General features: G+C 59.0%; 52 protein-coding genes and 1 tRNA gene. 27 read left to right on the plus strand and 26 right to left on the minus strand.

All coding sequences use genetic code 11. The features are described from left to right. Window positions 1-240: 240 nt before the first annotated feature. Both JS46_RS03110 and JS46_RS03115 read left to right on the plus strand, forming a co-directional pair. On the plus strand, window positions 241-489 hold the full coding sequence (locus JS46_RS03110) for a YqjD family protein (protein WP_033747813.1): 249 nt from the start codon (window positions 241-243) through the stop codon (window positions 487-489). Between the two features lie 221 nt (window positions 490-710). Then, window positions 711-1,061, plus strand: a complete 351-nt coding sequence (locus JS46_RS03115) for a DUF3147 family protein (protein WP_033747814.1) — start codon at window positions 711-713, stop codon at window positions 1,059-1,061. 3 nt (window positions 1,062-1,064) lie between these two features. On the opposite strand, the gene JS46_RS03120 is transcribed toward JS46_RS03115, so the two are convergent. Further along, a complete protein-coding gene (locus JS46_RS03120) occupies window positions 1,065-2,345 on the minus strand; it encodes an MFS transporter (RefSeq protein WP_033747816.1) in 1,281 nt (426 codons plus the stop codon). 63 nt (window positions 2,346-2,408) lie between these two features. After that, window positions 2,409-3,611 carry an FAD-dependent oxidoreductase gene (locus JS46_RS03125; protein ID WP_033747818.1) on the minus strand — a complete coding sequence of 401 codons (1,203 nt, stop codon included), beginning with the start codon at window positions 3,609-3,611 and terminating at the stop codon, window positions 2,409-2,411. Between the two features lie 151 nt (window positions 3,612-3,762). Here JS46_RS03125 and JS46_RS03130 point away from each other — a divergent pair, with 151 nt between their 5' ends. Together JS46_RS03130 and JS46_RS03135 are read left to right on the plus strand one after the other, a co-directional pair. Continuing rightward, window positions 3,763-4,527 carry an SDR family NAD(P)-dependent oxidoreductase gene (locus tag JS46_RS03130; RefSeq protein WP_033747821.1) on the plus strand — a complete coding sequence of 255 codons (765 nt, stop codon included), beginning with the start codon at window positions 3,763-3,765 and terminating at the stop codon, window positions 4,525-4,527. Between the two features lie 53 nt (window positions 4,528-4,580). Then, a complete protein-coding gene (locus tag JS46_RS03135; protein WP_033747824.1) occupies window positions 4,581-4,868 on the plus strand; it encodes a hypothetical protein in 288 nt (95 codons plus the stop codon). Window positions 4,869-4,895: 27 nt separating this feature from the next. Here JS46_RS03135 and JS46_RS03140 read toward each other — a convergent pair whose 3' ends face one another. Both JS46_RS03140 and JS46_RS03145 read right to left on the minus strand, forming a co-directional pair. Then, window positions 4,896-5,153 carry a hypothetical protein gene (locus tag JS46_RS03140; RefSeq protein ID WP_033748045.1) on the minus strand — a complete coding sequence of 86 codons (258 nt, stop codon included), beginning with the start codon at window positions 5,151-5,153 and terminating at the stop codon, window positions 4,896-4,898. Window positions 5,154-5,250: 97 nt separating this feature from the next. Further along, window positions 5,251-6,705 carry a sugar porter family MFS transporter gene (locus JS46_RS03145; protein ID WP_033747826.1) on the minus strand — a complete coding sequence of 485 codons (1,455 nt, stop codon included), beginning with the start codon at window positions 6,703-6,705 and terminating at the stop codon, window positions 5,251-5,253. 367 nt (window positions 6,706-7,072) lie between these two features. Here JS46_RS03145 and treZ point away from each other — a divergent pair, with 367 nt between their 5' ends. The 4 genes from treZ (at window position 7,073) to JS46_RS03165 (ending at window position 14,020) form a co-directional block, all read left to right on the plus strand. Continuing rightward, entirely contained in the window at window positions 7,073-8,860 is a 1,788-nt protein-coding gene (gene treZ, locus JS46_RS03150) for a malto-oligosyltrehalose trehalohydrolase (protein WP_033747828.1), read from the plus strand. After that, window positions 8,857-11,355 carry a malto-oligosyltrehalose synthase gene (gene treY, locus JS46_RS03155; RefSeq protein ID WP_033747829.1) on the plus strand — a complete coding sequence of 833 codons (2,499 nt, stop codon included), beginning with the start codon at window positions 8,857-8,859 and terminating at the stop codon, window positions 11,353-11,355. The genes treZ and treY overlap by 4 nt, the downstream gene beginning before the upstream one ends. Window positions 11,356-11,424: 69 nt before the next feature. Beyond that, window positions 11,425-13,500 (plus strand): glycogen debranching protein GlgX, encoded by a 2,076-nt coding sequence (gene glgX / locus JS46_RS03160; RefSeq protein ID WP_033747830.1) that lies wholly within the window; start codon window positions 11,425-11,427, stop codon window positions 13,498-13,500. Window positions 13,501-13,834: 334 nt separating this feature from the next. Continuing rightward, the gene (locus JS46_RS03165) at window positions 13,835-14,020 is read left to right on the plus strand and encodes a general stress protein (protein WP_033747833.1); all 186 of its coding nucleotides are present in this window, start codon (window positions 13,835-13,837) and stop codon (window positions 14,018-14,020) included. 148 nt (window positions 14,021-14,168) lie between these two features. On the opposite strand, the gene JS46_RS03170 is transcribed toward JS46_RS03165, so the two are convergent. Beyond that, window positions 14,169-15,464, minus strand: a complete 1,296-nt coding sequence (locus JS46_RS03170) for a hypothetical protein (RefSeq protein ID WP_152560656.1) — start codon at window positions 15,462-15,464, stop codon at window positions 14,169-14,171. Between the two features lie 242 nt (window positions 15,465-15,706). After that, on the minus strand, window positions 15,707-16,129 hold the full coding sequence (gene uraH, locus JS46_RS03175) for a hydroxyisourate hydrolase (RefSeq protein WP_033747835.1): 423 nt from the start codon (window positions 16,127-16,129) through the stop codon (window positions 15,707-15,709). A gap of 277 nt (window positions 16,130-16,406) precedes the next feature. Here uraH and JS46_RS03180 point away from each other — a divergent pair, with 277 nt between their 5' ends. The 4 genes from JS46_RS03180 to JS46_RS03195 all read left to right on the plus strand — a co-directional run bounded on the left by JS46_RS03180 (window position 16,407) and on the right by JS46_RS03195 (window position 18,263). After that, a complete protein-coding gene (locus JS46_RS03180; RefSeq protein WP_033747838.1) occupies window positions 16,407-17,024 on the plus strand; it encodes a TetR/AcrR family transcriptional regulator in 618 nt (205 codons plus the stop codon). Window positions 17,025-17,181: 157 nt separating this feature from the next. After that, window positions 17,182-17,385, plus strand: coding sequence for a hypothetical protein (locus JS46_RS03185; RefSeq protein ID WP_033747840.1), 204 nt, complete (start codon window positions 17,182-17,184; stop codon window positions 17,383-17,385). A gap of 193 nt (window positions 17,386-17,578) precedes the next feature. Next, window positions 17,579-17,818, plus strand: coding sequence for a regulatory protein YcgZ (gene ycgZ / locus JS46_RS03190; protein ID WP_033747843.1), 240 nt, complete (start codon window positions 17,579-17,581; stop codon window positions 17,816-17,818). A gap of 178 nt (window positions 17,819-17,996) precedes the next feature. After that, a complete protein-coding gene (locus JS46_RS03195; protein WP_033747847.1) occupies window positions 17,997-18,263 on the plus strand; it encodes a hypothetical protein in 267 nt (88 codons plus the stop codon). Between the two features lie 16 nt (window positions 18,264-18,279). On the opposite strand, the gene umuC is transcribed toward JS46_RS03195, so the two are convergent. From umuC to icd, 10 genes are all read right to left on the minus strand, one after another. Further along, window positions 18,280-19,542 (minus strand): translesion error-prone DNA polymerase V subunit UmuC, encoded by a 1,263-nt coding sequence (umuC, locus tag JS46_RS03200; RefSeq protein ID WP_033747850.1) that lies wholly within the window; start codon window positions 19,540-19,542, stop codon window positions 18,280-18,282. A gap of 1 nt (window position 19,543) precedes the next feature. Then, window positions 19,544-19,963 (minus strand): translesion error-prone DNA polymerase V autoproteolytic subunit, encoded by a 420-nt coding sequence (gene umuD / locus JS46_RS03205; RefSeq protein WP_033747851.1) that lies wholly within the window; start codon window positions 19,961-19,963, stop codon window positions 19,544-19,546. Window positions 19,964-21,154: 1,191 nt separating this feature from the next. Next, complete coding sequence (locus tag JS46_RS24515; protein ID WP_235212958.1) at window positions 21,155-21,307, minus strand: hypothetical protein; 153 nt, start codon at window positions 21,305-21,307, stop codon at window positions 21,155-21,157. A gap of 1 nt (window position 21,308) precedes the next feature. Further along, window positions 21,309-21,521 carry a cold-shock protein gene (locus JS46_RS03210; protein WP_033747854.1) on the minus strand — a complete coding sequence of 71 codons (213 nt, stop codon included), beginning with the start codon at window positions 21,519-21,521 and terminating at the stop codon, window positions 21,309-21,311. Window positions 21,522-21,870: 349 nt separating this feature from the next. Continuing rightward, a complete protein-coding gene (locus JS46_RS03215; protein ID WP_048782952.1) occupies window positions 21,871-22,149 on the minus strand; it encodes a hypothetical protein in 279 nt (92 codons plus the stop codon). 250 nt (window positions 22,150-22,399) lie between these two features. Continuing rightward, complete coding sequence (locus JS46_RS24035) at window positions 22,400-22,597, minus strand: hypothetical protein (protein WP_152560657.1); 198 nt, start codon at window positions 22,595-22,597, stop codon at window positions 22,400-22,402. 336 nt (window positions 22,598-22,933) lie between these two features. After that, window positions 22,934-23,629 carry an aquaporin Z gene (gene aqpZ / locus JS46_RS03220; protein ID WP_033747856.1) on the minus strand — a complete coding sequence of 232 codons (696 nt, stop codon included), beginning with the start codon at window positions 23,627-23,629 and terminating at the stop codon, window positions 22,934-22,936. Window positions 23,630-24,043: 414 nt separating this feature from the next. Continuing rightward, the gene (locus JS46_RS03225) at window positions 24,044-24,781 is read right to left on the minus strand and encodes a carbonic anhydrase (RefSeq protein WP_033747859.1); all 738 of its coding nucleotides are present in this window, start codon (window positions 24,779-24,781) and stop codon (window positions 24,044-24,046) included. Window positions 24,782-24,974: 193 nt separating this feature from the next. After that, window positions 24,975-25,394, minus strand: coding sequence for a DUF1090 family protein (locus tag JS46_RS03230; protein ID WP_033747862.1), 420 nt, complete (start codon window positions 25,392-25,394; stop codon window positions 24,975-24,977). Between the two features lie 298 nt (window positions 25,395-25,692). Further along, window positions 25,693-26,943 carry an NADP-dependent isocitrate dehydrogenase gene (icd, locus tag JS46_RS03235; RefSeq protein ID WP_033747864.1) on the minus strand — a complete coding sequence of 417 codons (1,251 nt, stop codon included), beginning with the start codon at window positions 26,941-26,943 and terminating at the stop codon, window positions 25,693-25,695. A gap of 96 nt (window positions 26,944-27,039) precedes the next feature. On the opposite strand from icd, the gene rluE reads away from it, so the two are divergent. The 8 genes from rluE (at window position 27,040) to JS46_RS03275 (ending at window position 34,892) form a co-directional block, all read left to right on the plus strand. Next, on the plus strand, window positions 27,040-27,708 hold the full coding sequence (gene rluE, locus JS46_RS03240) for a 23S rRNA pseudouridine(2457) synthase RluE (RefSeq protein WP_072010382.1): 669 nt from the start codon (window positions 27,040-27,042) through the stop codon (window positions 27,706-27,708). Between the two features lie 49 nt (window positions 27,709-27,757). Then, window positions 27,758-28,231 carry an NUDIX domain-containing protein gene (locus JS46_RS03245; protein WP_033747870.1) on the plus strand — a complete coding sequence of 158 codons (474 nt, stop codon included), beginning with the start codon at window positions 27,758-27,760 and terminating at the stop codon, window positions 28,229-28,231. A gap of 43 nt (window positions 28,232-28,274) precedes the next feature. Beyond that, on the plus strand, window positions 28,275-29,387 hold the full coding sequence (gene mnmA, locus JS46_RS03250) for a tRNA 2-thiouridine(34) synthase MnmA (RefSeq protein WP_033747873.1): 1,113 nt from the start codon (window positions 28,275-28,277) through the stop codon (window positions 29,385-29,387). Between the two features lie 33 nt (window positions 29,388-29,420). Continuing rightward, the gene (gene hflD / locus JS46_RS03255; protein ID WP_033747876.1) at window positions 29,421-30,062 is read left to right on the plus strand and encodes a high frequency lysogenization protein HflD; all 642 of its coding nucleotides are present in this window, start codon (window positions 29,421-29,423) and stop codon (window positions 30,060-30,062) included. Window positions 30,063-30,104: 42 nt separating this feature from the next. Next, entirely contained in the window at window positions 30,105-31,475 is a 1,371-nt protein-coding gene (gene purB, locus JS46_RS03260) for an adenylosuccinate lyase (RefSeq protein ID WP_033747878.1), read from the plus strand. Window positions 31,476-31,578: 103 nt separating this feature from the next. After that, on the plus strand, window positions 31,579-32,247 hold the full coding sequence (gene phoP, locus JS46_RS03265; RefSeq protein ID WP_033747880.1) for a two-component system response regulator PhoP: 669 nt from the start codon (window positions 31,579-31,581) through the stop codon (window positions 32,245-32,247). Next, the gene (phoQ, locus tag JS46_RS03270) at window positions 32,247-33,707 is read left to right on the plus strand and encodes a two-component system sensor histidine kinase PhoQ (RefSeq protein ID WP_033747883.1); all 1,461 of its coding nucleotides are present in this window, start codon (window positions 32,247-32,249) and stop codon (window positions 33,705-33,707) included. The genes phoP and phoQ overlap by 1 nt, the downstream gene beginning before the upstream one ends. A 57-nt stretch (window positions 33,708-33,764) precedes the next feature. Then, on the plus strand, window positions 33,765-34,892 hold the full coding sequence (locus tag JS46_RS03275) for a cupin domain-containing protein (RefSeq protein ID WP_033747886.1): 1,128 nt from the start codon (window positions 33,765-33,767) through the stop codon (window positions 34,890-34,892). Window positions 34,893-34,991: 99 nt separating this feature from the next. On the opposite strand, the gene pepT is transcribed toward JS46_RS03275, so the two are convergent. Then, on the minus strand, window positions 34,992-36,221 hold the full coding sequence (pepT, locus tag JS46_RS03280; RefSeq protein WP_033747889.1) for a peptidase T: 1,230 nt from the start codon (window positions 36,219-36,221) through the stop codon (window positions 34,992-34,994). A 293-nt stretch (window positions 36,222-36,514) separates the two neighbouring features. Here pepT and potA point away from each other — a divergent pair, with 293 nt between their 5' ends. Genes potA through potD form a run of 4 tightly spaced genes read left to right on the plus strand, consistent with a single transcriptional unit; the run spans window position 36,515 to window position 40,298 of the window. Beyond that, window positions 36,515-37,630, plus strand: a complete 1,116-nt coding sequence (gene potA / locus JS46_RS03285) for a spermidine/putrescine ABC transporter ATP-binding protein PotA (protein ID WP_033747891.1) — start codon at window positions 36,515-36,517, stop codon at window positions 37,628-37,630. Next, window positions 37,614-38,474: a spermidine/putrescine ABC transporter permease PotB gene (gene potB, locus JS46_RS03290; RefSeq protein WP_033747893.1), complete on the plus strand. Its 861-nt coding sequence runs from the start codon at window positions 37,614-37,616 to the stop codon at window positions 38,472-38,474. The genes potA and potB overlap by 17 nt, the downstream gene beginning before the upstream one ends. After that, window positions 38,471-39,244 carry a spermidine/putrescine ABC transporter permease PotC gene (potC, locus tag JS46_RS03295; RefSeq protein WP_033747895.1) on the plus strand — a complete coding sequence of 258 codons (774 nt, stop codon included), beginning with the start codon at window positions 38,471-38,473 and terminating at the stop codon, window positions 39,242-39,244. Before potB ends, potC begins: the two co-directional genes overlap by 4 nt. A gap of 10 nt (window positions 39,245-39,254) precedes the next feature. Then, window positions 39,255-40,298, plus strand: a complete 1,044-nt coding sequence (gene potD / locus JS46_RS03300) for a spermidine/putrescine ABC transporter substrate-binding protein PotD (protein ID WP_033747899.1) — start codon at window positions 39,255-39,257, stop codon at window positions 40,296-40,298. A 196-nt stretch (window positions 40,299-40,494) separates the two neighbouring features. Here the strand turns inward: potD and cobB are convergent, their stop codons facing one another. The 4 genes from cobB to lolC form a co-directional block, all read right to left on the minus strand. Continuing rightward, the gene (gene cobB / locus JS46_RS03305) at window positions 40,495-41,328 is read right to left on the minus strand and encodes a Sir2 family NAD+-dependent deacetylase (RefSeq protein WP_033747901.1); all 834 of its coding nucleotides are present in this window, start codon (window positions 41,326-41,328) and stop codon (window positions 40,495-40,497) included. 91 nt (window positions 41,329-41,419) lie between these two features. Then, on the minus strand, window positions 41,420-42,664 hold the full coding sequence (gene lolE / locus JS46_RS03310; RefSeq protein ID WP_033747904.1) for a lipoprotein-releasing ABC transporter permease subunit LolE: 1,245 nt from the start codon (window positions 42,662-42,664) through the stop codon (window positions 41,420-41,422). Then, window positions 42,664-43,368, minus strand: coding sequence for a lipoprotein-releasing ABC transporter ATP-binding protein LolD (lolD, locus tag JS46_RS03315; RefSeq protein WP_033747905.1), 705 nt, complete (start codon window positions 43,366-43,368; stop codon window positions 42,664-42,666). Before lolD ends, lolE begins: the two co-directional genes overlap by 1 nt. Then, complete coding sequence (gene lolC / locus JS46_RS03320) at window positions 43,361-44,560, minus strand: lipoprotein-releasing ABC transporter permease subunit LolC (RefSeq protein WP_033747908.1); 1,200 nt, start codon at window positions 44,558-44,560, stop codon at window positions 43,361-43,363. The genes lolD and lolC overlap by 8 nt, the downstream gene beginning before the upstream one ends. A 222-nt stretch (window positions 44,561-44,782) precedes the next feature. Between lolC and JS46_RS03325 the strand changes: the two genes are divergently transcribed. Both JS46_RS03325 and mfd read left to right on the plus strand, forming a co-directional pair. After that, entirely contained in the window at window positions 44,783-44,992 is a 210-nt protein-coding gene (locus JS46_RS03325; RefSeq protein ID WP_033747909.1) for a hypothetical protein, read from the plus strand. Between the two features lie 102 nt (window positions 44,993-45,094). Continuing rightward, window positions 45,095-48,538: a transcription-repair coupling factor gene (gene mfd / locus JS46_RS03330; RefSeq protein WP_033747911.1), complete on the plus strand. Its 3,444-nt coding sequence runs from the start codon at window positions 45,095-45,097 to the stop codon at window positions 48,536-48,538. A 42-nt stretch (window positions 48,539-48,580) separates the two neighbouring features. Here the strand turns inward: mfd and phoA are convergent, their stop codons facing one another. Further along, window positions 48,581-50,005 carry an alkaline phosphatase gene (phoA, locus tag JS46_RS03335; protein WP_033747913.1) on the minus strand — a complete coding sequence of 475 codons (1,425 nt, stop codon included), beginning with the start codon at window positions 50,003-50,005 and terminating at the stop codon, window positions 48,581-48,583. Between the two features lie 244 nt (window positions 50,006-50,249). Here phoA and JS46_RS03340 point away from each other — a divergent pair. Beyond that, window positions 50,250-50,337 (plus strand) — tRNA-Ser (locus tag JS46_RS03340). 292 nt (window positions 50,338-50,629) lie between these two features. On the opposite strand, the gene JS46_RS03345 is transcribed toward JS46_RS03340, so the two are convergent. The 4 genes from JS46_RS03345 to JS46_RS03360 all read right to left on the minus strand — a co-directional run. Beyond that, on the minus strand, window positions 50,630-51,082 hold the full coding sequence (locus JS46_RS03345) for a tail fiber assembly protein (protein ID WP_033747915.1): 453 nt from the start codon (window positions 51,080-51,082) through the stop codon (window positions 50,630-50,632). Window position 51,083: 1 nt separating this feature from the next. After that, entirely contained in the window at window positions 51,084-51,710 is a 627-nt protein-coding gene (locus JS46_RS23050; protein ID WP_051905551.1) for a hypothetical protein, read from the minus strand. 2 nt (window positions 51,711-51,712) lie between these two features. Continuing rightward, on the minus strand, window positions 51,713-52,294 hold the full coding sequence (locus JS46_RS03355) for a YmfQ family protein (protein ID WP_033747917.1): 582 nt from the start codon (window positions 52,292-52,294) through the stop codon (window positions 51,713-51,715). Further along, a partial coding sequence (locus JS46_RS03360) for a baseplate J/gp47 family protein (protein ID WP_033746468.1) occupies window positions 52,285-52,686 on the minus strand: 402 nt, incomplete at its 5' end. The genes JS46_RS03355 and JS46_RS03360, both read right to left, overlap by 10 nt.

The following is a 52,686-nucleotide window of genomic DNA, read 5'->3' on the forward strand; positions in this document are numbered from 1 at the left end:
CAGCTGGTAATGATTTTTTTACTCGGGCTCGGCGCGTGCGCCGTTACGGCCTGCGCGCCGCGTCCGCACGACGCGCCAGCGCCGCCACATGCGCCCAGCGGGCAACAACCCCTTGGCGCGCCGGGCGGCAGTGGCCCCGTCGGTCAGCCTCAGTCATAGGATGAAAAAAGCGTCAGCATCCAGCATAACTGCCGGGCTTTGCTACGCTTTTAGTGAATACTCACTCAAAGGAGACGAACAATGTCAGGAAAAATCGAAGATACCGTTAAAGAAGTTGCTGGTGCCGCTGAGCAGCAATGGGGCGAAGCGACCGATTCACCGCGTCATCGCGTTCGCGGTGCAGCGCGCCGTTATTCCAATCAGGCGACCTACGCTGCGCGTGACGCGGCAGACACCATTAAAGACCAGGTTCAGTCCAACCCGCTAGCCGGTCTGGCGGTCGCTGCTGGCGTTGGCGTCTTTATCGGCTTCCTGCTGGGTCGTAAATAATCCAGCGCGCCTTCCCGCATAATGCGGGAAGAACGGGAAGGGACGCCTGTCTCTTCCCGTCAGCGATATTCCCTCTCTGTCTACTCCGCATCACGCCCTACACTTTCAGCACAGCGTAAAAGCTGTCATCCTCTTTTTTCGCGAATGCCTGACTTCGCCGCATTGCCCGTTCGGCTGCCGCTAACTGTCAGCGTTTTTCAGGCTCTTTAAGGGAAAAAACCGTGCTCTGGCTTATCTCAAAATATGCGATTACCGCTTTTATGGTGGTGCTGATATCCGAAACGGCGAAGCGCAGCGATCGCCTCGGCGGGCTGCTGGCCGCCCTGCCGCTGGTTACCGTGCTGGTGCTGATCTGGATGAAGCTGGAAGGTCAGGCGCAGGAGAAGATCGCCGCTCACGCCTGGTACACCTTCTGGTATGTGGTGCCGACGCTGCCGATGTTTATCCTGTTTCCGTTCCTCTACCAGCGCACCGGCTTCTGGCCCACGCTCGGGATCGCCTGCCTTATCACCCTCGCGCTCTTTGCCCTGTGGGCGCTGCTGTTAAAACGGTTCGGCATTGAGCTGATGTAACGGTTACAGCCGCTGCTGAGCATCGCTGTTTTTCAGCGTCATCAGCGCCGGAATCGTGACCAGCGCGGTGGCTATCACGTACCAGGCCGGGATATCAAGATTGCCGGTCTGCTTCATCAGGCCAGTGATAATCAGGCCAGCGCAGCCAGAAAAGATGGCGTTCGACAGCGAATAGGCGAGCCCCAGCCCGGTGTAGCGCATATGGGTGGGAAACATCTCCGCCAGCATCGCCGGACCTGGCCCCGCCAGCATCCCGACGATGCAGCCGGCGACAAACACCACCAGCGCGCGCAGCGCGGTCGAGGTGGTATCCGCCTGCAACAGGTTGAGCAGCGGAAACGCGAGCAGCAGCAGCAAGACGCTGGCCGTGACCATCACGCGGCGGCGGCCGATTTTATCGCTGAGCCAGCCGGCCGGCAAAATGGCGGCGGCAAAGCCCAGGTTGGAAATCACCGCGCTCAGCAGCGCCTGATTGAAGCCGGCGTGCAGCGCCGCCTGCAGATAGCTGGGCATAATCACCAGCCAGGTATAGCCCGCCGCCGACCAGAGCATCACCCGCGCAATCGCCAGCAGAATAATTTTCAGCGTCTGCGCGGCGCTCGCCTGCGGACGAGGCTGCTGGTGCTCGCGAATAAAGCTCGGCGTCTCCTCCATGCTCAGCCGCAGCCACAGCGCAATCAGTCCGAGCGGCAGCGCCAGCAGGAAAGGCACGCGCCAGCCCCAGGCCAGCATTGCGTCGGGGCTGAGCAGCCCCGAAAGCAGCGCCACTACGCCCGCGCCCGCCAGCAGCCCCAGCGCCACGGTAAAAGATTGCCACGCGCCGTAGAGCCCGCGCTTGCCCGGCGGCGCAAACTCGGTCATCAGCGCCACCGCGCCGCCATACTCGCCGCCTGCGAACAATCCCTGCAGGATACGCAAGCCGGTGAGGATCAGCGGCGCGGCGATGCCCAGCGCGGCGCTGGTCGGCGCCAGGCCAATCAGCGTGGTCGCCAGCGTCATCAGCAGCAGCACCGCAATCAGCGTCGGCTTGCGGCCGATCCGATCGCCGATGCGGCCGAAGATAACGGCGCCCAGCGGACGAAAGAAAAAGGCGATGGCGAAAGAGGCGTAGGTCAGGATCAGGCTGCTGAGCGCCGAGGCGCCGTGCAGCTGAAAGAAATTCTGTGCGATGAGCGTAGCGAGAAAGCCGTAAACGGCGAACTCATACCATTCGATAAAGTTGCCGACCGAGCCGGCAATCAACGCGCGTCGCTGACGCTGCGCCAGCAGTTGAGGATTTTCCACAGGCGTATCCTGGTGACGGACCTTTTAATGGGTCAAGTATAGGATTGCGACGCGCGTTCGGCCTCAGCGCGCCGCAAAGCGGCGCGGTTTTTCCATGCGAAATCCCATGCCGAGCAGCCGCCCAAAGACAAAACGCAGGAACGGCCATTTGCGCAGCATGCCCGGCATCGGATTTTTCCCGCCTCCGCTCGGCCGCTTACGGCTCATTTTGATCTGCAAAAACTGGGTAGCAACGGTGGGAAACTGGCGGCGTTTCTGCACCCGGGCCAGATCGCGCAGCGTGACTCTGCCGCGCTGTAGCGGCCGGGTCAGCAGGTTGGCGGCGGCCACCGCATCCTGGATCGCCAGGTTGACGCCGACCCCGCCGATAGGCGACATGGCGTGCGCCGCATCGCCGATGCAGAGCAGTCCGGGCCGCATCCACTTATCCAGCCGGTCGATACGAATCGACAGCAGCCGGACCTGCGACCAGTCGTCGATGGTCTCCAGCCGTCCGGCGTCGAACGGCGACACCGCGGCGATGCGCTGCTTCAGCGCCGCCAGCCCGGCGCGCTGCAGCGCCTCAAACTCCCCTTTCTCGATCGTGAAGCCGCACTGCCAGTAGTCGCCGCGATCGATAACGATAAAGTTATTGCGCGGGCCGCTGTGGCCGGTGCCCATCGCGGGATCGTCAGGCTGTTTGTCGAGCCGGAACCAGATCACGTCGCGCGGCGTGCCGAAGGCGCGGCTGGTCAGCCCTGCCTGCGCCCTGACCGCCGAATGCCGCCCGTCGGCGCCGATCACCAGCTGCGCGCGGATGGTCAGCGGCTGGCCGTCGCGCAGCGCGGTGACGCCGCACACCCGATCCTGCTCGACGATCAGCTCGCTGAGCGTGGTCGAGGTCAACAGCCTGAAGCCGGGAAAGGCGGCGCACTGGTCGGCGAGAAAGTTAAGGAAATCCCACTGCGGCATAAAGGCGATAAAGCGGCAGCGCACCGGCAGGCGCGAGAAATCGGCCATCGTCACCTCTTCGCCGCCCATTTCCGCCTGCAGCTTTTCGGCACGCTGGTGCGGCAGCGCCAGCAGCTTATCCAGCAGGCCCAAATGGTGCATCACCTCCAGCGTGGAGGGATGAATAGTGTCGCCGCGAAAATCGCGCAGAAAGTCGGCGTGTTTTTCAATGACGACCACCTGCAGGCCTGCGCGCGCCAGCAGGTAGCCGGTCATCAGGCCCGCCGGGCCGCCGCCGACGATGCAGCAGTCAGCGGAAAGCGTCTGTGATGGCATGGTTGCTCCTCGGTTAGTGCCTGACAGTGTAGGCCAGCTGTCAGCCATAAAGTACAGACTTATTGCAGGGATATTGCCGTCTGGCTTGAACGATCTCATCTGGCTGCCAGGCTTAAAGGGAATGTCATTCACCCCACCATAAGGAGAGAGCATGTCGAGATTTACAGGAAAAGTGGTCGTTGTCACCGGGGCGGGATCGGGTATTGGTCAGGCTACGGCGCAACAGTTTTCCCGTGAAGGCGCCGCCGTGGTGCTGGTCGGCCGAACCGAGGAGAAGCTGCAGAAGACGCTGGCGATGCTGGCATCAGGCGATCATCTGGTGGCGCCGTGCGACGTCGCGGAGGTCGATCAGGTTAAAGCGCTGCGCGATCGCGTGGCGGAGAAATACGGGCGCGTCGATGTCCTCGTCAATAACGCGGGCAGCGTGGTGCAGGGCCGCATTCACGAGGTGCAGCCGGATGACTGGCACAAGCTGATGAAGGTCGATCTTGACGGGGTTTACTACTGTATTCACCACTTTATGCCCGACCTGCTGAAAACCCAGGGCAACGTGGTCAATATCTCCTCGGTGTCCGGCCTTGGCGGCGACTGGGGCATGAGCGTCTATAACGCGGCGAAAGGTGCAGTAACTAACTTTACCCGCTCGCTGGCGATGGACTACGGCGCTGACGGCGTGCGCGTCAACGCCATCTGTCCCGGCCTGACCTTCACCGACCTGACGGAAGAGATGAAAAACGACGAGGCGCTGATGGAACGCTTCTATGACCGCATCGCGCTGCGTCGCGCCGGCGAGCCGGACGATATCGCCAGCGCAGTGCTGTTTATCGCCAGCGACGACGCGCGCTATATCACCGGCGTCAATCTGCCGGTCGACGGCGGCATTACCGCCTCGAACGGGCAGCCGAAACAGGCATAACGCGCCACCGACGGCATCGCGCTGTGCGATGCCGCTCACCCTCAGGAGAGACTATGAACCAGGATTATCTGATTTTCGGCGCCGGCTATCACGGCGAAGTCAAAAGCTTTGCAGCGGGCCAGGTAGAAGTCGAGGTTGAGATCAAAGCGCCTGAAGAGACCGAAAGCAGCACTTCGCCAAACCGCGAGGAGCTGCAGCGCTATGTGCTGCCGGTCACGGTCATCGCGGTGGACGGCAAACGCTACAACGTGGCGACGGAAGAGAACCCCAGCGAAGATGAGGTCAAGCAGGCGGTCGAGCGCTGGCATGCGCAGCCGATTCAGGCCGACGAACTGCTGTAACCGCCCGAGGCGCGGCGTCACAATCGATCAGACGCCCGCCTCGGCCTTTTGCATCTCCACCAGTACCAGCGGACATTTCCTCACTTTGCAGGCGTGGCTATAGGCCAGCGCGCATACCGAACAGAGATCGCCCTCCGACTCATATTCATACTCCGTGAAATAACGAACGCCGGCGCGCTGTGACTGCGCGGCGCGGAATGACGCTTCAGCCAGAATCACATCCAGCTCCCGGAAGGTCAGCGCGGAGGGATTATGAAATCCCACTTTGATTCGATAAGTAGCCATGGTGAGATTATTCCCGGACGGGGCGTCGGCCGCCAGACGGTAATAGTATTCGGTGTGATAGCTGCGGATTATCAGCGGGATAATCCGCAGCCTGCGCTTATGCCGCGTCGCTGGCGGCGGCTTTATCCGTTTCGCCAAAACGCTCACGCATCAGGGTTTCGATCTGCTCCAGCGATTTACCGCGCGTCTCCGGCAGCATCAGAGCGACAAACGCCAGCGATGCTACGTTAATCGCCGCGAAAATAAAGAAGGTGCTGTTGCCCGCCAGCGCCAGCAGCGGCGGAAAGGCGAAAGCGACCGCCGCGTTGCAGATCCACTGGAAAGAGACGGCGGTGCCGGTGAGCACGCCGCGCACCTTCATCGGGAACAGCTCCGACATCAGCAGCCAGTAGACCGGCGAGATGCACATTTGCATAAAGAACAGGAACAGCATGATGCAGGCGAGCGCAAGCAGGCTCTGCGTCATGTTCTGCGGCATAAAGACCAGCACCGAGCCCAGCGCCAGCTGCGCCGCGATCACCACGCATAGTCCGGTCATCAGCATCGGACGGCGGCCGAAGCGCCCTACCGCGCGGATCCCGGCCATCACCGCCAGTACCGACACCACGCCGTTGCCGATGGTGGCGGCAATAGAGGCGCTGGTGCCCATGCCGGTGGTTTTCAGAATAATCGGCGTGTAGTACATAAAGGCGTTAACGCCGGTGAACTGAATGACGATGCCCATACCGGCGCCGAGCAGCAGCAGACGCACCACCCATTTCTCGCGCAGCAGCTCGCCGGCCGACGGGCCGCGCTCCGCTGCGCGCGCCTGTTTGCGCATCTCCGCCATCTCTTTGCGCACCTCGCGCGGCGTTTCGCGCAGCTTCTTCATCACGCGCATCGCCTCTTTGATGCGCCCTTCCGCCACCAGCCAGTGCGGCGAGGCGGGAACGAAGAAGGTGCCGATAAAAAGCAGCGCGCCGGGGATCATCGCCAGCGCCAGCATATAGCGCCACATTTTCGGATCGTGCAGCAGGTAGCTCATCAGCGCGCTGACCACGTAGGCGAGCAGCTGGCCGGAAACGATCATCAGCTCATTGCGGCTCACCAGCGGCGCGCGATGGCGCGGTCCGGCGATCTCGGCGATAAACACCGGTACGGTAGAGGAGCCGCCGCCAACCGCGATGCCGAGCAGCAGTCGCATCGCGACCATTACCTCGACGTTAGGCGCAACGGCGGTGCCGATAGCGCCGGCGACAAAGACCAGCGCCAGGCTGCGCAGGGTGATGCGGCGGCCGAAGCGATCCGAGACATAGCCGCTAAGGAAGGCGCCGACCGCGGCGCCGAAGATCAAGGACGAGGTCACCAGCCCTTCGGTGAACGGGGTGAGGTCGAGACCGCCCTGCGCGGGCGGCAGCGTCATATAGGGCAGCGCGCCGGAAATAATGCCGGTGTCGTAGCCAAAGGCGAGCGCGCCCATGGTCGCCACCAGCACCACGAAAAAGAGCCGCTGGCGAACGGTATCGGCCGACGGCGCGCTGCTGTCGTTTGATTCAGGTTTATTCTGCTCCACATTCACTCCATGAGTTTTAACATCCTGAATTTGCATATAATTTCACCAACCCAGGCAAGAGTACCAAGTATAGATGCACTTTTTAATTTGTGACGTGCATCACCTAATTTTCCCGCCGCGCGCTGCGATAGCCGCTTTCGCGCCGCGCCCTGCTCCGGCAACTCTTCCAGCGTGAACTATGATTGATTTTCGTATGGCGTCGTAGAGAGCCGGTTGCGCCACCCCTGCATCCTGCGGCGGCAGGCGCGTTCTCTCCGCCAGCGACGTGTCAGATACGTTTCCGTCTTACCTTTTGTTGCCTGCATCGCCGGACCTGGGCCGCGCGGTGTGGTTTATCGATCACATTTGATTCAGACGAGGTTATTGAATGGAGTCAGCATCATTTACTAAAAGCTGGGGCGCTGAATATGTCGCCAACGATGCGGTCCGCTTTCGTCTCTGGGCCCCGGGTCAACACAGCGTTAGCCTGCGTCTTGACGGCAAAGATACGCCAATGCATCCCGCCGAGGATGGCTGGTTCGAACTGCGCACGGACGGCGTCGCGCCCGGCAGCGAATATAATTTTGTGCTGGCCGACGGCACCGTCGTGCCCGATCCCGCCTCGCGCGCGCAAAAAGATGAGGTTAACGGCCCGTCGCTGGTAGTCGATCCCACGCGCTATGCCTGGCAGCATCAGGCGTGGCAGGGCCGCCCCTGGGAAGAGAGCGTGGTCTATGAGCTGCATATCGGCACCTTTACCCCGGAAGGCACCTTCCAGGCGGCAATTGAAAAACTGCCCTGGCTGGCGGAGCTCGGTATCACCATGATTGAGGTGCTGCCGGTATCGCAGTTCGGCGGCAACCGCGGCTGGGGCTACGATGGCGTGCTGCTCTATGCGCCGCACGCCGCCTACGGCACGCCTGACGACTTCAAAGCCTTTATCGACGCCGCGCACGGTCACGGCCTTTCGGTGGTGCTGGATATCGTGTTGAACCACTTTGGCCCGGAAGGCAACTACCTGCCGCTGCTGGCGCCGGACTTTTTCCACAAAGAGCGCGTGACGCCCTGGGGCGCGGGCATTGCCTACGACGTTGACGCGGCGCGCCGCTATATCGTCGAGGCGCCGCTCTACTGGCTGCAGGAGTACCGTCTCGACGGCCTGCGCTTCGACGCCATCGACCAGATCGAAGATACGTCGGAGAAGCATGCGCTGATCGAGATCGCCGAGCGCATCCGCGCGGAGATTTCCGACCGCCCGATCCATCTCACCACCGAAGACAGCCGCAACGTGGTGTTTCTGCATCCGCGCGATGAGCAAGGCAACGCGCCGCTGTTCAGCGGCGAATGGAACGACGACTTCCACAATGCCGTTCACGTCTTCGCCACCGGCGAAACTCACGCCTACTACCAGGATTTCACTCCGCATCCGGAAAAATATGTCGCCCGCGTGCTGGCGGAAGGTTTCGCCTATCAGGGCGAGGTCTCGCCCCACAGCGGCGAGGCGCGCGGCGTCGACAGCCGCGGCCAGCCGCCTGCGGCTTTCGTCGATTTTATCCAGAACCATGATCAGGTCGGCAACCGCGCGCTGGGAGAAAGGCTGATCAGCCTTATCGGCGCCGATCGCAATAAGGTGCTGCTCGCCACGCTGCTGCTCTCGCCGCATATTCCGCTGCTGTTTATGGGCGAAGAGTATGGCGAAACCAATCCCTTCCTCTTCTTTACCGATTTTCACGGCGATCTGGCCAAAGCGGTGCGCGAAGGCCGTGCGAAGGAGTTCGCCGGTCACGCCGGACATGAAGGCGAAAGCGTGCCGGATCCCAATGCCGAAGAGACCTTTACCCGCTCGAAGCTCGACTGGCGCAAGCCGCAGAGCGACGAAGGCAAGGCCTGGCTGGCGCTGTCGCGCCGCCTGCTGGCGCTGCGCCAGCAGCATATCGTGCCGCTGCTCGCCACCGCGGGCGGCCACGCCGGACGCGTGGAGCACAGCGAGGAAGGCTTTATTCAGGTGAGCTGGCGCTTCCCCGCCGGCACGCTGTCGCTGGCGCTGAATATCGGCGAGAAGACGCAGCCGCTACCTGAGCAACCCGGCGAAACGATTTTCGCCTGGCCGGATAACAGCCGCGATCTGCCGCAAAACGCGATCGTCGTGCGGCTGGCCAAAGGAGATGCCCAATGACTATTCCCGCTTCAACCTACCGTATTCAGTTTCGCAACGGCATGACCTTCGATCGTGCGGCGGCGCTGGTGCCCTATATTAAACGGCTCGGCATTACCCACCTCTACGCCTCGCCGATCTTTACCGCCACCCGCGGCTCGACCCACGGCTACGACGTGACCGACGCCAATGCCATCGATCCCGCTATCGGCGGCCGCGCCGGTTTCGACCGGCTGGTGGAGACGCTGAAGCAGGCGGGCCTCGAGCTGATTATCGATATCGTGCCGAACCATATGGCCGCCTCGCTGGAGAACGCCTGGTGGCGCGATGTGATTGAGCACGGCGAGCAGAGCCGCTATGCGCGCTACTTCGATATCGACTGGTCGCGCCGCCTGACGCTGCCCTTCTTAGGCGACAGCTTCGAAGCAGCGCTGGAAAACGGCGAAATCGCGATAAAAGCCGATCCTGACAGCGGCAAACCGGCGTTCGCCTATTACGAAAGCTTTTATCCGCTCTCGCCGGCGAGCTGGCAGGGACGCGAAGCCGATGTGCTGGCGCTCACCGATAAGGCGCAGATCGCGGCGCTGCACGATCGTCAGCCTTACCGGCTGATGTCGTGGCGCGACGCGCCGCGCGACCTCTCCTACCGCCGCTTTTTCGAAATCACCGGGCTGGCGGGCGTCCGGGTGGAAGATCCGCAGGTGTTCGACGACAGCCACCGGCTGATTCTGGAGCTGGTGCATTCGGGCGCGGTCAGCGGGCTGCGCGTCGATCACGTCGACGGGCTGGCCGATCCCAAAGGCTATCTGGAGCAGCTGCGCCAGCATGCGGGAGCGGATTGCTACATCACGGTAGAGAAAATCCTCGGCGAGGGCGAACAACTGCCGGCGGACTGGCCGGTTTCCGGCACCACCGGCTATGAATTTATCGCCTCGCTCTCCGACGCGCTGGTGGATGGCCGCCAGATCGCCGCGCTGCGTCAGGCCTACGATCAGACGGTGGGCGAGCCGGTGGATATGCGCGCCCAGCTGCGCGCCGCCAAGCTGCTGATGGCGGATAAAAACTTCGAAGGCGAATTCACCACCCTGCTGAAGCTGGCGGGCGCCATTGCCAGCGCCTCCGGCGTCACGCTGCCGGAGAGCGATCTGCGCGCCGCGCTGCGCGAGCTGCTGGTGGCGTTTCCGGTCTATCGCAGCTACGGCACGCCGGAAGGCATGCCACCAGAAGGCGCGGCGCTGCTGCAGCGCGTGGCGGAAACGGTGCGCCGCGACACGCCCCGCCTCTCGCCTGCGGCGCTCGACTTTCTACTGCGCGTTATGAACGGCGAACTCGACGCCGCTGTCGCGCAGGACGCCGCCACTTTCCGCACCCGCTTCCAGCAACTGACCGGCCCGCTGATGGCGAAGTCGGTCGAGGATACGCTCTTTTTCCGCCAGCATATGGCGCTGGCGCTTAACGAAGTCGGCGCCGAGCCGCTGCCGCGTGCGTTCTCGCTGGCGCGCTTTCACGATGAGATGGTGATACGTCGCGAGCGTCAGCCGGACGGCCTGACCGGCACCTCGACGCACGACACCAAGCGCGGCGAAGACGCGCGCGCCCGCCTCTATACCCTGACGGAGTCGCCGCAGCGCTGGGCGCTGCATGTGGCGCGCTGGCGGCAGATGAACCGCGGCGCGGTGGTGGCGCTCGACGGCGGCCCGGCGCCGGAACCGGCGGTAGAGTGGATGCTTTATCAGGCGCTGGCGGGCGTCTGGCCCGCATCTGGCGTGGCAGATGCCGCTCAGCTTGCGGCGCTTGAACCGCGCTTTACCGCCTTTGTCGAAAAAGCGCTGCGCGAAGCCAAGCTGCGCACCAACTGGGCGGATGGCGATGAGGCCTACGAAACGGCGGTGCTCGACTATGCGCGCCGCCTAATCTCGCCGGATAACGCCGAGTTCCTCGCCGACTTCAGCCAGGCGCTGCTGCCCTTTATCGCCGCTGGCCTGATCAACTCCCTCAGCCAGACGGTGATTAAGCTTACCGCGCCCGGCGTGCCCGATATCTATCAGGGCAGCGAAGCGCTCAACTTCAGCCTGGTCGATCCCGATAACCGCCTGGAGCCCGACTTCGACGCGCTGCAGCGCATGCTTGACGAACGCGGCGATTTCTCCGCGCCGGAGGGATGGCAAAGCGGCCAGCTTAAACAGCAGACCATCGCCACGCTGCTGCCGCTGCGTCAGCAGTATCACGCCCTGTTCCGCCACGGCGACTATTTGCCGCTGGTGGTCAACGGCACCGAAGCCTCGCATGCGGTCGCCTTCGCCCGCGCCGATGCGCAGCACGCGCTGATCGTCGTGGTGCCGCGTCTGGCTTTCGCCCGTCAGCGTTACAGCGACGCCACCTCGATTACCCTGAAAGAACCCCTGGCACAGCGCCGTTATCGCAACATGTTTACTGGAGAAGAGTGTGAGCTGACCGACCGGCTTAGCCTTGAAGCCCTTAACAGCGGCGCGCCGCTGGTGCTGATCGGCGTCTGACAAGATGAAAAAAACAGGTGATTCAACGCAGTTGTTGTGGATAGCATTTTACTGAATGGAGAGGGATAAATGTCTGAAGCTACAGAGTTTACTATTACGTCGGGATCGGGCCAGCAGCTAGGCGCCAACTATGACGGCGAAGGGGTGAATTTCGCCATTTTTTCCGCCCACGCCGAGCGTATCGAGCTCTGTCTGTTTGATGAGAGCGGCAAGAATGAGATCGCCCGCCTGGAGCTGCCGGAGTTCACCCACGAGGTGTGGCACGGCTATGTGCCGGGTCTGAAGCCCGGCGCGCTTTACGGCTATCGCGTTTACGGTCCTTACGATCCAGAGAACGGACATCGCTTTAACCCCAACAAGCTTCTGATCGACCCCTACGCGCGCGAACTGGCGGGCGATATCGAGTGGAACGAGGCGCACTTCGCCTACGAGCTGCTGCATGAAGATAAAGATCTGACGTTCGACACGCGCGACAGCGCCCCTTTTATGCCCAAGTGCCGGGTCATCGATCCCAACGAGTTCGACTGGCAGGACGATAACCGTCCGAGCATCGCCTGGCCGAATACGGTGATCTACGAGACGCACGTGAAGGGGTTCACCCAGCTGAATTCGGCGCTGCCGGAGGTGCTGCGCGGCACCTATGAGGGCATGGGACATCAGGCCACGGTCGACTATATCAAAAGCCTGGGCATCACTTCGGTTGAGCTGCTGCCGGTGCACTGGTTCCCGGACGATCAGCATCTGCTGGACCGCGGGCTGAAAAACTTCTGGGGCTACAACTCCATCGGCTTTTTCGCCCCTGCGCCGCGCTACTACGGCCCGCGCGGCATTCAGGGCTTCCGCGACATGGTGCGCGCCTTCCACGACGCCGGCGTCGAGGTGATCCTCGACGTGGTCTACAACCACACGGCGGAAGGCAACGAGCTGGGGCCGACGCTCTCCTTTAAGGGCATCGACAACTTCTCCTACTACCGCACCCTGCCTGACCAGCACCGCTACTACATCAACGATACCGGCACCGGCAACACGGTGAATACCTCGCATCCGCGCGTGCTGCAGATGGTCATGGATTCGCTGCGCTACTGGGCGGAGTCGATGCATATCGACGGTTTTCGTTTCGACCTCGGCACCATTCTCGGACGCGAGCCGGAAGGCTTCGACCAGCGCGGCGGCTTCTTCGACGCCATTATGCAGGATCCGGTGCTGTCGAAGCTGAAACTGATCGGCGAACCCTGGGATATCGGCCCCGGCGGCTATCAGGTTGGCGGCTTCCCGCCCGGCTGGGCGGAGTGGAACGATAAATACCGCGATACGGTGCGCGAATACTGGAAAGGCGATAACGTCTCGACCGACTTCGCCGCCCGCCTGCTTGGCTCCGGCGATCTCTACGATCAGCGCGGCCGCCGTCCCTGGGCGAGCGTCAACTTTATCACCGCCCACGACGGCTTCACGCTGAACGACCTGGTCTCCTACAACGAGAAGCACAACGACGAGAACGGCGAGGATAACAACGACGGCCACAACGACAACCGCTCCTACAACTACGGCGCGGAAGGCGCGACCGAAGATGAAGGCATTAACGCGGTGCGCGAGCGCCAGAAGCGTAACTTTCTTGCTACGCTCTTCTTCTCCCACGGCACGCCGATGCTGCTGGCAGGCGACGAGTTCGGCCGCAGCCAGCTGGGCAACAACAACGGCTACTGCCAGGACAGCGAGATCTCCTGGGTGCACTGGGACAACCTCCCCGCCAGCGCGGAGGCGCTGCGCGAGTTTACGCGCCACGTTATCCGCCTGCGCGCCGAGCAGCCGCTGCTGCGCCGCGAGAACTGGCGCGACGGCATGGAGATTAAGTGGTTCAACGCCGGCGGCGGCTTCCAGCAGGAAGAGCAGTGGGAGGAAGGCTCGACGCTGGGCGTCTATATCGGCCGTCCTGACCTGCAAACCGAAGAGGGCATCTGGCACGACGTGCTGATGCTGATCAACCCGTTTGAGGGCACGGTGCCGTTCCGCATCCCGCAGTTTGGCGAAGGCGGCTGGGTGCTGGAGCTGACCACCTCTGACAACGATAATCGCGGACTGGTGATTACTAAAGAGAAGGATTTCGAGCTGGAAGGTCGCAGCCTGGCGCTGTTCCGCCGGCCCTGAACCGCGACGATAAATGCACGCAGCGTCCCGCCCGTCGGGCCGCTGCGCTTTACCCCGTTTCGCACGCAAATCCGCAAATTAAATGTGATCAACATCACAAATTAGCACTAACGGCTAAATTGTACAGCTATATTGATAGTTGTACAAATTTAGCTTTTTTTTCTTTAGCTGATATGTAATTAGGCTTCGCTTTTTTCTGTTCTCTTATTACCGGCAGAGAAAAAAGTAAATATTCATCTCAGATGTCACATTGCTAAATCGCCATTCTGCTTACATAGTTAAAGCGCATTGAAACTCTTTTAATTATTATTATTTTATACAGAGAGGAATTGATATGACTCAGCGACGTGGTGGAGCAGGTAATTTTGCTGAAAATCCCGACAGAGCGCGTGAAGCGGGTAAAAAAGGCGGGCAGATGAGCAGCGGTAATTTTAAATATAACCGCGAGCGCGCGGTCGAGGCAGGACGCGTCGGCGGCAAACTCAGCCGCCGCTCTGCCGCGGATAAAAGCGCCAGTTAAAAATAAAGTTGCGCCGGGAAATTACCTCCCGGCATTTATTTAATTTACTCTTGCAACAGCACGCTTTATTCTGCGCAACCCCTTCCCTCTTAAATAACACCGACCTCACACGAAAGATAATTAACCGCGTTCTGTGCGACAGCCGTTGTTATTTTCCTGCGCGCTCCGGAAATAAATATTTGCTGCCGTAGCCGTTCGGCTGAGACGCCAGCACCCGGCGCAGCACCTGCACGTAATCCATTACCAGACCCGGCGTCCAGGTCATACCCTCCGCCCGGCTGCGGATCAGGCTCAGCAGCCAGAAATCGGGATCGAGCAGCGCCGCGTAGCCGCGCATACCGCGCAGTCCCAGCAGCCCCTCGGTGGCGACGTCCAGCGCCTGCATCACGCTGGTGGAGCAGTTGCGCGACGTCAGGTTATAACGGCAATCCTGACCATGGCGCGCCCAGTAGTTGATCAGCGCCTGCTGGTTGTAATGCGGCAGCGAGAGGCGCTTGTCGGGCAGGCACCACTCTTTGATCTCCCGCTCGAGGGAGCGCTGGTGAAAGCCGGCGACGTCATTCTCTTCGCGCGCGTGCAGCATTTGCAGCACGCCGCTCAGGGAGCCGGTCATATCCTCGACAGGATAGAGGCTGACGTAGAGCGCGTCGCCCATCGCCAGCGAGGTGTGGCCGGTGGAAACCTGACCGCGATGATCGATAGCGGCGACCCAGCGGTCAAACCAGGGACGCCGTCCGGCGACGCTGCCCGACCCCAGCGGCGTCCAGATATAGATGGTAAGCGGCTCGCTTGCAGGCGCGGCGTTGCAGGGAACGTGGCGATAATCGAGCCCGTGCGGTTTACGTACCCCTTTGCGGGTAAAGAGCGGCAGCGCCGCTACGCTGGTCTCCGGCGGCAGCGCGCGGATTTGCCAGACCATCTGCAACAGCGAGAAGGCCCAGCCCAGCAGCACCAGGGCGAATCCCATCGGGATCAGCACGCGATGGGGCAGCGGCCAGTCGGTGACGATCATCAGGCTGAGCAGCCACTCGCCGCCGCCGATCGCCAGCTTGCTGTGCCAGCGGCGACAGCGCATCAGCGCGCAGGCGATGATGCGAAAGCCGCCGTCCAGCAAAAAGGCGAGCGCGAATAGCCAGGCGACGCAGCTGCCCTTCTCGTGCGGCGCGGCCAGCAAAGCGGTGCCGAGCAGCAGCAGCGTCAGCGCTTTGCTCTGCGCCGCCCAGCCGCTGTCGAACCCGGTTCGCGCGCGCCAGGCCTGTATGACGCCTTCGGAGAGCAGGAAAACGCTCAGCAAACAGAGCGGAACGGAGAGCGTGCCGTGGTAAAGGCTTTCCAGCACGATGCCCGCGCTGGCGGCGAGGCAGAGCGTGCCGGCCGCCAGCAGACCTGGCCAGCTGGCGCGCAGCATCGGCCCGCCCATTAATAAAAAAAGCAATCGCAGCAAAGAGGGTGGCTCCCGTCAAAACAATCAACGTCTGGTTTGCCGGACAACATGCGCGACGGCACCGGGCGTTCCTTCTCCCCTGGGCAGGATCCTGACCTGGCGTTAGCAGTGGGTGCAGCCTACGGAATAAAGATTAGTTTTCGCTTAATTTCGCCGCGCCGTTTCGCGACTCGCCTTTGCGCGAAACAAAAAAGGCCTGAGGCGGCATTGCGCGTCAGGCCTGGGTATTTACGTTTTGCCGCTTAGTTGCCGCGATAGGTCGAGTAGCCGTAAGGGCTCAGCAGCAGGGGGATGTGGTAGTGCTGGCTGGTGTTCTCGATCGTGAAGATCACCGGAATCTCCGGGAAGAAGGTCTTTTGCTTCACGCCGGCATAGTAGTCACCGGTTTTGAACACCACTTTATAGGTGCCCTGTTCCGCCTGTTTGCCCGCCGGATAGAGCGCGCTAATGCGGCCGTTGGCGTCGGTGACGCCGGTAGCGAGCTTGACCCAGTCGCCGTTGCGGTTTTGATCCAGCTCTACCGTTACGCCAGCGGTAGGAATGCCGGTTTGTAAATTCAGCACGTGAACGCTGATCGGGTTTTTCATCGCGGCAGGTTCCGCCGCCGTGGCGGAGAAAGCGAAAGCCGCCAGCGCGGCGGCACCAAACATTGAGAGAGATTTCATAAGTCGTCCTTTTTTATGTTGAGGACCACAGGTTAAGCCAGCATGCGGCGCAACGTACCCATTTTCGTTGCATATCTGAAATTTCCGAGAAGCGCAGCGCGGTATATTCTCCTGCTGCTGTGGTTAATAAAAATTATTATTTAGCCTGCTTATTTCCCTGGCCCGCGCTTTTCTGGCCTGTTTGTTTTCGCACGCCTGCTGCGGCGCGACGTTTTTATTTTTTCCTGCCGCGTGCGGTTATGGTAATTTGGTAGCAAATATTCCCTTAAGTTGAGCGATGACCACATCCCATATCCCCACCGCGCCCGCCAGGGAGCGTGGCAGACCAAGAACTTTCGATACCGATACCGCCCTGGATAACGCCATGATCGTCTTCCGGCAGAAAGGCTTCCACGCCTCGTCGGTAGCCGATCTTAGCGAAGCCATGAATCTGACGGCGGGCAGTATCTACAAGGCTTTTAAAGATAAGCGCACCCTGTTCCTGCGCGTGTTCGAACGCTATATCAGCGTGCGCGGCGCCGACCTGCGCGCGCGCCTGCAGCACTACCCTACCGGCAGGGCGCGCATCGGCGAACTGCTGCAGTTTTATCTCGACTCCGCCCGTGAAATCGAGGGGCGGCGCGGCTGCCTGGTGGTCGGCAGCACCGTCGAACTGCAGAGTCTGGACGAGGAGCTTTCCGAGCTGGTGCGCCAGGCGGTGCTGCGCAACCGTAATTTTTTGATCGCACTGATTCGCGAAGGCCAGCAGGACGGGTCGGTCTCTGCCTCGCTGGATGCGGAGACGGCGGCGGGCCTGCTGCTATGCGTAGCGTTCGGCATGCGCGTGGTGGGTAAAGTTCAGGATGTGACTAATGGCGCAGAAACGATTAATATGCTGCTTGGTATTCTGGATTAATTGATTCGCCCTATTAGGAAATAAGTATTTCCTAAATATATTACGCACAGCGCGCTTTTTCTCAGGCGACCGTTATTGCTGTGCTTTTCCCGATTAAACAGTAAAAGAGATAATGCCTTCAAAATTACCCGGTCGTCATCGCCCTTCAGGAGACAGAGTGAACCACAATGAAACTGCTGATAATCAGGAAGTTTACGCTCTGCTAGGCCGTGTTGTGGCGCAGCTCCTGCAGCCTGGCGAAGCCCTTCCCTTACAGGAAATCATTGGCGCGCTCTATCGCGCTGGCGCGCGCGCGGAAGATCCGGAAATCGAGGCCGCCTGCGAGCGCGCCATTCGGCTGCTGGCCAGTAAATTAAACTGACGCAAGGCTGTTATCCACTTATCTGCCTGTCCGAGATTTTGGGTAACCCGTTGTTAATAATGACAACATAGCAAAGTTCAAAAAATAAACGTCGGCCTGCACAGGTAATCCTGTACAACCTCTTGGAAATTGTATAACTTTAGGCCTGACTTAGCTGATTATCTTTTAATCACACGGACTTTAAGGGTTGTTTATGCGTCAGACTGGAGACAGACCAACCACAGGCAGCGATATCGCCCACTATTTCAAGAAGGCGACGCTGCCGTGCGAGCAGGAAACCTTAGGCCAGATCGTGGTCGAGATCCTGCGCGCGGGTAAACAGCTCAACAGGAAAACGCTTTGTACCAAACTGCTTGCCCGCCTTGAGCTGGCAACCAGCCCGGAAGAAGAGCAGCATTATCAAAAGCTTATAGGTTTTTTGTTTAAGCGTTAATTATAATTTGCAGGCTGACCATTGCGTTCACCCCCTGCCCGCAGCATGATTCACAGTGGAACGTGTCAGGGAGAGCATTTTGACGGACATACGCCGCAGGCGAGATCTCGCACAGCCGGTTTTGCGTCTGGTCACTCTCCCCCGTCAACGGGCAAACACTGTAATAAGAGATGCGGGTATGCACAGAAGTAAGATTGAAAAACTCACCGATTATCTGATTGGCGAAGCCGTCGCCGCGCTGCTTGAGCAAAATGCCTCGATTTCGGGCGCCTCGCTGGCGAATCGCCTGAAAGCCATGGCGATGACGGAGCGCGACAGCGAAAGAAAACAGGCGCTGGCGCTGGCGCTGGCAGAGATACGCCAGGAATTTCCCTCGGCGCGCGCCGTCAGCGAACCGCCGCGCGGCTATAACGAACCGCTTTCGTCCAGCGCAAAGAAACACTGAGGCCTCAGGCCGTCGCTTATCTGACGATCGGCAAATCTGAAAAGCGGGTGGTATAAGCTGGCGACAGCATGTCGCGCTTCATCGCCCAGCTCTTTTCAATGCCCTGCCCGGCGAACCAGAGCGTTCCCCTGCCCGCCTGATTAATCTTATCTACCACCTGCATTAGCGCCTCACTGTTGGCTCTCGGCCCACAGGCGTCAAACAGATGCAGCTGCGCCACGCCCTGGCTGAAAAAATCCCCCAGCATGACGCCCGCCTTCATATAGCGGTAGCCGTCCAGCCAGATGCGATCCAGCGCCTCTGTGGCGATGCGGACAATATCGCGCGTGTCGTTTGAAGGGGTCAGCAGCTGCCCCATTGCCTGGTTGCCGTAATAGGGCTCGTTTTCCGCGTGCGGGCTGGTTTTCAGAAACACCGCGATTTGCCGACAATACTGATTCTCCTGCCGCAGCTTTTCCGCCGCCCGCTCGGCATACTGACAAACCGCCTGCCGCACCGCGTCGTAATCGGTGAGCCGCGTGCCAAACGAGCGCGAGCAGACGATTTGCTGCTTCGTCGGCACCACCTCTTCCAGGTCCAGGCAGGCTTCGCCGCGCAGTTCGCGCACCGTGCGCTCAAGCACTACGTTAAAGTGCTTGCGGATGACCCAGGTAGAGCTGTCTGCCAGCTGCAGCGCGCTCTCAATGCCCATCTGATGCAGCTTTTTAGCGATGCGCGCGCCGACGCCCCACACCTCTTCTACCGGCACCAGCGCCATCAGCTTACGCTGCCGCTCGGCGTGCGACAGGTCGACCACCCCTTTTGTGCCGCGATACTTTTTCGCGGCAAAGTTGGCCAGCTTCGCCAGCGTTTTGGTGGGCGCAATCCCGACCCCCACCTGCAGATGCAGCTCCTGCTTCACGCGCGCCTGAACCGCGCGGCCAAACGCCTCAAGCGGCTGGCAGAAGCTGACGCCGCTCAGGTTGAGAAAGGCCTCATCGATGCTGTAGATCTCAACCGACGGTGCCATCTCCTCCAGCGTAGTCATCACGCGCAGGCTCATATCGGCATAGAGCGCATAGTTGGAGCTGAAAACCTGCACCCGGTGCTGGCGCAGCGTCTCTTTCAGCTTAAAAAAAGGCGCACCCATCTTAATGCCAAGCGCTTTGGCCTCTGCGCTGCGGGCGATAACGCAGCCGTCGTTGTTGGAGAGCACCACGACGGGCACCCCGCGTAAGTCGGGGCGAAAGACGATTTCACAGCTGGCGTAGAAGCTGTTTACGTCGACCAGCGCGTACATATTAGTGCGTCGATTTAATAACGTAGGTCACGACGCCGAAGACCTGGAGTCCTTCGGGGGTATTGATAGGGATTGGGCTGTGTTTGCTGTTGGCCGGCATCAGTAGCACTGAGGGATGGATGCGCAGCTGCTTAATAGTAAATTCGCCATCAATAGCGGCGACGATAATATCGCCGTGCTTCGCCGTAAGAGAGGAGTCGACGACAATCATATCCCCTTCGCAGATGCCCGCCTCGATCATAGAATCGCCGCTGACGCGGAGAAAGTAGGTTGCGCTAGGGTGCTGCACCATCAGGTCATTCAGGTCGATGCGTTTTTCGATGTAATCCTGCGCCGGCGACGGAAAACCACAGGGCACGCGCTCAATGTAAAGCGGCAAAGGCAGCAGCTCGCGGACTTCCGCGGGGCGATATAACTTCATGAGAAAGACTCCTTCTTCTGGATACTGTATATAAATACAGTAATATCAAACTCATGATTTAATCAAGGCGCAGCGGTGGTAAAAATGGTAAACCCACTGACGCTGAAGGGATTATTTTTTGTAAGGCTGAGAGGTTAACCTGTCTCATGAGCAAAATATCGACTTAATTCAAACTGATATGGCGATAATATGAGCGTTAAAACGTGGATGAAACAGGCTCTCGCCCGGTTTGTTTTTTTCACCGTCTCCACTACTTTTCACACTGTCATCTGCTTTACCTGGCGGTGACGCCGCAAGACGGCTTTTCTCTCATTTGCCGCATCGCTTTCGATCCCTGAATGTTAAATGTTTAATCGCCCGGTCAAAACTCATGTGGGCTTTTCTTTATCCTGAAGAGGCGTAGTCACTCCCTTTGAGAATATCAATCAGCACATTTCTCTTTTGTAAAAAAGAAGGGTTAAAAACGCGATATGAATAGCGGTCAAATAACAGAGAATGCGTGAAAGGTAGAGTTCTAACCGTTAGAGATTAAGGTAATTATTTATTTTTAAATCAGTGGCGGCGCTTATTAACTATGTTATGCTTAAAATGAATTCTGAGCCCAAGCCTCCACCAGAGATATTGCTCTACGAGTCCGTTTTATATCCAATATGACTCTCCCCTGCATTGCGGGGGCATTTTTTATTTCGCTTTGCTAAGTATCAATGTCACTCTTTCCTGTCTCTTTCCCCCGGCCACGTGCGGCGTGACCGCTGCAGACACTGCTCAACAGGAAATAATGGCCCATCCACAATAGCTTAGCTATCGCGCCTGTCAGATATGAGTTGCAGACCATTCTTAGTAATCGTTTTCAGAAATAAAAAACCGCTATAATTCAATCGTTCCGCTTCCTCAGGGATCTAATAATTAGAACTCTAAATTTATAATATTACCCTTCAGACAGGCAATAATCGCTGGCGTTAGCTATATTTAAGCGGCTCGGTAATGAAATCCACAATGCTTACTGAGCGGCTGTTACTCCAACCCCTTGCCCCCTTTTGGGGGCTTTTTTTCGTCGAAGCCAGGCCATGATGCGATCGGGCATGCCGCTGCTGTTCCGGCAATAAAAAAGGCATCCCGAAGGATGCCTTAATAAGCTGATGCACGGCTTGTCACCCTGCCTGCAGGAGCTGCACGACAGCGGCGAAACGGTTAACGATCGAACATGCCTGCAAGGATCATCGCGCTTTTGCAAAAAATGCATTTTGCGCCATGGGGATTGCTTTTACTCTGATCGAACGCAGAGACACGATACTGTGAACTCTGGCAGCACGGGCATCGGAAGCGTCTGGCTGAAAGGCTAATATTAAAGCCCTACAACGTTTACTGCTGACGGACCTTTCGGACCCTGCTCAACAGAAAACTCAACGCGCTGACCTTCGTCAAGCGAGCGGTAATCAGTGCCCTGGATAGCAGAGAAGTGGACGAAAACGTCCTTGCTGCCATTCTCCGGAGAGATAAAACCAAAACCTTTTTCTGAGTTAAACCACTTCACGGTTCCAAGAATTTTATTCGACATAATATATGACCTTTTTAGTTCGCCTTTCGGCATAAGAGGCTGAATTGCAGAAATAAATCAGAACCTGAGGTAGACTCAAAAAGAAAGGCTTGAAGCGGCACTAACTGAGATGAGAAATACAATATGAACTAACTCTGAAACTGTCTGCTAATCAGACCGACGAGCTATTAACGCATGTCCGCCATACTTAAGCAAGTTAAAAGTAAATGAGTCTGGCAAGAACGTTTTGCCGTGCTGGCTGCTGCGCCGGCATGTGGCCGAGGGGCGCAGCCAGCTGGCTGCTGGCTGCGCGGAGAGACGGCATCGGCGCCTGGTTAACGCGCCTCCAGGCCTGGCGACGCAGGCGCCGCTACTCCTGCTGCAGTAACGCTCCCCTCATCGCCTGTTCGTTGCTGAGACGTTTGCGTGCAAGGCTGTTGAACTTCGCCAGCCATACGGAATACTGGTCAACCTTTTTTTGCGCGTCCGCTTCATTTTCGGCATAGCAGAGAAAAATGCGGCTTTTAGTATTGCTGTGTTCATCAATGGCATACACTTCAAAATCCACGCCATATTTGCTGTATATAATGGCGGTAAAAGAGATTTTCTCCCAGGACTCAAGTTTGTTTTCAAACTGCTTATAATTCACTTTATTCACCTGATAATAATTTAATGCGCACACCCGGCTATTAGCCGGGCCTGATCATTATAATGCCAGTAGACAAATTATGAGTGTTAAAAAAAGTCATTCCGCATTTAACCTTTCATCCGGCATACGTAACTTTGCTTTAAATCAAATAAAGCTGCCTTATTAAAAACAGTTACATTTTCACTGCGGCGACGCGACAGACGCAGCGGCCTGCTTGCCGCTTCGTTTATTACCGTTTCGCTTTAGAAGATTACGACATATTATTTGTCATATCAGGAGAGGATGGCGGCAATAAGCGGTCGCCGATTATTTCAAAGTCCATCTGGCGAAAATACGCCGCCGTTATCGGGATGGCGCTTTGCGGTCGGTACCAGCCGAACTGAGGTAAGTAGTACCAGACCTGCAGCGGCTCGTTACCCGGTCTAACCCAGTAGAAACCTTCTTTCATCAGTGGCTCGATCAGCTAATGCTGCTTTAAAGACACTCATGCATGTCTAATCGTGAGCGGCGCCTGCATATAGCGTCGCAGCGGGTTTTCCTGCGTTCATGACAACGTACCCAGAAAATAAAGAGTAGCAGTCTTTATGCTGACTCACCGATAAACAGGGCGAAAATACTATTTGCGCCGCGTGCCTGCCGCTTATTCTGTTATTGAGTGGCGCTTAATCGCCGCATTTTTCTGGTTTTTTAGCAGCAATAATTAATGCCCTTTTCCGCTACCTTTACCCGATAAAAAACCTCGCCGGATAGCGAGGTTTTGGCAAAGTGTTAAGCAGAGTGAAAATTAATCTTTACTCTGCAGCAGGAAACGGTAAATAAGCCCGCCGAGACAGCCGCCGACAATCGGCACCAGCCAGAAGAGCCAAAGCTGCTGCAGCGCCCAGGTTCCCTGAAAAAGCGCAACCGCCGTACTGCGCGCCGGGTTGACCGACGTATTGGTCACCGGGATGCTGATCAGGTGAATCAGCGTCAGCGCCAGACCAATCGCGACAGGCGCAAAGCCCGCCGGCGCTTTTTTATCGGTCGCGCCGTGGATAACGATCAGGAAGAACGCGGTCAGCACCAGTTCGATAATAACGGCTGACTGCAGAGAATAGCCGCCCGGCGAATGCTCGCCAAAGCCATTTGAGGCGAAGCCGCTGGCGGTGGCGTCGAAGCCCGCTTTGCCGCTGGCGATAAGATAAAGAACGCCGGCCGCCGCCATACCGCCGATAACCTGCGCGATAATATAAGGCACAACGCCTTTCGCGCTAAAGCGGCCGCCCGCCCACAGCCCCAGCGTGACCGCAGGATTGAAATGGCCGCCGGAGATATGCCCGACTGCATAGGCCATAGTTAACACCGTCAGACCAAATGCGAGCGCCACGCCGGCGAATCCGATGCCTAATTGCGGATAGGCCGCGGCGAGCACCGCGCTTCCGCAGCCGCCGAATACCAGCCAGAACGTGCCGAAAAATTCAGCCGCAGTTTTTTTTAACATCATTTACCCCTGGTTTCTTGCAACGTTAATGGCGGGCATAAATTTTCAGCCCGCCAGCATGAATAAAGGATTAATCCTGACTAACTTTTGCGATTAAATAATGCCTGCCAGTCTTCGCTTTCCGCTGTTTCCTCGCAGCCCTAAAAATCGACAAAAAAATACCCTGAATAAACAGGGTAAGTTTTCAAAAGCCAAAAATACAAAGATTACATTTTGATGAGGTTGTTTGAGCCGGGTCACTTAACAACACACGCCGCTAATAATAGCCTTCTCGAGGTTTTATTTTATGATCTCAATCAACTTTCGCCGGCCCTGCTTTTCTCCGTTCTTCTCAAATGAGAAGATTAGTTGCAGGCGCGTAATTAATTATTCGTTGCATGGCAAAAAAGCTTATAAAGCGGGAAGGACAGCGCGTTATTCCACAATTAACCGTCCATGCAAAGGCTGTAGCGGCCGGTTATTACTCGTCTTCAGCGCCTGACGGAAAGCGTCCAGCTGCGCCTCAGACAGCGTGACGGGCTGTTTCATTATCAGCCAGCGCAGCCCTTCGCTGCATGGCGGCGTAGTAAGCGAGCCGCTGAAGCGATAATAGTGCAGGTCGGAGGGAAAGAGCGGACGCAGGTTCACCTGTTTGTCGACGGCCACGGTGTGATTTAACTGCGGCGGGATCGCGGCCAGAATCGGATTAAGCGCCGGATTCTCTTTGCCAATATCAAACATGACTGCCACTACCGCCAGCTCCCCTGCCGCATTGCTATGAACGAAATGCGCCTCCAGCGGAAAGCTGCGTCCCTCTATCTGGTTCTCGCTGGGGGTATGAAAGTGATACTGCTTCAGCTGAAAGACCTCGCCATCGAGCATGAAATCATCTTCGTCATCAACGCTGACCTGTATGGTGTGGCCATTGTTCACCAGCGTTTCGGCAGAGGTGTGAAACTCCAGTCCCAGCGGCGGCAGCTTGCCGTCGATGGCGTTTTTAATATCGATCGGCGACTGAAACTTGCCGTTGTGGCAGGTCTGATAATCTGCCGCCAGCTCGCCCCAGTGTGCCGGCCCCGCTTTGCCCTCGTAGCTCCAGTGCGACGCCGAGGCGCAGGCGGTGCCGATCGCGCTGAGCGCCATTAATAGCGCCGCCAGTCTCTCTCTTTTCATTGTGTTCTCCCTTCATCGTTAAACATCATTGTCGCCGGGCGATGTTATTCCCGCCCCTGTTGCCGCAACAAGGCGCTTATGTGCGCTGTTGCGTTAAAGAGAGTCCAGAATGACGACAGCGCGGCGCAAGGTTAATCCGTATAAAAAAGGCCCACATCAGTGAGCCTGCCTCAGCCATTATCAGGCCGGACGATTAATTGAGCCGCGCGGCGTCAGCCTGCGCCTGGGCTAATTCACTCTTTGCCGATTCCACCTTTAATTTTTTCTCTTCTACCTTGTGCGTTTTTTTAGAAATTTTATCCAGCCGTCCGTCTGCTTTCGCCTCTTCCAGCTCCTGCTGCGCTTCCTGCAGCTCAAGCTCCGCCTTTTTCACCTTTCGCTGCTGCTTGCTGACATCCTGATTCGCTCGCTGCGCCTGGCGATCTTCGGTGCAATAGGTTTTCACCTTATCCCGCGCAATATTAAGCCGGGAGAGCTCTGCGCTGTTGTTATATTTTTTAGCCTGCTCGATTTTAGTATTCAGGGCGGAAAGTTGATCGCTGCAGGAATCGGTAGCCGCAACAGCGAACAGCGGCGCGGCCGCAAAAAAAAATACAGCCATTTTCTTTTTCATATATAAGTTAACTCCTTGTTAAAACGCATATATGGGTTTATCCGTCGTCACTATAACCTGGTTCTCACGATAAAAAGCAACGTCCGGCATGAATAAAAAAAAGAGGGGAAAATAAAAAAACAGATTAATGCCTGACTGAGACTATTTATTCCGCGGCGCGCAGGCAATCGCGCATGGCTTTTACAGAGCGGCAGACGCAAGAAAAAGACACGTTTAGTTAAAAACAGGGAAAGGCATCAGGGAAAAGCGCGGTGAGGAAAAACTCCGATCGCCGCAGAGGCGATCGGAGAGAGGCAGATTACATATTTTCGATGATAGCGTCGCCGAACTCTGAACATTTCAGCAGTTTAGCGCCTTCCATCAGACGTTCGAAGTCATAGGTCACGGTTTTGTTAGCGATCGCGCCTTCCACACCTTTAACAATCAGGTCAGCCGCTTCGAACCACTGCAGGTGACGCAGCATCATCTCTGCGGAAAGAATAACGGAACCCGGGTTCACTTTATCCTGACCGGCATATTTCGGCGCGGTGCCGTGGGTCGCTTCGAACAGCGCGCATTCGTCGCCGATGTTCGCGCCCGGTGCGATACCGATGCCGCCAACCTGCGCCGCCAGGGCGTCGGAGATGTAGTCGCCGTTCAGGTTCATACAGGCGATAACGTCATACTCCGCCGGACGCAGCAGGATCTGCTGCAGGAACGCATCGGCAATCACATCTTTCACGATGATATCTTTGCCGGTGTTCGGGTTCTTAATCTTCATCCACGGGCCGCCGTCCACCAGCTCAGCGCCGAATTCTTCTTTCGCCAGCTGGTAGCCCCAGTCTTTGAACGCGCCTTCGGTGAACTTCATGATGTTGCCTTTGTGAACCAGCGTCAGCGAGTCGCGGTCGTTAGTGATCGCATACTCAATCGCTGCGCGCACCAGACGTTTGGTGCCCTCTTCCGAACACGGCTTCACGCCGATGCCGCAAGCCTGCGGGAAGCGGATTTTCTTCACGCCCATTTCTTCGCGCAGGAACTTGATCACTTTGTCCGCTTCGGCAGAACCGGCTTTCCACTCGATACCGGCGTAGATATCTTCTGAGTTCTCACGGAAGATCACCATGTCGGTATCTTCAGGACGTTTCACCGGGCTCGGAGTGCCTTTGTAGTAGCGAACCGGACGCAGGCAAACGTAGAGGTCGAGCTCCTGACGCAGCGCCACGTTCAGAGAACGGATGCCGCCGCCAACCGGCGTCGTCAGCGGGCCTTTAATGGCGACGCGATACTCTTTGATCAGGTCGAGAGTTTCCTGCGGCAGCCAGACATCCTGGCCGTAGAGCTCTACCGATTTCTCGCCGGTGTAGATCTCCATCCAGGAGATTTTTCGCTCGCCGTTGTAGGCTTTTTTCACCGCCGCGTCGACGACTTTCAGCATCACCGGAGAAACGTCAACGCCGATGCCGTCGCCTTCAATGTAAGGAATGATCGGGTTATTCGGCACATTGAGCTTGCCCTGATCCAGGGTGATTTTCTGACCTTCCGCCGGAACAACTACTTTGCTTTCCATTAACCTCTCCTGGGCGTTTTGTTAATAAATTGTAAGATGTGGGGTCATGATACTTGAATATTTACGCCGCGCCAATCGTCACTGTTTCGCGTTATAATGCGCCGATTGTCACCGACTGCAAAGCTCATGCGAAAAAGTTCTCAGCAAATTCACCAGCATAAACGCCCTGACCGCGCGCCACGCGGCGCTCAGCGCAAACCGCCGCGCGCGCGCGGACCGCGACGCGTCATATTATTTAACAAACCATTCGATGTTCTGCCACAGTTTAGCGACGAAGCTGGCCGCCAGACGCTGAAGGATTTTATCCCGATCGCCGACGTCTATGCCGCCGGTCGTCTGGACTGCGACAGCGAAGGCCTGATGGTGCTGACCAACGACGGCGCGCTGCAGGCGGCGCTGACGCAGCCCGGCAAGCGCACCGGCAAAATCTACTACGTTCAGGTCGAAGGCGAGCCGCAGGAAGCGGATCTTGCGGCGCTGCGTAGTGGCGTTAATCTGAAAGATGGCCCTACGCTGCCCGCAGGGGTCGAAAAGGTCGAGGCGCCCGCCTGGCTATGGCCACGCCAGCCGCCGATTCGCGAACGCAAAGCGATTCCGACCAGTTGGCTGAAGGTGACGCTCTACGAGGGCCGCAATCGCCAGGTGCGCCGCATGACGGCGCATATCGGCCACCCTACTCTGCGCCTGATCCGCTATGCGATGGGCGACTATCGGCTCGACGCTTTAGCGCCGGGCGAGTGGCGCGACATCACCAATTCGGCGTAAGCACTGCCGCGTTTTTCGATAACGTCAGGTTAACAATCCCGGAGGATCGATGTTTAAACCTCATGTCACCGTCGCCTGCATTGTGCAGGCCGAAGGCGAACTGTTAGTGGTAGAAGAGCGGGTAAAGGGCCGTGCCACCTGGAATCAGCCCGCCGGGCATCTCGAAGCGGACGAAACGCTGCTGGAGGCGGCGCGGCGCGAGCTGCGCGAAGAGACCGGCCTTGAGTGCGCGCTCGACTATTTTCTCGGCGTCCAGCAGTGGATCGCGCCGGACAATACGCCTTTCGTGCGTTTTTTGTTTGGCGTCGACCTGCCGGAAAAGCGCGCGACCGCGCCGCAGGACAGCGATATCGACCGCTGCTGGTGGCTTGCGCCTGAGCAGATTATCGCCGCAGATAACCTGCGTTCGCCGCTGGTCGCCGAAAGCGTCAGGCTGTGGCAACAGGGCGCGCGCTATCCGCTGCATCTGATCGCGCCGTTCCAGTGGCCGTTTCGCGAGGGTGCGCGCCACGCCGACGCGTGATAGAATATGCCGCCTGTTTTTTTATCGTAATCAAGAGTGCGTCATGTCTGACAACAGCCAGAAAAAAGTGATCGTCGGTATGTCCGGCGGCGTCGATTCTTCCGTTTCCGCCTGGCTCCTGCAGCAGCAGGGCTATCAGGTAGAAGGCCTGTTCATGAAGAACTGGGAGGAAGACGACGGCGAGGAGTATTGCACTGCCGCGGACGATCTGGCGGACGCGCAGGCGGTGTGCGACAAACTCGGCATCAAGCTGCATAAAATCAACTTTGCTGCAGAGTACTGGGACAACGTCTTCGAGCACTTCCTTGAAGAGTACAAAGCGGGCCGCACGCCCAATCCCGATATTCTCTGCAACAAAGAGATCAAATTCAAAGCCTTCCTGGAGTTCGCGGCGGACGATCTCGGCGCGGACTACATCGCCACCGGCCACTACGTGCGCCGCGCGGACGTCGACGGCAAAAGCCAGCTGCTGCGCGGCCTCGACGGCAACAAGGATCAGAGCTACTTCCTTTACACGCTGAGCCACCAGCAGATCGCCCAGAGCCTGTTCCCGGTCGGCGAGCTGGAGAAGCCGGAGGTGCGCCGCATCGCCGAGCAGCTCGATCTCGTCACCGCGAAGAAAAAAGACTCCACCGGCATCTGCTTTATCGGCGAACGCAAGTTCCGCGACTTCCTCGGCCGCTATCTGCCGGCGCAGCCGGGCGCGATTGAAACCGTGGACGGCCAGGTAATCGGCGAGCATCAGGGCCTGATGTATCACACGCTGGGCCAGCGCAAAGGGCTGGGCATCGGCGGGCTGAAAGAGAGCAACGACGATCCCTGGTACGTGGTGGATAAAGACGTAGCGCGCAACCGCCTGATCGTGGCGCAGGGCGCCGATCATCCGCGCCTGATGTCGGTGGGCCTGATCGCCCAGCAGCTGCACTGGGTCGATCGCCAGCCACCCGCTGCCCCGCTGCGCTGCACGGTGAAAACCCGCTATCGCCAGACGGATATTCCCTGCGACATCGTACCGCGCGGCGACGATCGCATCGAAGTGCGCTTCGACGCGCCGGTCGCGGCGGTGACCCCTGGCCAGTCCGCCGTGTTCTATCTCGGCGACGTGTGCCTTGGCGGCGGCATTATCGAAGAGCGCCTGCCGCTGAGCGCAGGCTAAGTCGGCCTGGCTGACGCGTAGACAGGAGTAACCGTGGCTAAAAATTATTACGATATTACGCTGGCGCTGGCGGGCATCTGCCAGTCGGCGCATCTGGTTCAGCAGCTGGCGCATCAGGGCCAGTGCCAGCCGGACGCGCTTAACGTCTCGCTGCGCAGCGTGATTGATCTCAACCCCGGCTCGACGCTGGCGGTGTTCGGCAATGACGAGGCTAACCTGCGCCTCGGGCTGGAAACGCTGATGGCGGTGCTCAACAGCAGCAGCCGTCAGGGCATGGGCGCGGAGCTGACGCGCTATACGCTGAGCATGATGGTGCTGGAGCGTAAGCTGAGCGGCAACAAAAGCGCGCTCGACACCCTGGCGCAGCGCATCGGCCAGCTCGATCGCCAGCTGGCGCACTATGAGCTCGGCTCGGAAACCATCACCAGCGCCATGGCGGCGATCTATGTCGACGTCGTCAGCCCGCTCGGCCCGCGCATTCAGGTTACCGGCTCGCCGGCTGTGCTGCAGAATCCGCTGCTGCAGAGCAAAGTGCGCGCTACGCTGCTGGCGGGCATTCGCGCTGCCGTGCTGTGGCAGCAGGTCGGCGGCGGCCGCTTTCAGCTGATGTTGTCGCGCCAGCGTTTGCTGCGCGAAGCGAAAACCATTTTATCCCGGCTCTCTCCGGCTTATTAAGCCGGCGAAGTCCATACTGTTAACGATTCAGGAGTTGCACTGATGGAATTATCCTCTCTGACCGCCGTCTCACCCGTCGATGGTCGTTACGGCGATAAAGTCAGCCCGCTGCGCGCTATTTTCAGCGAATACGGTTTGCTGAAGTTCCGCGTCGAGGTTGAAGTACGCTGGTTACAAAAACTGGCGTCCACCGCAGAGATCAAGGAAGTTCCTGCATTTGACGCTGACGCAAACGCTTTCCTCGATGCAATCGTCGCTAATTTCAGCGAAGAGGATGCGGCGCGCATCAAAACCATTGAGCGCACCACCAACCACGACGTAAAAGCGGTCGAATATTTTCTCAAAGAGAAAGTCGAAAGCGTGCCGGCGCTGCACGCGGTGTCGGAATTCATCCACTTCGCCTGCACATCCGAAGATATCAACAACCTGTCGCACGCGCTGATGCTGGAAAGCGCGCGCCGCGACGTGATCCTGCCCTACTGGCAGCAGATCATCGACGCGGTTAAGCGCCTGGCGCATGAATACCGCGATATTCCCCTGCTGTCGCGCACCCACGGCCAGCCGGCCACGCCCTCTACCATGGGCAAAGAGATGGCGAACGTCGCCTACCGCATGGAGCGTCAGCAGCGCCAGCTGAGCAAAATCGAGATTCTGGGCAAGATCAACGGCGCGGTGGGCAACTACAACGCCCATATCGCCGCCTATCCGGAAGTGGACTGGCACCAGCTGAGCGAGCAGTTTGTCTCCTCGCTGGGCATTACCTGGAACCCCTACACCACCCAGATCGAGCCGCACGACTATATCGCCGAGCTGTTTGACTGCATGGCGCGCTTCAACACCATCCTGATCGACTTCGATCGCGATATCTGGGGCTACGTCGCGCTCAACCACTTCAAACAAAAAACCATCGCGGGCGAAATCGGCTCCTCCACCATGCCGCACAAGGTCAACCCGATCGATTTCGAAAACTCCGAAGGCAATCTGGGCCTGGCGAACGCGGTGATGCAGCATCTGGCGAGCAAGCTGCCGGTTTCGCGCTGGCAGCGCGACCTCACCGACTCAACGGTACTGCGCAACCTCGGCGTCGGCGTCGGCTACGCGCTGATCGCCTATCAGGCGACGCTGAAAGGCATTTCCAAGCTGGAAGTGAACCGCGAGCGTCTGCTGGACGAGCTGGATCATAACTGGGAAGTGCTGGCGGAGCCGATCCAGACCGTGATGCGCCGCTACGGCATCGAGAAGCCGTACGAGAAGCTGAAAGAGCTGACGCGCGGCAAACGCGTCGACGCGGCGGGCATGCAGACCTTTATCGACAGCCTCGCGCTGCCGGAAGAGGAAAAAGCGCGCCTGAAGCAGATGACGCCGGCTAACTATCTCGGCCGCGCCGTGCAGATGGTCGACGATCTGAAATAAGCGCAGACGCAGGCGGGCCGGACCCGCCTGCGTTAAGCTGTTGTTTAGATGTTTTTGCGTATACTTTATCTTTACTTAAATGCTCTGAGAGTAAGGAAAAGCCATGCGTGTTTTGGTTGTGGAAGATAATGCTCTGCTGCGCCATCATCTTGCCGTTCAACTGCGCGAGATGGGCCATCAGGTAGACGCCGCAGAGGACGCAAAGGAAGCCGACTATTTTTTACAGGAGCATCTGCCCGATATCGCGCTGGTCGATCTGGGCCTGCCGGATGAAGACGGCATGTCGCTGATCCGCCGCTGGCGCGGCCAGTCGGTGCGGCAGCCGATTCTGGTGCTCACCGCGCGCGAAGGCTGGCAGGCCAAAGTCGAAGCGCTGGAAGCGGGCGCCGACGACTACGTCACCAAACCTTTTCATATTGAAGAAGTGGCCGCGCGCCTGCAGGCGCTGATGCGCCGCAACAGCGGGCACGCCTCGCAAATCATCGACATGGCGCCGTTTCAGGTCGATCTCTCGCGTCGCGAGCTGACTATCCACGACCAGCCGGTCAAGCTGACCGCCTTTGAGTACACCATCGTCGAAACGCTGATCCGCAACGCGGGCAAAGTGGTGAGCAAAGACTCCCTGATGCTGCAGCTCTATCCCGACGCCGAACTGCGCGAAAGCCATACTATCGACGTGCTGATGGGCCGACTGCGTAAAAAAATTCAGGCGCTGCATGCGGATGAAGTGATCACCACCGTACGCGGTCAGGGATACCGCTTCGATCTCTGATGGGCTGGTTTCAACGCTACCGTCCGCTGTCGCTACGCGCCCGCTTTTTGCTGGCCTGTTCCGCTATCGTGCTGTTTCTCTCACTTTCTTACGGCATGGTGGCGGTGATCGGCTACGTGGTCAGCTTCGATAAGAATACCTATCGCGTGATGCGCGGCGAAAGCAATCTCTTCTTTACGCTGGCGCAGTGGCAAAATAACCGCCTGACCATCGCGCAACCAGAGCGCATGACGCTTAACTTCCCGACGCTGGTATTCATCTACGACGAACAGGGTAAGCTGCTGTGGCAGCAGCGCGACGTGCCGGAGATCCGCGCCAAAATTCAGCATGAGTGGCTACTGAAGCCCGACTTCTACGAAATCGACACCAGCAATCGCACCAGCGCCATGGCGATTGGCAACGATCTGTCGGCGCAGAAGCGGCTGCATGCCATCGATAACGACAGTAACGACACCTTTACCCACTCCGTCGCGGTCAACCGCTATGACGCCACCACCAACCTGCCTGCGCTGACCATCGTGGTGGTGGATTCGATACCGCAGGAGCTGCAGCATTCGGACGTGGTGTGGTCCTGGTTCAGCTACGTGCTGGCCGCCAACCTGATTCTGGTGATCCCGCTGCTGTGGCTGGCGGCGCACTGGAGCCTGCGCCCGATCGGCCATCTCGCCACGCAGATACGCGAACTGGAAACCAGCCAGCGTGAGAATCTCGACGATGCCCCGCCGCAGGAGTTGCGCAGTCTGGTGCGCAATCTTAACCTGCTGCTGAGCAACGAACGTCAGCGCTATACGCGCTACCGCACCACCCTTTCCGATCTGACGCACAGCCTGAAAACGCCGCTGGCGGTGCTGCAAAGCACGCTGCGCTCGCTGCGCAACGGCAAGGATCTCACCATTGAGCAGGCCGAGCCGGTGATGCTGGAGCAGATCAGCCGTATTTCGCAGCAGATCGGCTACTACCTGCACCGCGCCAGCATGCAGGCGGACCACAATCCGCTGCTGCGCGACCTGCATCCGGTGTCGGCGCTGCTCGACAGCCTCTGTTCGGCGCTGAATAAAGTTTATCAGCACAAAGGCGTGGAGATTACGCTGGACGTTTCGCCGGAGGTGACCTTTATCGGCGATAAAAACGACTTTATGGAGGTGCTGGGCAACGTGCTGGACAACGCCTGCAAATATTGCCTGGAGTTTATCGAGGTGAGCGCGCGGCAGACCGATCAGGCGCTGCATCTGTTTATCGACGACGACGGCCCCGGCATTCCCGAAAGCAAGCGCGATCTCGTCTTTGTGCGCGGCCAGCGCGCCGATACGCTGCGACCCGGTCAGGGGTTGGGCCTGGCGGTAGCGCTCGATATTCTGGAGCAGTATGAGGGCCAGATTATCGCCACATCCAGCCCGCTGGGCGGCGCGCGTATGGAAGTGATCTTCCGCCGGCAGGAAGTCGAACATCGCCGCGAGTAGAAAGGCGCGCGGGCTGTTATACTTGGCAGCATTTACAGCCCTGCATGGAACCCCTCTATGGACTATCAGCTCGATCTTAACTGGCCCGACTTTATTCAGCGCTACTGGCAAAAACGCCCGGTGCTGCTGAAGCGCGGTTTTAAAAACTTTGTCGATCCCATTTCTCCTGACGAGCTGGCCGGACTGGCGATGGAAAACGAGGTGGACAGCCGTCTGGTCAGCCATAACGACGGCAAGTGGCAGGTGAGCCACGGTCCCTTCGAGAGCTACGATCATCTGGGCGAAAACAACTGGTCGCTGCTGGTGCAGGCGGTGAACCACTGGCATGAGCCTTCTGCGGCGCTGATGCGCCCGTTCCGCTTTTTGCCTGACTGGCGCATCGACGATCTGATGATTTCGTTCGCCGTGCCGGGCGGCGGCGTCGGTCCGCACTTCGATCAGTACGACGTGTTTATTATTCAGGGCACCGGCCGTCGTCGCTGGCGCGTCGGCGAGAAAGTGCCGATGAAGCAGCACTGCCCGCACCCTGACCTGCTGCAGGTCGAGCCGTTCGACGCCATTATCGATGAAGAGATGGAGCCGGGCGATATTCTCTATATTCCGCCGGGATTCCCGCACGAAGGCTATTCGCTGGAGAACGCCATCAACTACTCTGTCGGCTTCCGCGCGCCGAGCGGCCGCGAGCTGATCAGCGGCTTCGCCGATTACGTGCTGGCGCGCGAGCTGGGCAGCTATCGCTACAGCGATCCTGACGTGCCCGCGCGCGACTGCCCGTCGCAGATCCTGCCGCAGGAGATTGAAGGCATTCGCAAGGTGATGCTCGACGTGATCGACCAGCCGGAGCATTTCGCCAGCTGGTTCGGGGAGTTCATCTCCCAGTCGCGTCATGAGCTGGACGTCGCGCCGCCGGAGCCGCCCTATCAGCCCGATGAGATTTATGATGCGCTGCAGCAGGGCGATACGCTGTCGCGTCTTGGCGGCCTGCGCGTGCTGACCATTGGCGAGGCGGTGTTTGTCAACGGCGAGCGCGTCGAATGTTCGCAGCCGGAGGTGCTGACGGCGCTGGCGCACCGCCATACGCTAAGCCTGGAGGATTTTGGCGAGGCGCTGGACGATCCGTCGCTGCTGGCGCAGCTTGCCGCGCTGGTGAACGCCGGATACTGGTACTTTGGTGACGCTGAGTAATAGAAAACAAAACGCTCCCTGTCGGGAGCGTTAAAGTATGCAACAAGGGGCTAACGCAGGTTATTGCGCTGCCTGTAAGTTCTGGATGCAGTACGCGCTTTACCCCTTTTTCTCCGCCGCCAGCTCCGCCAGCCGTACAATCACATCCACCGACTGCGCCATAATATTGAGCGAGGCGAACTCGTGCTTGCCGTGGTAGTTATAGCCGCCGGTAAAGATATTCGGGCACGGCAGTCCTTTCCACGACAGCGCGGAACCGTCAGTGCCGCCGCGAATCGGCTTCACCTTCGGCTCGATGCCGCAGTCGCGCATCGCCTGCAGCGCCAGCTCGATAATATGCGGATGCGGTTCCACCTTCTCGCGCATATTGCGATAGCTGTTGCTGATCTCCACCGTGACGGAGCAGTCTTTATGCAGCCCGGCGTTAATGCGCTCGGCAATCGCCGTCAGCACCTGCTTGCGCTGTTCAAACGCGTCTGTATCGAAATCGCGAATAATGTACTGCAGCTCGGCGTGCTCAACGGTGCCCTTGATCTGATGCAGATGGTAAAAGCCCTCGTAGCCGTCGGTAAACTGCGGACGCTCTTTCGCCGGCACGTCGGCATGAAACGCCGTCGCCACGTCGAGCGCGTTCACCATCACCCCTTTCGCCGAGCCGGGGTGCACGTTATTGCCGACGATCTTCACCACTGCTGAGGCCGCGTTGAAGTTCTCATATTCGAACTCGCCGAGATCGCTGCCGTCGATGGTGTAGGCCCAGTCGGCGGCGAAACCTTCGACGTCGAAGTGCGAGGTGCCGCGCCCAATCTCTTCATCCGGGGTAAAGGCGACGCGAATGGCGCCGTGCGGAATATCGCTTTTGGCGAGGCGCGCCATCGCCGTCATGATCTCGGCGATGCCCGCCTTATCGTCGGCGCCGAGCAGCGTCTTGCCGTCGGTGGTGATCAGGGTATGGCCAATCAGCTTATGCAGGATCGGGAACATCACCGGCGACAGCACCTCTTCGCCCGTGCCGAGCGCGATATCGCCGCCGCGGTAGTTCTCAATAATCTGCGGGTTCACATTCTTCGCGGTAAAATCGGGCGACGTATCCATATGCGAGATAAACCCGATCACCGGCGTCGGCCAGTCGACGTTGGCGGGCAGCGTGCCCATCACGCAGCAGTGATCGCTGAGCGAGACGTCAATAAAACCGAGCGCAATCAGCTCTTCCTGCAGCTTGCGCGCCAGCGTCCACTGCCCTTCGCTGCTGGGCACCTGACGCGCCTGCGGTTTTGCCTGCGTCTCTACCGCCACGTAACTTAAAAAACGTTCAAGTAACTGATCCATATGCCATCCTTCAAAAGAAGCCGACCATCATTATCAACAGTCGCGTCCGACGCATGTTGCGTCACATCATTATCTGACAGGTTAACCCGCGCGGCGCGTTTGCAGAAGGAACTTTTAACATAGTTGTTAACATCTGTGGTCAGGATAGCGGATCGCAGCCCGATCGCCTCTTTTCACCGCCAAAACATGGCATTGCCACATTTTTCAGGTATCATCGCGCCCTCTCGCTGGCTGGCCGACGCAAACGGCTATGCTGTAACCTGTTCGACCCTATTACCGACTGAGTGACTAAAATGACGCAAACACGCGCGCAGCAGGCGCTGGTTACGCTTTCTGGCATCAGTAAAGCTTTCGACGGCAAGTCGATTATCAGCGACTTCAACCTGACCATCGACCATGGCGAATTCATCACCCTGCTCGGTCCGTCGGGCTGCGGCAAAACCACCATTCTGCGGCTGATCGCCGGGCTGGAAGAGGTCGACAGCGGCCGCGTGATGCTGGATGACAGCGATATCACCGATACGCCCGCCGAACATCGCCACGTCAACACCGTCTTTCAGAGCTACGCGCTCTTCCCGCACATGTCGGTGTTTGAAAACGTCGCCTTCGGCCTGCGCATGCAGAAAACCCCGAATCCGGAGATCGCCGCGCGCGTCAGCGAGGCGCTGGCGATGGTGCAGCTGGAGAGCTTCGCCGATCGCCGCCCGCATCAGCTTTCCGGCGGTCAGCAGCAGCGCGTCGCCATCGCGCGCGCGGTGGTGAACCGCCCCAAAGTGCTACTGCTCGACGAATCGCTTTCGGCGCTCGACTACAAGCTGCGCAAGCAGATGCAGAACGAGCTGAAGGCGCTGCAGCGCAAGCTCGGCATCACCTTTGTGTTCGTGACCCACGACCAGGAAGAGGCGCTCACCATGTCCGACCGCATCGTGGTAATGCGCGACGGCAAGATTGAGCAGGACGGCACGCCGCGCGAAATTTACGAAGAGCCGAAGAACCTGTTCGTGGCGCGCTTTATCGGCGAGATCAACGTATTTGACGCCGACGTCCTCGACGCCAGCGCCGCGCCGCGCGTGCGCGCCCGCGTAGAGGGCCGCGAATGCGACATTCACTGCCCCTTCCCGGTCAGCGTCGGCGATCGCCTGCATGTGCTGCTGCGTCCGGAAGATCTGCGCGTCGACGAGGTGCACAGCGACCAGGCGGTGGAAGGCCTGATCGGCTACGTGCGCGAGCGCAACTACAAAGGTATGACGCTGGAATCGACCGTCGAGCTGGAAAACGGCAAGCTGGTGACGGTCAGCGAATTCTTTAACGAGGACGATCCCGACTTCGATCACTCCCTTAATCAAAAGATGGCGGTGAACTGGGTTCCCAGCTGGGAGGTGGTGCTGCCCTATGAAGCTGATGCGTAACCGTTTCCAGAAAGGCGTCACGGCGCTGATCGTCGGCTGGCTGGCGCTGTTCGTGCTGCTACCGAACCTGATGATCTTCGTCACCAGCTTTCTGACGCGCGACGATGCGCACTTCGTTCGCATGGCGTTTACCCTCAGCAACTATACGCGGCTGCTCGATCCGCTCTATGGCGAAGTGCTGCTGCATTCGCTCAATATGGCGGTTATCGCCACGCTCTGCTGCCTGCTGCTGGGCTATCCCTTCGCCTGGTGCCTGACGAAGCTGCCGGCGCGCCTGCGCCCGCTAATGCTGTTTCTGCTGATCGTGCCCTTCTGGACCAATTCCCTGATCCGCATCTACGGGCTGAAAATCTTTCTCAGCACGCGCGGCTGGCTGAACGACTTTCTGCTGTGGCTTGGCGTTATCGAGACGCCGTTTCGCATTATGTATACGCCGCAGGCGGTGGTCCTCGGCCTGATCTACATTCTGCTGCCCTTTATGGTGCTGCCGCTCTACTCCAGCCTGGAAAAGCTGGATCGCGCCTGCCTGGAAGCGGCGCGCGACCTCGGCGCCAGCAAAACGCAGACCTTTTTCCGCATTATTCTGCCGCTGACCATGCCGGGCATCGTCGCAGGCTGTTTGCTGGTGCTGATCCCGGCGATGGGGCTGTTCTACGTGGCGGACCTGATGGGCGGCGCGAAGAACCTGCTGATCGGCAACGTCATCAAGAGCCAGTTCCTCAACATCCGCGACTGGCCGTTCGGCGCGGCGACCAGCATCGTGATGACGCTGCTGATGGGGCTGATGCTGCTGTTTTACTGGCGCGCCGCGCGCCTGCTGAATAAAAAGGTGGAGCTGGAATGATCGCGCGCCTGCTACGCGGCGGCTTTATGGCCGCGATTTACGCCTGGTTTTATATCCCTATCGCCATTCTGATCGTTAACTCGTTCAACGCCTCGCGCTTCGGCATCAACTGGCAGGGCTTCAGCACCCAGTGGTACAGTCTGCTGGTGAATAACGACAGCCTGATTCAGGCGGCGCAGCATTCGCTGATGATGGGGGTGCTCTCTGCCAGCTGCGCGACGCTGATCGGCTCGCTCACCGCCGTGGCGCTCTACCGCTACCGCTTTCGCGGCAAGCCCTTCGTCAGCGGCATGCTGTTCGTGGTGATGATGTCGCCCGATATCGTGATGGCGATCTCCCTGCTGGCGCTGTTTATGCTGCTCGGCATTTCGCTCGGCTTCTGGTCGCTGCTCTTTTCGCACATCACCTTCTGCCTGCCCTTTGTGGTGATTACCGTCTACTCGCGGCTGAAGGGCTTCGACGTGCGCATGCTGGAAGCGGCGAAGGATCTGGGCGCCAGCGAAACCACGATTTTACGTAAAATTATTCTGCCGCTGGCGATGCCGGCGGTGGCGGCGGGCTGGCTGCTGAGCTTTACCCTGTCGATGGACGACGTGGTGGTCTCCTCGTTCGTTACCGGGCCGACCTTTGAGATCCTGCCGCTGAAGATCTATTCGATGGTAAAAGTCGGCGTCTCGCCGGAGGTGAACGCGCTGGCGACCATTTTGCTGCTGCTGTCGCTGCTGTTGGTCGGCATCAGCCAGCTGTTGCTCCGTGATAAAACCAAATAGAGGATTGAAGATGAAGAGATGGTCTCACTGGCTGGCGGCTGGGGCGCTGGCGCTGGGCATGCAGGGCGCGCAGGCTGACGACGGCAACACGCTCTACTTCTATAACTGGACCGAATATGTGCCGCCGGGGCTGCTGGAGCAGTTCACCAAAGAGACCGGCATCAAGGTGATTTACTCGACCTACGAGTCCAACGAGAGCATGTACGCCAAGCTGAAGACCTGGAAAGACGGCGCCTACGATCTGGTGGTGCCCTCGACCTACTTTGTGGCGAAGATGCGTAACGAAGGCATGCTGCAGAAGATCGACAAGGCGCAGCTGAGCAACTTCCACAATCTCGATCCGAATCTGCTGAATAAGCCGTTCGATCCCAATAACGACTATTCGATCCCCTATATCTGGGGCGCGACGGCGATCGGCGTCAATACCGACGCGGTGGACGCAAAGTCGGTGCAGAGCTGGGCCGATCTGTGGAAGCCAGAGTATAAGCAGAGCCTGCTGCTGACCGACGACGCGCGCGAGGTGTTCCAGATGGCGCTGCGCAAGCTGGGTCTCTCCGGCAATACGCGCGATCCCAAAGAGATTAACGCCGCCTATGAAGAGTTGAAGAAGCTGATGCCGAACGTGCTCGCCTTTAACTCCGATAACCCCGGCAACCCTTATATGGAAGGGGAAGTGAATCTCGGCATGATCTGGAACGGTTCCGCCTATGTAGCGCGTCAGGCGGGCACGCCGCTGGAGGTGGTCTGGCCGAAAGAAGGCGGCATTTTCTGGATGGATAATCTGGCGATCCCGGCCAACGCGAAAAATAAGGCGGGCGCGCTCAAGCTGATCAACTTCCTGCTACGTCCCGACGTGGCGGCGAAGGTGGCGGAAACCATCGGCTACCCGACGCCGAACCTGGCCGCGAAGGCGCTGCTGCCCAAAGCGGTGGCGAGCGATCCGTCGCTCTATCCTTCCGCCGAGGTGATTAAGAATGGCGAATGGCAGAACGACGTCGGCGACGCCAGCGTGCAGTATGAGACGCTGTTCCAGAAGCTAAAGGCGGGTCGATAATAAAAAGGCAGGGCGCAGGGATTGTCGCCTGACAGCCACGCCAGAGCTTAACAGCGGGTGACTGAGACCGAAGAGCAAAGCGTCCCGCGACAAGGATGTCGCGGGCCGAGCCGGCAGGGATGCCGCTTTTGCGTCTTTGCGATCGGGCCCAGTCACCCGCTGTGAGCACCTGTCCCACAGCAGCTTTTCACTGCACTTACTTATACAAACTGCGCAAAAACCCATCCACAAACTGCGGCACTTCCTGGCTCGCCAGCCCGTAGTGGCGCTCGGCGAACTCATTGCCCACCTGGCTCGGCTCCAGATTCAGCTCCACCGTATGCGCGCCCTGCAGTTTGGCTTCATGCACGAAGCCCGCCGCCGGATAGACATGCCCTGAGGTGCCGATAGCGATAAAAAGATCCGCCTGCTCCAGCGCATGGTAAATCTCCTCCATACCGATCGGCATCTCGCCAAACCACACCACATGCGGGCGCAGCGGCGCAGGAAACTGGCAGCAGGTGCAGCGATCGTCGGTGGTGAGATCGCCGCTCCATGCAATCACCTGTCCGCTGCCGGTGCAGCGCACTTTCAGCAGCTCGCCGTGCATATGCAGCACGCGACTGTTGCCCGCGCGCTCATGCAGGTTGTCGATATTCTGCGTCACCAGCAAAAAGTTATCGCCCAGCACCTGCTCCAGCTCGGCCAGCGCCTTGTGCGCGGCGTTGGGCTGGATCTCGCTGGACTGCAGCGCGCGGCGGCGCGCGTTATAAAAACGCTGCACCAGCTCGGGATCGCGACGATAGCCCTCCGGCGTCGCCACATCCTCTACGCGATGCTCTTCCCACAGGCCGTCGGCGGCGCGAAACGTCTGGATGCCCGACTCGGCCGAAATGCCCGCGCCGGTCAACACCACCACGAACGGCTGCGGATGGGACGCCAGCTCCGCCTGGCGATCGCGCTCGAAAATACGCTGGCGAAAACGCTGGTGCACCTTGCGGCGGGTCTTCTTATAGCGGGCGAGGCGCAAGCGTCGACGCGGTGTGCGCATAAAAACTCCTTATGGGCGACGTCGGGTCGCCGCCAGAACTCTCAAGTGTAGCGGCCGCGTATGACAGCGCGATGCCGCCGTTTTCGCCGGGTTACTGCCCGCTCAGCACGCGCGCCGGATCGATGCGGCTGGCGCGCCGCGCCGGATACCAGCTCGCCAGCAGACTCAGCACAATGGCCGTCAGCAGCACGGAGCCGACGTCAAGCCAGTGCAGCTCCGAGGGCAGAAAATCGATAAAGTAGATATCGCCCGCGAGCAAATGATGGCCGGTCAGCGATTCCAGCCCGCGCACCAGGGGGGTGAGATTAAGCGCCACCAGCACGCCGATGATCACGCCGCTGACGCTGCCGAGCAGCCCGGCCAGCAGGCCGTACCAGATAAAGATGGCGCGGATCAGCCCATCTTTCGCGCCCAGCGTGCGCAGCACTGCAATGTCGCTGCTCTTATCCTTCACCGCCATCACCAGCGTCGAAACGATATTAAAACAGGCTACGCCAATCACCAGCACCATCGCCAGATACATAATGGCGCGGATCATCTGAATATCGCGGTACATATAGCCGAAGGTGCCAATCCAGCTGCGAATATAGACGTAGCCGTGGGTCGCCTCGCCCGCGTCGCGCACCAGCTTCACCGCCTGAAAGGGATCCTGCATCTTCAGGGCGATACCCGTGACACTGTCACCCATATCGAGGTAGTTTTGCGCGTCCGCCAGCGGCACCAGCGCCAGACTGTGGTCCAGCATACCGCTCAGCTGCAGAATGCCGCTCACCTGCAGGCGAATGCGTTTCGGCTGCAGCAGCTTCGTGCCGCCGTCATTGTTGGGGATCAGGATCGTAATCCAGCTGCCCTGCTTGACGTTCAGCGTGCGGGCGATGCCGCCGCCTAAAATAATCTGCTGCTTGCCGGCGGCGAAGGTTTTCCAGCCGTCGCCTTCAACAAACTGCGGCAGCGCGCTAAGGCGCGGCTCCTGCGCCGGATCGACCCCTTTCACCTGCAGCGCCTGCAGCTTTGCGCCGCTCTCGATCAGCCCGGTGAAGTTCACGTAGGGCGCGGCGGCGGCGATGCCGGGCACCTGCTCTACCGGCGCAATCAACGACTGCCAGTTGCGGAACGGCTGATTCACCGCTTCGATCTCGCCGTGCGGCACTACCGCCAGAATACGGTTGTTCAGCTCGCGCTCGAAGCCGTTCATGGCGCTCAGGCCGATGATCAGCACCGCCACGCCCAGCGCGATGCCGAGGGTGGAAATAATCGAAATCAGCGACACCATGCCGCCGCCGCGGCGGCCACGGCTGAAGCGCAGCCCTAACAACAGGGATAACGACAAACCCATCAGAGCGCTCCTGCTAAGGTCACCTGCTCGCTTAACTGACCGTCGCGCATCTCCATCTGACGCGACAGGCGCTTCGCCAGATGCAGATCGTGCGTCACCACCAGAAAGGCGGTGCCCTGACGGACATTCAACTCGCCCAGCAGCTCAAAAATCGCGTCGGCGTTGCGCGCGTCGAGGTTGCCGGTCGGCTCATCCGCCATCACCAGGCGCGGGCGGTTCACCAGCGCGCGGGCGATAGAGACGCGCTGGCGCTCGCCGCCCGACAGCTCTGACGGACGATGATGCGCACGCTTCTCCAGCCCCACCGCCGCCAGCATTTCGCGGGCGCGCTGCTGCGCCTCCGCCTTGCCGACTTTGCCGATCAGCAGCGGCATCGCCACGTTTTCCAGCGCGTTGAAGTCGGGCAGCAGATGATGGAACTGGTAGATAAAGCCCAGCTCGCGGTTGCGCAGCGACGCTTTGGCGGAAGAGGACATGGCGTTCAGCGACTGGCCGTCAAACACCACGTCGCCGGAGGTCGGCGCGTCCAGGCCGCCCAGCAGATGCAGCAGCGTACTTTTGCCGGAGCCGGAGCTGCCGACAATCGCCACCAGCTCGCCGGGCTGCAGGCTAAAGGTGACGTTGCGCAGCACGTCAGTCTGCACGCTGCCTTCCTGATAGCGTTTGCACAGCTCGCGGCACTGCAACAAAGGGGTGTTACTCATAACGTAAAGCCTCAGCGGGTTGAACGGCGGCGGCGCGCCAGGAGGGATAGAGCGTCGACAGCAGCGCGACGGCCATCGCCGTGACGGCGATGGTCACCACCTGCCAGAAATTGATGTCGACCGGCAGCGCCGCGCCATCTAAAAACAGGCCGATAACCGGCATCAGATTATTGAGCTGGCTGGCCAGCAGTACGCCCAGCAGCGTGCCGAGCAGCGCGCCGATAATCCCGGCGCTGGCGCCCTGCACCATAAAGACCGCGACAATCTGCCGGCGCGTTAGTCCCTGGGTTTGCAGGATCGCCACCTCGCCCTGCTTCTCCATGATCAGCAGGCCGAGCGAGGTAATGATATTAAAGGCGGCGACGGCGACGATCAGGCTCAGCAGCAGTCCCATCATGTTTTTCTCCATGCGCACCGCCTGGAACAGGTCGCCTTTGCGCTCGCGCCAGTCTTTCCACACCAGTCCAGCGGGCAGCGCCTGCTGGCTCAGCGCATCCACTGCCAGCGGTTTATCCAGCCACAGACGCCAGCCGGTGACGTTGCCCGCCGGATAGCGCATCAGGCGCGAGGCGTCCTGCTGGTTGACCAGAATCTGATAGCCGTCCACCTCGCTGTTGGCGGCGTAAGTGCCCGCCACGGTGAAGAGGCGCTGGCTCGGCACGCGGCCCATCGGGGTAAACTGGCTGACCGACGGCACCATCAGGCGCAGCTCGTCGCCACGCTTGACGCCGAGCTGCGTCGCCAGCTGTTCGCCGAGAATGACGTTGTACTGGCCCGACTGCAGCACGCTTTGCGGCGTATTGACCAGATACGGCGTGAGCGGATCTTTTTCGTCGGGCTGAATGCCGAGCATCACGCCGACCGACACGTTATGCGCGCTCTGCAATACCACGTCGGCGGTGGTGAGCGGCGCCATGCGGCTGACGCCCGCTAGCTTAAGGCTCGCCGCGGGTTGCTGCTGCGGGTTGATGCTGCCCTTCTCGCTGGTGACCAGCGCCTGCGGCATCAGGCCGAGAATATTGCCCTCTAGCTCGCGTTCGAAGCCGTTCATCACCGACAGCACGGTGACCAGGGCCAGCACGCCGAGCGTGATGCCGATAGTGGAGAGCCAGGAAACGAAGCGACCAAAGCGATCCGATGCTCGCCCGCGCATATAGCGCAGGCCGATAAATAGCGCGACAGGTTGATACATGTATTCCGTCTTGGCAGTTGCCTGAAAGTAGACCAGTGATGATAAAGGAGGCGTTCGGTTTATGAAACCTCTAACCCTCTGAGTACGCGGCAAAGTGTGGCCGATTTTTGCCAAAAAGAAATCTCGGCGCTCCCGTCTGTACGTTTAATCGCCTGCCGTCCGGGTAGGCTACACTATAAGGTGGAGTCAGCAACGTGCTCCTGAGGCGCTGGAGGAAACACCATGTTCAAATATCCCAAAGGCAGCATTGTGAAACACAAATCGGGAGAGATAAAAGGCGAGATTGTTAACGTTTTTGAACAGGGAGACGCGCCCACCGGCTACTACGTCAAGTGGGACGACGGCAACCACAGCTACCATCTGGAAATGGAGTTGAGCTGGGCGAACGTCGATCGTCCGCGCATGCACTACACCCAACCATCCGCTAAATAACTCGGCCACCGCGCAAAGGAAAAACCGTCGCAGCAGGTGATCGCCAGGGCGTAATGTGGAATCATGACGCCCTGGAAAAAATGGAGAGAACCACAAGATCCCATGTCCGAACAGACCCGCTATGCCCTGCCCGTAAAATCCGGCGATCGTCGCCAGCTCGGTCAGCTGATCGGCGCCGCGCACGCGGTGGAGTGCGCCAGCATTACCGAGCGCCACGCCGGCCCGGTGCTGATGATTACCCCCGATATGCAAACCGCGCTGCGCCTGCTGGATGAAATCCGCCAGTTCACCGATCTGCCCGTCAGCCATCTCGCCGACTGGGAAACGCTGCCCTACGACAGCTTCTCGCCGCATCAGGACATCATTTCGGCGCGTCTGTCGACGCTGTATCAGCTGCCGACTATGACGCGCGGCATGCTGATTATGCCGGTGAACACCCTGATGCAGCGCGTCTGTCCGCATCCTTTTTTGCACGGCCACGCGCTGGTGATGAAGCAGGGACAGAAGCTGTCGCGCGATCGCCTGCGCGATCAGCTGGAACAGGCGGGCTATCGTCACGTCGACCAGGTGATGGAGCATGGCGAATACGCCACGCGCGGCGCGCTGCTCGATCTCTTTCCAATGGGCAGCGATCAGCCCTACCGCATCGACTTTTTCGACGACGAGATCGACAGTCTGCGGCTGTTTGACGTCGACAGCCAGCGTACGCTGGAAGCGGTACCGGCGATTAATCTGCTGCCAGCCCATGAGTTCCCTACCGACAAAGCGGCGATCGAGCTGTTCCGCACCCGCTGGCGCGAGTTGTTCGACGTGCGCCGCGAACCGGAGCATATCTATCAGCAGGTGAGCAAAGGCACCCTGCCCGCTGGCATCGAATACTGGCAGCCGCTCTTCTTCGAACAGGCGCTGCCGACGCTGTTCAGCTATCTGCCCGACAATACGCTGGTGGTGAACTGCGGCGATCTTAACGGCAGCGCGGAGCGCTTCTGGCAGGACGTAGAGGCGCGCTATGAAAATCGCCGCGTCGACCCGATGCGCCCGCTGCTGACGCCGACCACGCTCTGGCTGCGGCCGGATGAGTTGCTGGGCGAGCTTAACCGCTGGCCGCGCATGCAGATGACCAACGAGACGCTGCCGGAGAAAGCGGGCAACACCAATCTCGGCTACCAGCCGCTGCCCGATATCGCCGTGCAGGCGCAGGCCAAAGCGCCGCTCGATCCGCTGCGCCAGTTTCTCGACGACTTCAGCGGCCAGGTTACCTTCTCGGTTGAGAGCGAAGGCCGCCGCGAAAGCCTGCAGGAGCTGCTGGCGCGCATCAAGCTGCGTCCGCAGACGGTGCGGCGCTTCGATGAGGCGAACAGCGAGCGCTATACCCTGATGATCGGCGCCAGCGAGCGCGGCTTTGTCGATACGCAGCGCGACCGCGCCCTGATCTGCGAAAGCGATCTGCTGGGCGAACGCGTTAGCCGACGCCGCCAGGATACGCGCCGCACCATCAACCCCGATATTCTGATCCGCAACCTGGCCGAGCTGACGCCCGGTCAGCCGGTGGTGCATCTGGAGCACGGCGTCGGGCGCTATATCGGCCTGACCACGCTGGAAGCGGGCGGCATCATGGCGGAGTATCTGATGCTCTCCTACGCCAACGACGCCAAGCTCTACGTGCCGGTCTCCTCGCTGCATCTCATCAGCCGCTACGCCGGCGGCGCGGATGAAAACGCGCCGCTGCACAAGCTGGGCAGCGACGCCTGGACGCGCGCACGGCAGAAAGCGGCGGAGAAAGTGCGCGACGTCGCCGCCGAGCTGCTGGATATTTACGCTCAGCGCGCGGCCAAAGCGGGCTACGCCTTCAAGCACGATCGCGAGCAGTATCAGCTCTTCTGCGAAAGCTTCCCGTTTGAAACCACGCCGGATCAGGCGCAGGCGATCAACGCGGTGCTGAGCGATATGTGCCAGCCGCTGGCGATGGATCGTCTGGTGTGCGGCGATGTCGGCTTCGGCAAAACTGAAGTGGCGATGCGCGCCGCTTTTCTTGCGGTAGAGAACCATAAACAGGTGGCGGTGCTGGTGCCGACCACGCTGCTGGCGCAGCAGCACTACGACAACTTCCGCGACCGCTTCGCCAACTGGCCGGTGCGCATCGAGATGCTGTCGCGCTTCCGCAGCGCCAAAGAGCAGACGCAGGTGCTACAGGCGGCGAGCGAGGGCAAGATCGATATCCTGATCGGCACCCACAAGCTGCTGATGAGCGATCTTAAATGGCACGACTTAGGGCTGCTGATTGTCGATGAAGAGCACCGCTTCGGCGTGCGCCACAAAGAGCGTATCAAGGCGATGCGCGCCGACGTCGATATCCTGACGCTCACCGCGACGCCGATCCCGCGCACCCTGAACATGGCGATGAGCGGCATGCGCGACCTGTCGATTATCGCCACGCCGCCGGCGCGCCGCCTGGCGGTGAAGACGTTCGTGCGCGAGTACGACGCGCTGGTGGTGCGCGAGGCGATCCTGCGCGAAGTGCTGCGTGGCGGTCAGGTTTACTACCTCTACAACGACGTCGAGAATATCGAAAAGGCGGCGCAGCGACTGACGGAGCTGGTGCCAGAGGCGCGTATCGCCATCGGCCACGGCCAGATGCGCGAGCGCGACCTTGAGCGGGTGATGAACGACTTCCATCACCAGCGTTTCAACGTGCTGGTCTGCACCACCATTATTGAGACCGGCATCGATATCCCGACCGCCAACACCATTATCATCGAGCGCGCCGACCACTTCGGCCTGGCGCAGCTGCATCAGCTACGCGGCCGCGTCGGGCGTTCGCACCATCAGGCTTACGCCTGGCTGCTGACGCCGCACCCCAAAGCGATGACCAGCGACGCGCAGAAGCGCCTGGAGGCAATCGCCTCACTGGAGGATCTGGGCGCGGGCTTTGCGCTGGCGACGCACGACCTGGAGATCCGCGGCGCGGGCGAGTTGCTCGGCGAGGAGCAGAGCGGCCAGATGGAGACGCTGGGCTTCTCGCTCTATATGGAGCTGCTGGAGAACGCGGTAGATGCGCTGAAGGCGGGACGCGAGCCGTCGCTGGAGGATCTCACCAGCAATCAGACCGAAATCGAGCTGCGCATGCCTGCCCTGCTGCCAGAGGAGTTTATTCCCGACGTCAATACCCGCCTGTCGCTCTACAAGCGCATCGCCAGCGCCGACAGCGAAGAGGAGCTGCAGGAGCTGAAAGTGGAGATGATCGACCGCTTCGGCGTGCTGCCGGACGCGGCGCGCAATCTGCTGGATATCGCCACGCTGCGGCTGGTGGCGCGCAGTCTCGGCATTCGCAAGATCGAGGTGAGCGACAAAGGCGGCTTCTTCGACTTTGCGCCGCAGAACAGCGTTGACCCTGGCTGGCTGATTAGCCTGCTGCAGAAAGATCCGCAGCAGTGGAAACTCGATGGCCCGACCCGACTGCGCTTTACGCGCGATCTGGCCGAGCGCAAGCTGCGTATGGAGTGGGTGCAGAACTTTATGGCGCAGCTGCGCGAAAACCGCATTTAGCGATGCGACAACGTCTCCCGCAAGCGGGAGACGTTACTTCCCTTACTTCAGCGCCATCGCATCGCGCAGCGTAAAGAAGAGATCGGTCTGATCGGTCAGCCCCACCACGTTAGCCGCCCAGGGACCATAGGCTGCGACGCGCAGCTGCGTGCCGGTGTGGCCTTGCGAATCGGTATCGGAGTTGCCGTAGCTGATGGTCATTACCGCGCCGTCTTTGGTGTTTAGCGCCTGCGTCAGGCCGGGCGCCTTCGTCCCGTTGGCGATAATCTGGCTGCTGTGCGCATGATCCGCCGTGACCACCACCAGCGTATTGCCCTCTTCGCGCGCAAACGCGAGCGCCTGCTGCACCGCTTCGTCGAGATCCACGGTTTCGCCGATCTGGCCGCACGGGTTCGCCGCGTGATCCTCTTTATCGATCGACGCGCCTTCAACCTGCAGGAAGAAGCCGTTCGGATTGGTTTTCAGCAGATCGATCGCTTTGGCGGTCATCTGCGACAGCGTCGGAGTCGCGACCGGGCGCTCTTTATTCACCTCGCAGGTCACTGCCGCCTGCTCGATGTTGCCATAGTGGCTCGCCTTCGGCCCTTTCCAGCGCACCGGCATATTGCCGTCGGCAAACAGGCCGAGCAGCGGTTTGTCCTTGTCGGCCGCGGTAACGGCGTTGAGTCCCTGCCAGTCGCTCACCAGCTGGTATCCCAGCGCCTGCGCCTGTTCGCGCAGGGTTTTGCCCTGATAGTCGCCCGCTTTCGCCACCTCGTTAAAGGATTTCGCGCCGCCGCCCAGTACCACGTCGGCGCGGGTTTTCAGTATCTGCTCGCTGATCGAGCCTTTGCCGCCCTGCTCCAACGCGTTGCTGGCGCACAGCTCGCTGGTTTTCTCCGGGCCGTAGCATTTGCGGCTGGTGACGTGCGCCATCAGCGCGGCGGGCGTAGCGTCCTGCAGCTCTGCGGTGGAGACGTTGCCGGTCGCTTTGCCTGCCGATTTGGCGATCTCCAGCAGGGTTTGCTGATCCTTGCCGTTGACGTCGACGCCGATGGCGCCGTTATAGCTTTTGGTGCCGGTGGCCCACGCGGTGGCGGATGCGGCGGAATCGGTCACGTAATCCGGCTTATGGGTTTTCTTGTCCAGCGAGTAATGGGTGTACTGGCCGGTAAGCGGCAGCGCATCAATGCCTTTAAAGAAGCCGCCTGCGCCCTCCGCCAGGTTGCGCGCCGCGGTGATCTCCGAGTCGCCCATGCCGTCGCCAATCAGCAGAATGACGTTTTTCGCCGTGGTGTTGCGCAGCGACGCTTTCAGCGCCTCGGTCTGATCGCCAGTCAGGCGACGCGCTCCGCCATGCTGGGTAATGTCGCCGGTGGCAGCACGCGAGTAGCCTGTATCTGCGGGCGTGCTGGCGGTTTCAGCGTGTACGGATAAACTCACCAGCGAGGCGAGCAGCGAACAGGTAAAGAGGCGCATCGGTTTCATCCTGTATTCCTTTATAAGAAAAATTTACCAGAAGTTTCAGGGGTTAAGTCTGTGATGCTTTGGTGACATTTTTGTGGCTGCGGGATTTCTTTTTGATGACAATCTGGCCGGAACGCGCAGGGATAAATCGATTCGAACAGAGCTTAAGCGGATAGAAAAAAAGAGAAAAATAGTGCTTGACCCTTTTGGGCCGACTCCCTATAGTAGCGCCCCGTTGACCCAGCAAGGTCAGCGGAAAAAATGTGGTGAGGTGTCCGAGTGGCTGAAGGAGCACGCCTGGAAAGTGTGTATACGGCAACGTATCGGGGGTTCGAATCCCCCTCTCACCGCCATAATTAGTAGGACGTTGAGCGGACAAAGCCGCGTGTAGACTGAATCCAAAGACTACATAGAGACAACGGAACTACAAAAGCAGTACAAAAAAGTGCACGTGAAATGCACGCGCATCTCAGATGCAAAGAAAAAGCCTTTGGTTAACGCCAGAGGCTTTTCTGTTTGTGTCTAATTGCAACTCGATATTCCAAGGTGCTGCAATCCCATCGCAACACCCTTCTCCTTTATATGTGCTTTTTACTGACGGTCAGATCGGCGCGGTATACCTCTGCCCCGTCGCCGGGGCTTTTTTTAAGCTGAGGGACTGTCTGGCCAGCTGATATTTGGTGCGGTTGATGTGTCCACCCTGTTCAGTAGCACCCGGTATTTCTTCCACTGAGCTAACTGAGTTTTCTCATCATCGGTGGCAATTTCGAGATCAACAGCGTCCTGCAGAGGAGCTATCTTGTTCCCTGCTACGTTCATCTCGTAGTCCTTTTTTGCCTGAGCATTGCTTACCAGCTGCTCCTGACTAAGCGGAGGCGTATCAACCCAGGCTGGATATCCTTTTTTATCCGATCCAACCATTTTCCCTTCAGGAGGTTGTTCGTTGAATTCAGCATAAACTTCATCGCTGACTTCTACGTAATCATCAGGCCATGTCCCGGCATTAACGAAATCTTGCTTCGTGGAGACGATATAAAAAGAATTAGCAACCGGCGGATCATAGTTCTTGTTTAATGCTGAAAAAATGTAATTGCTCATTTTAATAACCTATAGCAAAGAAAGAAACTGCCCCAGCCAGCGCTGCGATATTACCGCCGCTTGTGAGGGCGCGCATTTGCGCAGAGCCGTAAGACAGGCTGGAATACTCCATCGAGGCGTTAACAGTGGAGGTTTGAGTCAGGTTCCCATTTGGTGCGCGCTCTGTAGCCCATGCAAAAAGGAGCGCATTGGGGAATGGCTGATCAAATGCCTGGTAAAAATATCCGTTGGCGTCGGCTGCGCCATTAACGACTTTCAGGATGAATCCATTCGGCATCTGGAGTGTCATTTTCCGGTTGCCGATACCAGTACCAGAGCGGTTGAATATAAAGGCGCTCATATCCGGAATTTGGTTAGCAGCTGTACCTACATTTCTTTTTGATGCAGTCCCAAGAGACAGGCCTGTTATCATTGCCTGAATTGCTTTCAACAACTGAGCATTATCGTCTTTTTTTAAAGCAATGCCTGCTGATTCAATTACAGCACTGAGCTCTTCCTGTAAGGAATCAAAAAAAGGAGCATCGAGAGCAGTAGGAAGCTCACCCGTTTGTGGGTTGCCGCCGGTAAAGCCATTTTTCCCTGCTCCGAATTTATCTTTCTGCGCAGTGGGCGTATCAATACGATGCATGTTTACTCCGGATATCTGAAAATAACGTAAGTGTGCGATGGGGCCAGCTTTTCAAGAACGCACTCAGCGATGGTGTCACCCCATGCACGCAGACTGTCTGTGCAGTCACTGATGGCGGTCATCGATGTTATCTGGGTTGAGGCAGGCATGTTTACCTGCCAGTAATAGCGCCAGTCATCGCTGTAGAGTGAATCTGTGCAACTGGACTGGCAGGTGAACTGGCTTTTGTTGTATCGGGTGATCGTGACTCCCGTATACCCCAGCGCCTCAAGCTGCCCGAGATAAAAAGCTTCATTGATCCCGCCAGGGAGATTAAGTTTTGCATCCAGCCGCTGACGGCGTTGCTGGAGTGTTTGCACACCAGCCGGGGCGCAGCTGTCAGGAAGCCGGCTTATCGATTCGTAGCGGTCAATCAGCTCAGTTACTGAACGAGGATCGATCTCCTTCATTAACGCATCACCGCGCTCATGCAAGGCTGAAAGTGAGGGGGCCATGCCTGTCAGAAGAGGATCATCAGCATCCCACGCAGGACCGCGCGGGAGCAGTGCGCCTAGCATCTGGCGGTACTGTGCGGTTAAGTCCATGAGATGGTCCCCACTACGCCAATCTCACCTCTGGCAATCGCAATATCGGATGTCGGGCTGACAAGCGTATGGCTGTATTCACCCGTCGCGATGCTGATTGCCTCGCTTATGCGAGACGGCTTAAGGACGCCTTCAGGGATACCGTCTCTAAGCATCATTGACCTCAGTTCCGCCTCTACGGCGTAGCGAACTTCCTGAGTATCAGGGTTTAAACGAACCTGAAAATTAACGATGCGAGGAGTCGGAGCGAATACGTAAATATCAGCGCCCGCTACCGGCGCTCGCGGTTCAATGTATGCCTGCACTGATGCGACGGTTGCTACATCAGGGATCGGGTTAACCAGGTCACTGTTTGCAATCATCACCCCAACAGTTCCCCGCCCGCTCCAGTG

Source organism: Pantoea sp. NGS-ED-1003, from assembly GCF_000738765.1.
In the GTDB taxonomy this organism is placed as follows: Bacteria; Pseudomonadota; Gammaproteobacteria; order Enterobacterales; family Enterobacteriaceae; genus Pantoea; species Pantoea septica.

What these genes read in the sequence shown, in the direction of transcription:
- JS46_RS03140 (WP_033748045.1), bottom strand. Translation starts at nt 5,153, where the DNA reads ATGGCTACTTATCGAATCAAAGTGGGATTTCATAATCCCTCCGCGCTG.
- JS46_RS03275 (WP_033747886.1), top strand. Translation starts at nt 33,765, where the DNA reads ATGGACTATCAGCTCGATCTTAACTGGCCCGACTTTATTCAGCGCTAC.
- JS46_RS03180 (WP_033747838.1), top strand. Translation starts at nt 16,407, where the DNA reads ATGACCACATCCCATATCCCCACCGCGCCCGCCAGGGAGCGTGGCAGA.
- JS46_RS03245 (WP_033747870.1), top strand. Translation starts at nt 27,758, where the DNA reads ATGTTTAAACCTCATGTCACCGTCGCCTGCATTGTGCAGGCCGAAGGC.
- JS46_RS03110 (WP_033747813.1), top strand. Translation starts at nt 241, where the DNA reads ATGTCAGGAAAAATCGAAGATACCGTTAAAGAAGTTGCTGGTGCCGCT.
- lolE (WP_033747904.1), bottom strand. Translation starts at nt 42,664, where the DNA reads ATGGGTTTGTCGTTATCCCTGTTGTTAGGGCTGCGCTTCAGCCGTGGC.
- JS46_RS03125 (WP_033747818.1), bottom strand. Translation starts at nt 3,611, where the DNA reads ATGCCATCACAGACGCTTTCCGCTGACTGCTGCATCGTCGGCGGCGGC.
- JS46_RS03130 (WP_033747821.1), top strand. Translation starts at nt 3,763, where the DNA reads ATGTCGAGATTTACAGGAAAAGTGGTCGTTGTCACCGGGGCGGGATCG.
- ycgZ (WP_033747843.1), top strand. Translation starts at nt 17,579, where the DNA reads ATGCGTCAGACTGGAGACAGACCAACCACAGGCAGCGATATCGCCCAC.
- phoP (WP_033747880.1), top strand. Translation starts at nt 31,579, where the DNA reads ATGCGTGTTTTGGTTGTGGAAGATAATGCTCTGCTGCGCCATCATCTT.
- potC (WP_033747895.1), top strand. Translation starts at nt 38,471, where the DNA reads ATGATCGCGCGCCTGCTACGCGGCGGCTTTATGGCCGCGATTTACGCC.
- uraH (WP_033747835.1), bottom strand. Translation starts at nt 16,129, where the DNA reads ATGAAATCTCTCTCAATGTTTGGTGCCGCCGCGCTGGCGGCTTTCGCT.
- mnmA (WP_033747873.1), top strand. Translation starts at nt 28,275, where the DNA reads ATGTCTGACAACAGCCAGAAAAAAGTGATCGTCGGTATGTCCGGCGGC.
- treZ (WP_033747828.1), top strand. Translation starts at nt 7,073, where the DNA reads ATGGAGTCAGCATCATTTACTAAAAGCTGGGGCGCTGAATATGTCGCC.
- JS46_RS03210 (WP_033747854.1), bottom strand. Translation starts at nt 21,521, where the DNA reads ATGTCGAATAAAATTCTTGGAACCGTGAAGTGGTTTAACTCAGAAAAA.
- icd (WP_033747864.1), bottom strand. Translation starts at nt 26,943, where the DNA reads ATGGAAAGCAAAGTAGTTGTTCCGGCGGAAGGTCAGAAAATCACCCTG.
- JS46_RS23050 (WP_051905551.1), bottom strand. Translation starts at nt 51,710, where the DNA reads ATGCATCGTATTGATACGCCCACTGCGCAGAAAGATAAATTCGGAGCA.
- JS46_RS03230 (WP_033747862.1), bottom strand. Translation starts at nt 25,394, where the DNA reads ATGAAAAAGAAAATGGCTGTATTTTTTTTTGCGGCCGCGCCGCTGTTC.
- treY (WP_033747829.1), top strand. Translation starts at nt 8,857, where the DNA reads ATGACTATTCCCGCTTCAACCTACCGTATTCAGTTTCGCAACGGCATG.
- JS46_RS03355 (WP_033747917.1), bottom strand. Translation starts at nt 52,294, where the DNA reads ATGGACTTAACCGCACAGTACCGCCAGATGCTAGGCGCACTGCTCCCG.
- JS46_RS03225 (WP_033747859.1), bottom strand. Translation starts at nt 24,781, where the DNA reads ATGAAAAGAGAGAGACTGGCGGCGCTATTAATGGCGCTCAGCGCGATC.
- pepT (WP_033747889.1), bottom strand. Translation starts at nt 36,221, where the DNA reads ATGGATCAGTTACTTGAACGTTTTTTAAGTTACGTGGCGGTAGAGACG.
- umuD (WP_033747851.1), bottom strand. Translation starts at nt 19,963, where the DNA reads ATGAAGTTATATCGCCCCGCGGAAGTCCGCGAGCTGCTGCCTTTGCCG.
- JS46_RS03165 (WP_033747833.1), top strand. Translation starts at nt 13,835, where the DNA reads ATGACTCAGCGACGTGGTGGAGCAGGTAATTTTGCTGAAAATCCCGAC.
- purB (WP_033747878.1), top strand. Translation starts at nt 30,105, where the DNA reads ATGGAATTATCCTCTCTGACCGCCGTCTCACCCGTCGATGGTCGTTAC.
- lolC (WP_033747908.1), bottom strand. Translation starts at nt 44,560, where the DNA reads ATGTATCAACCTGTCGCGCTATTTATCGGCCTGCGCTATATGCGCGGG.
- mfd (WP_033747911.1), top strand. Translation starts at nt 45,095, where the DNA reads ATGTCCGAACAGACCCGCTATGCCCTGCCCGTAAAATCCGGCGATCGT.
- phoA (WP_033747913.1), bottom strand. Translation starts at nt 50,005, where the DNA reads ATGAAACCGATGCGCCTCTTTACCTGTTCGCTGCTCGCCTCGCTGGTG.
- lolD (WP_033747905.1), bottom strand. Translation starts at nt 43,368, where the DNA reads ATGAGTAACACCCCTTTGTTGCAGTGCCGCGAGCTGTGCAAACGCTAT.
- phoQ (WP_033747883.1), top strand. Translation starts at nt 32,247, where the DNA reads ATGGGCTGGTTTCAACGCTACCGTCCGCTGTCGCTACGCGCCCGCTTT.
- cobB (WP_033747901.1), bottom strand. Translation starts at nt 41,328, where the DNA reads ATGCGCACACCGCGTCGACGCTTGCGCCTCGCCCGCTATAAGAAGACC.
- potD (WP_033747899.1), top strand. Translation starts at nt 39,255, where the DNA reads ATGAAGAGATGGTCTCACTGGCTGGCGGCTGGGGCGCTGGCGCTGGGC.
- umuC (WP_033747850.1), bottom strand. Translation starts at nt 19,542, where the DNA reads ATGTACGCGCTGGTCGACGTAAACAGCTTCTACGCCAGCTGTGAAATC.
- potB (WP_033747893.1), top strand. Translation starts at nt 37,614, where the DNA reads ATGAAGCTGATGCGTAACCGTTTCCAGAAAGGCGTCACGGCGCTGATC.
- glgX (WP_033747830.1), top strand. Translation starts at nt 11,425, where the DNA reads ATGTCTGAAGCTACAGAGTTTACTATTACGTCGGGATCGGGCCAGCAG.
- JS46_RS03325 (WP_033747909.1), top strand. Translation starts at nt 44,783, where the DNA reads ATGTTCAAATATCCCAAAGGCAGCATTGTGAAACACAAATCGGGAGAG.
- JS46_RS03135 (WP_033747824.1), top strand. Translation starts at nt 4,581, where the DNA reads ATGAACCAGGATTATCTGATTTTCGGCGCCGGCTATCACGGCGAAGTC.
- potA (WP_033747891.1), top strand. Translation starts at nt 36,515, where the DNA reads ATGACGCAAACACGCGCGCAGCAGGCGCTGGTTACGCTTTCTGGCATC.
- JS46_RS24035 (WP_152560657.1), bottom strand. Translation starts at nt 22,597, where the DNA reads ATGAAAGAAGGTTTCTACTGGGTTAGACCGGGTAACGAGCCGCTGCAG.
- JS46_RS03195 (WP_033747847.1), top strand. Translation starts at nt 17,997, where the DNA reads ATGCACAGAAGTAAGATTGAAAAACTCACCGATTATCTGATTGGCGAA.
- rluE (WP_072010382.1), top strand. Translation starts at nt 27,040, where the DNA reads ATGCGCCGATTGTCACCGACTGCAAAGCTCATGCGAAAAAGTTCTCAG.
- aqpZ (WP_033747856.1), bottom strand. Translation starts at nt 23,629, where the DNA reads ATGTTAAAAAAAACTGCGGCTGAATTTTTCGGCACGTTCTGGCTGGTA.
- JS46_RS03345 (WP_033747915.1), bottom strand. Translation starts at nt 51,082, where the DNA reads ATGAGCAATTACATTTTTTCAGCATTAAACAAGAACTATGATCCGCCG.